General features: G+C 71.0%; 50 protein-coding genes, 1 tRNA gene and 1 pseudogene (1 of these 52 only partly in view). 15 read left to right on the top strand and 37 right to left on the bottom strand.

Annotated features, from left to right (window positions below; all coding sequences use genetic code 11):
* The 9 genes from AB0K82_RS35540 to AB0K82_RS35500 form a co-directional block, all read right to left on the bottom strand.
* On the bottom strand, positions 1–477 hold the 5' end (the start) of the coding sequence (locus tag AB0K82_RS35540; RefSeq protein ID WP_364405474.1) for a carbohydrate-binding protein. The gene continues 756 nt to the left of window position 1, outside the view; only the first 477 of its 1,233 coding nucleotides appear in the window; it begins with the start codon at positions 475–477; its stop codon lies beyond the left edge, outside the window.
* A gap of 330 nt (positions 478–807) precedes the next feature.
* Positions 808–2,988, bottom strand: coding sequence for a hypothetical protein (locus AB0K82_RS35535; protein ID WP_364405472.1), 2,181 nt, complete (start codon positions 2,986–2,988; stop codon positions 808–810).
* Positions 2,988–3,284 (bottom strand): hypothetical protein, encoded by a 297-nt coding sequence (locus AB0K82_RS35530; RefSeq protein WP_364405470.1) that lies wholly within the window; start codon positions 3,282–3,284, stop codon positions 2,988–2,990. Before AB0K82_RS35530 ends, AB0K82_RS35535 begins: the two co-directional genes overlap by 1 nt.
* Positions 3,285–3,894: 610 nt before the next feature.
* Positions 3,895–3,967: transfer RNA gene (locus AB0K82_RS35525), tRNA-Ala, on the bottom strand.
* Positions 3,968–4,085: 118 nt separating this feature from the next.
* A complete protein-coding gene (locus AB0K82_RS35520) occupies positions 4,086–4,724 on the bottom strand; it encodes a histidine phosphatase family protein (RefSeq protein WP_364405468.1) in 639 nt (212 codons plus the stop codon).
* Positions 4,721–5,128, bottom strand: coding sequence for a ribosome silencing factor (rsfS, locus tag AB0K82_RS35515; protein ID WP_364405466.1), 408 nt, complete (start codon positions 5,126–5,128; stop codon positions 4,721–4,723). Before rsfS ends, AB0K82_RS35520 begins: the two co-directional genes overlap by 4 nt.
* A 35-nt stretch (positions 5,129–5,163) precedes the next feature.
* Positions 5,164–5,784, bottom strand: a complete 621-nt coding sequence (gene nadD, locus AB0K82_RS35510) for a nicotinate-nucleotide adenylyltransferase (protein ID WP_364405464.1) — start codon at positions 5,782–5,784, stop codon at positions 5,164–5,166.
* Positions 5,785–6,144: 360 nt separating this feature from the next.
* On the bottom strand, positions 6,145–6,402 hold the full coding sequence (locus tag AB0K82_RS35505) for a hypothetical protein (protein ID WP_364405463.1): 258 nt from the start codon (positions 6,400–6,402) through the stop codon (positions 6,145–6,147).
* 101 nt (positions 6,403–6,503) lie between these two features.
* Complete coding sequence (locus AB0K82_RS35500) at positions 6,504–7,775, bottom strand: phenylacetate--CoA ligase (RefSeq protein ID WP_364405461.1); 1,272 nt, start codon at positions 7,773–7,775, stop codon at positions 6,504–6,506.
* A 142-nt stretch (positions 7,776–7,917) separates the two neighbouring features.
* Between AB0K82_RS35500 and AB0K82_RS35495 the strand changes: the two genes are divergently transcribed.
* From AB0K82_RS35495 to AB0K82_RS35485, 3 genes are all read left to right on the top strand, one after another.
* On the top strand, positions 7,918–8,946 hold the full coding sequence (locus AB0K82_RS35495) for a M48 family metallopeptidase (RefSeq protein WP_364405459.1): 1,029 nt from the start codon (positions 7,918–7,920) through the stop codon (positions 8,944–8,946).
* 110 nt (positions 8,947–9,056) lie between these two features.
* Positions 9,057–10,229 (top strand): ROK family transcriptional regulator, encoded by a 1,173-nt coding sequence (locus tag AB0K82_RS35490; protein ID WP_364405457.1) that lies wholly within the window; start codon positions 9,057–9,059, stop codon positions 10,227–10,229.
* Positions 10,230–10,348: 119 nt separating this feature from the next.
* Positions 10,349–12,592 carry a glycoside hydrolase family 3 N-terminal domain-containing protein gene (locus AB0K82_RS35485; RefSeq protein ID WP_364405455.1) on the top strand — a complete coding sequence of 748 codons (2,244 nt, stop codon included), beginning with the start codon at positions 10,349–10,351 and terminating at the stop codon, positions 12,590–12,592.
* Between the two features lie 323 nt (positions 12,593–12,915).
* Here AB0K82_RS35485 and AB0K82_RS35480 read toward each other — a convergent pair whose 3' ends face one another.
* The 3 genes from AB0K82_RS35480 to AB0K82_RS35470 all read right to left on the bottom strand — a co-directional run bounded on the left by AB0K82_RS35480 (position 12,916) and on the right by AB0K82_RS35470 (position 15,550).
* Entirely contained in the window at positions 12,916–13,062 is a 147-nt protein-coding gene (locus tag AB0K82_RS35480; RefSeq protein ID WP_364405453.1) for a GNAT family N-acetyltransferase, read from the bottom strand.
* A 3-nt stretch (positions 13,063–13,065) separates the two neighbouring features.
* Positions 13,066–13,851, bottom strand: a complete 786-nt coding sequence (locus tag AB0K82_RS35475; protein ID WP_364405452.1) for a GNAT family N-acetyltransferase — start codon at positions 13,849–13,851, stop codon at positions 13,066–13,068.
* Between the two features lie 430 nt (positions 13,852–14,281).
* Positions 14,282–15,550 (bottom strand): MFS transporter, encoded by a 1,269-nt coding sequence (locus AB0K82_RS35470; protein WP_364405450.1) that lies wholly within the window; start codon positions 15,548–15,550, stop codon positions 14,282–14,284.
* Between the two features lie 108 nt (positions 15,551–15,658).
* Here AB0K82_RS35470 and AB0K82_RS35465 point away from each other — a divergent pair, with 108 nt between their 5' ends.
* The gene (locus AB0K82_RS35465; RefSeq protein ID WP_364405448.1) at positions 15,659–16,543 is read left to right on the top strand and encodes a LysR family transcriptional regulator; all 885 of its coding nucleotides are present in this window, start codon (positions 15,659–15,661) and stop codon (positions 16,541–16,543) included.
* A gap of 67 nt (positions 16,544–16,610) precedes the next feature.
* Here AB0K82_RS35465 and AB0K82_RS35460 read toward each other — a convergent pair whose 3' ends face one another.
* Entirely contained in the window at positions 16,611–17,471 is an 861-nt protein-coding gene (locus AB0K82_RS35460; RefSeq protein WP_364405446.1) for an SDR family oxidoreductase, read from the bottom strand.
* A gap of 128 nt (positions 17,472–17,599) precedes the next feature.
* Between AB0K82_RS35460 and AB0K82_RS35455 the strand changes: the two genes are divergently transcribed.
* Positions 17,600–18,268: a TetR/AcrR family transcriptional regulator gene (locus AB0K82_RS35455; protein WP_364405444.1), complete on the top strand. Its 669-nt coding sequence runs from the start codon at positions 17,600–17,602 to the stop codon at positions 18,266–18,268.
* On the opposite strand, the gene AB0K82_RS35450 is transcribed toward AB0K82_RS35455, so the two are convergent.
* Entirely contained in the window at positions 18,225–18,902 is a 678-nt protein-coding gene (locus AB0K82_RS35450) for a helix-turn-helix domain-containing protein (protein WP_364405443.1), read from the bottom strand. The genes AB0K82_RS35455 and AB0K82_RS35450 overlap by 44 nt on opposite strands.
* 208 nt (positions 18,903–19,110) lie before the next feature.
* On the opposite strand from AB0K82_RS35450, the gene AB0K82_RS35445 reads away from it, so the two are divergent.
* The gene (locus AB0K82_RS35445) at positions 19,111–20,073 is read left to right on the top strand and encodes a zinc-dependent alcohol dehydrogenase family protein (RefSeq protein WP_364405441.1); all 963 of its coding nucleotides are present in this window, start codon (positions 19,111–19,113) and stop codon (positions 20,071–20,073) included.
* A 137-nt stretch (positions 20,074–20,210) separates the two neighbouring features.
* Here the strand turns inward: AB0K82_RS35445 and AB0K82_RS35440 are convergent, their stop codons facing one another.
* The 9 genes from AB0K82_RS35440 to AB0K82_RS35400 form a co-directional block, all read right to left on the bottom strand.
* Entirely contained in the window at positions 20,211–21,485 is a 1,275-nt protein-coding gene (locus AB0K82_RS35440; protein WP_364405439.1) for a glutamate-5-semialdehyde dehydrogenase, read from the bottom strand.
* A gap of 26 nt (positions 21,486–21,511) precedes the next feature.
* Positions 21,512–22,660 (bottom strand): glutamate 5-kinase, encoded by a 1,149-nt coding sequence (proB, locus tag AB0K82_RS35435; RefSeq protein WP_364405438.1) that lies wholly within the window; start codon positions 22,658–22,660, stop codon positions 21,512–21,514.
* Between the two features lie 24 nt (positions 22,661–22,684).
* Complete coding sequence (obgE, locus tag AB0K82_RS35430; RefSeq protein ID WP_364405477.1) at positions 22,685–24,100, bottom strand: GTPase ObgE; 1,416 nt, start codon at positions 24,098–24,100, stop codon at positions 22,685–22,687.
* 96 nt (positions 24,101–24,196) lie between these two features.
* The gene (gene rpmA / locus AB0K82_RS35425) at positions 24,197–24,454 is read right to left on the bottom strand and encodes a 50S ribosomal protein L27 (protein WP_345353726.1); all 258 of its coding nucleotides are present in this window, start codon (positions 24,452–24,454) and stop codon (positions 24,197–24,199) included.
* A 9-nt stretch (positions 24,455–24,463) separates the two neighbouring features.
* Positions 24,464–24,778 (bottom strand): 50S ribosomal protein L21, encoded by a 315-nt coding sequence (rplU, locus tag AB0K82_RS35420; RefSeq protein ID WP_252778779.1) that lies wholly within the window; start codon positions 24,776–24,778, stop codon positions 24,464–24,466.
* 209 nt (positions 24,779–24,987) lie between these two features.
* Positions 24,988–27,729: an Rne/Rng family ribonuclease gene (locus AB0K82_RS35415; protein WP_364405436.1), complete on the bottom strand. Its 2,742-nt coding sequence runs from the start codon at positions 27,727–27,729 to the stop codon at positions 24,988–24,990.
* Between the two features lie 166 nt (positions 27,730–27,895).
* Complete coding sequence (locus tag AB0K82_RS35410; RefSeq protein WP_364405434.1) at positions 27,896–28,714, bottom strand: TIGR03936 family radical SAM-associated protein; 819 nt, start codon at positions 28,712–28,714, stop codon at positions 27,896–27,898.
* Between the two features lie 68 nt (positions 28,715–28,782).
* Entirely contained in the window at positions 28,783–29,406 is a 624-nt protein-coding gene (locus AB0K82_RS35405) for a hypothetical protein (RefSeq protein WP_364405433.1), read from the bottom strand.
* Between the two features lie 77 nt (positions 29,407–29,483).
* Positions 29,484–30,542 (bottom strand): LacI family DNA-binding transcriptional regulator, encoded by a 1,059-nt coding sequence (locus AB0K82_RS35400; protein WP_364405432.1) that lies wholly within the window; start codon positions 30,540–30,542, stop codon positions 29,484–29,486.
* A gap of 96 nt (positions 30,543–30,638) precedes the next feature.
* Between AB0K82_RS35400 and AB0K82_RS35395 the strand changes: the two genes are divergently transcribed.
* Complete coding sequence (locus AB0K82_RS35395) at positions 30,639–30,839, top strand: hypothetical protein (protein WP_345353721.1); 201 nt, start codon at positions 30,639–30,641, stop codon at positions 30,837–30,839.
* A 223-nt stretch (positions 30,840–31,062) separates the two neighbouring features.
* Here AB0K82_RS35395 and AB0K82_RS35390 read toward each other — a convergent pair whose 3' ends face one another.
* The 10 genes from AB0K82_RS35390 to AB0K82_RS35345 all read right to left on the bottom strand — a co-directional run bounded on the left by AB0K82_RS35390 (position 31,063) and on the right by AB0K82_RS35345 (position 43,060).
* Complete coding sequence (locus tag AB0K82_RS35390; protein ID WP_364405430.1) at positions 31,063–32,985, bottom strand: TIGR03960 family B12-binding radical SAM protein; 1,923 nt, start codon at positions 32,983–32,985, stop codon at positions 31,063–31,065.
* A gap of 82 nt (positions 32,986–33,067) precedes the next feature.
* The gene (gene rodA, locus AB0K82_RS35385; protein WP_364405429.1) at positions 33,068–34,237 is read right to left on the bottom strand and encodes a rod shape-determining protein RodA; all 1,170 of its coding nucleotides are present in this window, start codon (positions 34,235–34,237) and stop codon (positions 33,068–33,070) included.
* Positions 34,238–34,249: 12 nt separating this feature from the next.
* Positions 34,250–36,394 carry a penicillin-binding protein 2 gene (gene mrdA / locus AB0K82_RS35380; protein ID WP_364405427.1) on the bottom strand — a complete coding sequence of 715 codons (2,145 nt, stop codon included), beginning with the start codon at positions 36,392–36,394 and terminating at the stop codon, positions 34,250–34,252.
* Between the two features lie 14 nt (positions 36,395–36,408).
* Positions 36,409–36,954: a rod shape-determining protein MreD gene (gene mreD / locus AB0K82_RS35375; protein WP_364405425.1), complete on the bottom strand. Its 546-nt coding sequence runs from the start codon at positions 36,952–36,954 to the stop codon at positions 36,409–36,411.
* 3 nt (positions 36,955–36,957) lie between these two features.
* Positions 36,958–38,067, bottom strand: a complete 1,110-nt coding sequence (gene mreC, locus AB0K82_RS35370) for a rod shape-determining protein MreC (RefSeq protein WP_364405423.1) — start codon at positions 38,065–38,067, stop codon at positions 36,958–36,960.
* Positions 38,068–38,078: 11 nt separating this feature from the next.
* Positions 38,079–39,110: a rod shape-determining protein gene (locus AB0K82_RS35365; RefSeq protein WP_364405421.1), complete on the bottom strand. Its 1,032-nt coding sequence runs from the start codon at positions 39,108–39,110 to the stop codon at positions 38,079–38,081.
* 189 nt (positions 39,111–39,299) lie between these two features.
* Positions 39,300–39,710, bottom strand: a complete 411-nt coding sequence (ndk, locus tag AB0K82_RS35360) for a nucleoside-diphosphate kinase (protein ID WP_364405420.1) — start codon at positions 39,708–39,710, stop codon at positions 39,300–39,302.
* Positions 39,711–39,853: 143 nt separating this feature from the next.
* The gene (locus tag AB0K82_RS35355) at positions 39,854–41,311 is read right to left on the bottom strand and encodes a hypothetical protein (RefSeq protein ID WP_364405418.1); all 1,458 of its coding nucleotides are present in this window, start codon (positions 41,309–41,311) and stop codon (positions 39,854–39,856) included.
* A gap of 122 nt (positions 41,312–41,433) precedes the next feature.
* The gene (locus tag AB0K82_RS35350) at positions 41,434–41,751 is read right to left on the bottom strand and encodes a DUF4233 domain-containing protein (protein WP_364405416.1); all 318 of its coding nucleotides are present in this window, start codon (positions 41,749–41,751) and stop codon (positions 41,434–41,436) included.
* Positions 41,752–41,788: 37 nt separating this feature from the next.
* A complete protein-coding gene (locus AB0K82_RS35345) occupies positions 41,789–43,060 on the bottom strand; it encodes a Mur ligase family protein (RefSeq protein WP_364405475.1) in 1,272 nt (423 codons plus the stop codon).
* Positions 43,061–43,452: 392 nt separating this feature from the next.
* On the opposite strand from AB0K82_RS35345, the gene AB0K82_RS35340 reads away from it, so the two are divergent.
* Complete coding sequence (locus AB0K82_RS35340; protein WP_364405414.1) at positions 43,453–44,688, top strand: hypothetical protein; 1,236 nt, start codon at positions 43,453–43,455, stop codon at positions 44,686–44,688.
* 107 nt (positions 44,689–44,795) lie between these two features.
* Here AB0K82_RS35340 and AB0K82_RS35335 read toward each other — a convergent pair whose 3' ends face one another.
* Positions 44,796–45,173: an ATP-binding protein gene (locus AB0K82_RS35335; RefSeq protein WP_364405412.1), complete on the bottom strand. Its 378-nt coding sequence runs from the start codon at positions 45,171–45,173 to the stop codon at positions 44,796–44,798.
* Complete coding sequence (locus AB0K82_RS35330) at positions 45,173–45,433, bottom strand: hypothetical protein (protein ID WP_364405410.1); 261 nt, start codon at positions 45,431–45,433, stop codon at positions 45,173–45,175. Before AB0K82_RS35330 ends, AB0K82_RS35335 begins: the two co-directional genes overlap by 1 nt.
* Positions 45,434–45,575: 142 nt before the next feature.
* Here AB0K82_RS35330 and AB0K82_RS35325 point away from each other — a divergent pair, with 142 nt between their 5' ends.
* From AB0K82_RS35325 to AB0K82_RS35310, 4 genes are all read left to right on the top strand, one after another.
* Positions 45,576–46,436 (top strand): helix-turn-helix transcriptional regulator, encoded by an 861-nt coding sequence (locus AB0K82_RS35325; RefSeq protein WP_364405408.1) that lies wholly within the window; start codon positions 45,576–45,578, stop codon positions 46,434–46,436.
* Between the two features lie 19 nt (positions 46,437–46,455).
* Positions 46,456–46,566 (top strand): DUF397 domain-containing protein, encoded by a 111-nt coding sequence (locus AB0K82_RS35320; RefSeq protein WP_364405406.1) that lies wholly within the window; start codon positions 46,456–46,458, stop codon positions 46,564–46,566.
* Positions 46,567–46,732: 166 nt separating this feature from the next.
* Entirely contained in the window at positions 46,733–47,731 is a 999-nt protein-coding gene (locus AB0K82_RS35315) for a hypothetical protein (RefSeq protein ID WP_364405405.1), read from the top strand.
* Positions 47,732–47,884: 153 nt separating this feature from the next.
* Complete coding sequence (locus AB0K82_RS35310) at positions 47,885–48,652, top strand: phytanoyl-CoA dioxygenase family protein (protein ID WP_364405403.1); 768 nt, start codon at positions 47,885–47,887, stop codon at positions 48,650–48,652.
* Between the two features lie 542 nt (positions 48,653–49,194).
* Here AB0K82_RS35310 and AB0K82_RS35305 read toward each other — a convergent pair.
* Complete coding sequence (locus AB0K82_RS35305; RefSeq protein ID WP_364405401.1) at positions 49,195–51,264, bottom strand: SpoIIE family protein phosphatase; 2,070 nt, start codon at positions 51,262–51,264, stop codon at positions 49,195–49,197.
* A gap of 108 nt (positions 51,265–51,372) precedes the next feature.
* Between AB0K82_RS35305 and AB0K82_RS35300 the strand changes: the two genes are divergently transcribed.
* Entirely contained in the window at positions 51,373–55,215 is a 3,843-nt protein-coding gene (locus AB0K82_RS35300) for a HAMP domain-containing protein (protein ID WP_364405399.1), read from the top strand.
* Positions 55,216–55,228: 13 nt separating this feature from the next.
* Positions 55,229–55,843: a response regulator gene (locus AB0K82_RS35295; protein WP_364405397.1), complete on the top strand. Its 615-nt coding sequence runs from the start codon at positions 55,229–55,231 to the stop codon at positions 55,841–55,843.
* A 74-nt stretch (positions 55,844–55,917) separates the two neighbouring features.
* On the opposite strand, the pseudogene AB0K82_RS35290 reads toward AB0K82_RS35295, so the two are convergent.
* Positions 55,918–56,585, bottom strand: a pseudogene (locus AB0K82_RS35290) (XRE family transcriptional regulator).
* Between the two features lie 168 nt (positions 56,586–56,753).
* Here AB0K82_RS35290 and AB0K82_RS35285 point away from each other — a divergent pair.
* A complete protein-coding gene (locus AB0K82_RS35285; protein WP_364405396.1) occupies positions 56,754–57,356 on the top strand; it encodes a methyltransferase domain-containing protein in 603 nt (200 codons plus the stop codon).
* The last annotated feature ends 130 nt before the right edge of the window (positions 57,357–57,486 follow it).

Genomic DNA, 57,486 nt, shown 5'->3' with positions numbered 1-57,486 from the left:
GTCGATCGCCTTGAGCGCGTACTTGCTGATCACCTGCTGGTACGCGGCGGCGGTCGATGACGGATCGCCGCAGGCCTGGCCGAGCTTGGTGCCGTTGTAACCGCCGGCCGACACCGTAACGTCGCCGCCGGCCGCGCGGATACCGGCGATGACCGACGCGGCCTGCGTGTCGGAGGAGACGTCCTGGGTGCCGTCCCAGGTCGGCCGGCAGCCTCCGCCGCTCGGCGCGAGGATGAAGGCGAGCTGGAAGGTCTTCTGTCCTGTCGCACTCATCACCGGGCCCAGGTCCGGCGGGTCGTTGTCGAACGGCATCACGTACGGCGCGGCGCCGTACCAGTTGCCGCCGAGTGTCGCCGGGGTCGTGGCCGCAGTGCCGACTCCGGCGACGGCCGTGGCCGTCCCGAGCACCGCCGCCACCGCGGCGATCGCGGCGACGAGCCCGCGCCTGCGGCCGGGCATGGTCGTCTTCCATCGCATGTCGCTTCTCCTTCGGGGTTGACGTACGGGTCTGGGCCGTCGTCCTGGCGGGGACCGGCTGGGAAGCTCATCGATCTATTAGGAAAGTTTCTTTTATGTTGAATCGAAGAGTACTCGATATCCGCGCGTCTGTGGAGACCCCGGCCTGTGCGGATCGGCATGTTCTTCGCCACCGTCCGGTGGGGTGAGGTAAGGGCGGCACGGATCGTGCCGCCCTTACGACGCACGGCCTGGAGAAGAGACGTGATCCCTACCTGACCGCTCCGTTGGAGGGTGGGCCTTCGCCATGCCAGGTCACCGTCTCACCAACCTGCGCGATCTCTCAGGCACCTACAAAGCACTAGGTGCTGACGCTCTTTCTGATCGCTCCGACGGTCGTGGCGAGTCGCGCGCGTCGAGTCCCAGGCCCTGGATGCCGGCCGCGAGTGCCAGCGGAATCGCGGTCGTGAACGCCAGCGCCGGGATCGTCAGGCCGGAGTCGTTGACCAGCATTCCCACCCCCGCCGTCACTAGGACGGTGGTAAGCGTGGCTCGCAGGGCGGGGGCACGCTCACACGCCGTGTGCAGCGCGGCCGCACGCCATGCGAGCGGCCGCAGCAGCGCGAAGAAGAGAAAGCCGACGGACGCTACCGTGACGAAGGCGAGTCTCGGGTTGTCGAAGCTGGACTGCATCGCGTGGAACTTGCGAATGACGACGGTCCCGCTGCCCCCGCTCGTGAGGGTGTTCCAGAACTCGCCGATGTGAGTCGGCTCGGACCGAAGCGAATCCAAGAAGGCCACACCCAGCACGAACACCGCACCGATCATCGGCACGGCGAGTAGCCGCGAAAGTCGAATCCGCTGCCCGCTCACCATCAACACGTATATGACGAACCCTGGGCAGGTCGCGATGATGCCGCCGAAGTCGGCCCCCCACACAGGGGCGCCATCGATCACCAGTGCCACGAACCCGGCGGTGACGACCAGGGTGGTCGCCAGGAGGCGGCGGTTGCGAGAGGTGTGAAGCAGACGGTCTGCCACCGCGCCGGTCGCGACGATGACGCCGGTTATCCAAAGCGCCCACGCGATGTTGCCGAAGCCGTAGAAGCGGCCGCCGATGAGCGGCGTGTAACCGAGCATGCTGCAGGTCTGCAGATGATTGCCGGTCATCACGTCCAGGGTGAGGACCAGCGCAGTCACGCCGCCGACGATCGCGCCGGATCCGGTCACGGACCGGCGCCACGGACCGGCCGCCGCCATCGCCGTGATCACGGCGATGGCGGCGAGCATGGTGAGCGCCAACTCGGCGGCCGGGTGAGCACTCGACCACCACGGAACCAGGTTGGCCAGGTAGGTCGTCACCGGAAGGGACGCAGTGGCCAGTGCCAGGATCCTGGTCACGGCGAGCGCTCGCGACCGCTTGCGTCGGAGCGTCACGGTGGCGAAGGCGTACAACGCGATCTGCACGATGACGAACGTGAGATAGAAGGGGTGGGCCAGACGTCGGTATGCACGCGCGGCCACGTCCTTGTCGTTCAGCGTGTGCACGACACGGCGGGTGGAGGCCGCCCGGACTCCACCATCGGCGTACCAGGGCGAGCCCACCATGGCCGCTGGTTGTTTGATGTGCAGGATGTGCAGGATCGTCGAGGTGACATCGGTGAGCGTGACGAGCCCGCGGGCGTGCGTCGAGTTAGCGGTCAAGTAGCGGAAGTCATATCCGGGGCCGGCCGCGAGGGCGACGTGGAGGTGAGCGCCGCTCCTGTCGTCGGAGATCCCGGTCACCAACACGGTGGTGCCCGGCGGCACCGACTCGACGATCCGACCGACCTGCTCGTCGGCGCGTTCGACCGCCACCGTGCGTCGCTCAGCGGCGGCATGGGCCCGCCGGCGGTCCGTGGCGACGTCGGCGTTGATGCCGGCGCGGTATATGTCATCGACGTCGACCATCGTGAGCGCGCAGCGGAACCATCCGTCGGCGGGCATCTGAGCGACTGACGGGGCGTACGCGTCCACCCGCCCGGCGCGGTCGGCCGCGCCGAATACGGCGCCGGGCCCCACCGCCATCGTGCACGCCCCGGAGCGGTGCACCGCGTCGCCGAGAAGCCCGAGCTCGGAACCATATTTGTTGTGCGCGTTGTCGTCTCGCATCCGGCTGTAACCCGAGATCGCGTTGTCAACCGGCACCGGCGGCAGGCCGCAACTGCGAGGATGCGGCCAGGCTCGCTGACCCGCGGATACCGTCAGCCAGCCGCCGATCGGGCAGGTGCGCGAGCTGATCGTCTTGACCGACAGCGCGGCCGCCGATCCTCGGCCGGTCAGTTTCCACAGGTTGGGGGTGCCGCCTTCGCGGACGTCGCTCCATCGCAGACCCGGCACGCCGACCAGGACTACGCGCCCCTTCGGCATCGTTGCCCGCCCGGCGGCCGCCGTCGTGGGCAAGAAGCCCACCAGCGCGACCATGAACACCATCGAAGCGGCCACGACCGTGCTCACTTGGCGGTACGTCGCCGCCCGTGACTGTGCCACCATCACGTCCGCGTGAGGTCGTTGGGAGATCGCCGCACGGACGCTCCTTCTCGCAGATCCGGCCGTGCGAGTTCAGACCGGGGTGGTAGTCCTTGCCAGTCGCCGCGGCCGGCCACGAACGCCTTCAGGAAGGTCCGCGCCACCACGTCCTCGGCGGTCTCGCCTCCCGGCCCGCGGTGGGCATACCGCTCGATGTCCGGGGCGCACCGGCGGAAGAGCTCGGCGAACGCCTCGAGCTCTCGCCGGGACCGTCCGATGGCGGAAGCGTCATCGGCCTCCGCCCGATTCGTCTCACTCACTTCTTTGGCCTCTCGGCTTCGGGTCAGGACACCCGTTGTTGCCCAGCCGGCCGCGAGCGGTTCCCGCCTGATGCCATCACGTTCCGCCAGAGTCTCTCGGCCATGGGGGCAGAACAGCGCCTTGGTTGCGTCCGCAGCCGTAGCGCACGAGTTCCCGCTGATCAGAGGCGGGGCACGCGCCAAGCCGGATGCTCAAGAAGTTCACTACCTCGACCTGATCGGCGATCCCGACCGCCCAGAGACAAAGATCACAGCCCGGCTGCGGCGGGTCCGCGACGTACGCGCACGCCTATAGCGCCAGGTCGAGCAGACCGAACGCCGAGACCTCGGCCCGGACCGCCCTACATCCCGTCTTGAACCTGCTGAACGCGCCGCAGGGGGGTTACACGCTCGCCAGCGAGCGTGGTCAGGCAAGTCCTCGACCAACCCCGCACGGGGGTATAGGCGCGAAGCCCCCGAACGGGTGTGTAGGGGGCGAAGCCCCCGAACCGGGGATGTAGCGGGCGAAGCCCCCGAACCGGGGGGCTCGGGGGGTCGCCCCCCGAAAGAAATGACGAGGGCCGATGGGGAGGAAGCGTCAGCTTCCGACCACACCGGCCCTCGGCCCGAGTGGAGCTATGGGGATTCGAACCCCAGACCTCCTCCATGCCATGGAGGCGCGCTACCAACTGCGCCATAGCCCCGCGCTTTCCGATTGGGGTTTCCCCCTCTCGGTGCTGCGCCAGTCTATAGGAATCCGCGACCAGACCTGTAATCGAATGCCCGGCACGGCCCTGACCTGGTTTAACGCCTACTGCAACCTCAGGAATCGCCCTCGGCGGCACGGTCGTCACTGAGCACGGGTTCCGGCAGGGTGCCGGCGTTGTGCTCGGCGAGGCGCCAGCCGCTGCGGCCCTCTTCGAGGACGGACCAGCAGCAGTTGGACAGGCCCCCGAACCGGCCCCAGAGCTCCTCGGGGAAGCCGAGCCACCGGAGCATGCCGAGCCGCAGTGCGGCGCCGTGAGAGGCGACGACGAGCAGGCCGCCCGCCGGGACTCCGGACAGGCCCCGCTCGAAGGCCGCCGTGACCCGCTTGGACACCTGCTCGGTGGTCTCGCCGCCGGGCGGCTGCCAGAGAGCGTGCTCGGTGGGGTACTTCGCCCGGATCTCGGCGTTGGTCAGGCCCTCCCAGGCCCCTCCGCCGCGTTCGATGAGGTCGCGGTCGGAGGTGACGGGCAGGCCGGTGACCGCGCTGAGCGCCTGGGCCGTGTCGGCGGCGCGCTGCAGCGGGGAGGAGATGATGGCGGTCGGGCGGAGCGCGGCGAGGAGCCGTGCGGCCCGGTCGGCCTGCTCCCGTCCCGTGTCGTCGAGCGGGATGTCGGTGGATCCCTGGAAGCGGCGTTCGACGTTCCAGGTCGTTTGACCGTGCCGCCACAGCACGATCTTGCGCGCCTCGGTCACTTACCGTCACCGGCCCGTACGCGCTGCTCCGAATGGGCGTTGATGTCCTCGGGCAGCGGCACCGGGGGGCAGTCCTTCCACAGGCGCTCGAGCGCGTAATAGACGCGGTCCTCCTCGTGCTGGACGTGCACGATGATGTCGGAGTAGTCGAGGAGCACCCAGCGGCCTTCGCGCTCCCCCTCGCGGCGGATGGGCTTGGCGCCGGCGTCCTCGCGCAGCCTCTTCTCGATCTCGTCGACGATGGAGCGCACCTGGCGGTCGTTGGCCGCCGAGCACAGGACGAACGCGTCCGTGATGACGAGCTGGTCGCTCACGTCGTAGGCGATGATGTTGTCAGCCAGCTTCTCGGCCGCGGCCTCGGCGGCGATCTGGACCAGCTGGTTGGCCCTCTCGGATGCGGTCACGGTGTGGTCGTTTTCCTCCTCGTGGGGCGTTACCGTCAACCGTCACGATAAAGCCCCCGCTTGTTTATGTACTGCACGATTCCGTCTGGGACGAGGTACCAGACCGGCTCTCCGGCTCGTACCCGCTCACGGCACTCGGTCGAGGAGATCGCCAGTGCGGGCACCTCGACCAGGCTGACACCACCCCTCGGAAGGCCGGGATCGGCGAGGTGGTGGCCGGGACGGGTACACCCTATGAAATGCGCGAGCCTGAACAGCTCATCCGTGTCACGCCACGTCAACATCTGGGCCAGTGCGTCGGCGCCCGTGATGAAGTACAACTCAACGTCAGGCCCGTATATTTCGCGCATCTCGCGCAGCGTGTCGATGGTGTAGGTCAGCCCGGGTCGCTCGATGTCGACACGGCTGACCGAGAAGCGCGGGTTCGAGGCGGTCGCGATGACCGTCATCAGATAACGGTCCTCCGCGGCCGAGGTCTTGCGGCCCTCCTTCATCCACGGCTGGCCGGTCGGCACGAAGACGACCTCGTCCAGCCGGAACAGATGAGCGACCTCGCTCGCGGCCACCAGGTGGCCGTGGTGGATGGGGTCGAACGTGCCGCCCATGATCCCGACGCGGCGGCGCTCCGGCGCGGTGCTCGCACTGCGCTCGCTCATGCGTCCTCCTTCGTCGGAGGAGAGACCAGAGGCACTGCGCTTCCGATTCGCTCGCTACGCTCGCTCATGCGCCCTCCTCCGCCGGACGAGAGACCAGAAGCACTGCGCCCTCGATTCGCTCGCTACGCTCGCTCATGCGCCCTCCTCCGCCGGACGAGAGACCAGAAGCACTGCGCCCTCGATTCGCTCGCTGCGCTCGCTCATGCGCCGACCTTAGTGAGCACGGGTGTCGGGGGTTTCACCACGCCCCTCCTTCCCGGGCGGGGATCAGTGCTCCGCGACATTCCGCAGAGCGAGCGTCGTCGCCCCGAACGAAACAACATCCGAGCTCAGCGGCGTCAGCCCCATCCCGGGGACCGATCAGTCGGCCCACGCGCAGGCGGCGCCGCCTCCCGTCGGTGTCCTACCGCAGCGCGGGATGCCACCGAGGGACCCGACCGGAAAGTCGCTCGTTTCGCTGATTCCCATACCCGTGAACGTGGCGTCGACCTCTTCCGAGGGCGACCGGGAGCACAGGTCCGTCGCCGGCTCCGGGACGCCGTCCGCGGACATGCCGACGAAGACGAGCGACGTCCGGGAGTCGCCGTCCTCGGGCCCGCCGCCCTGCCCACAGGTCATGGTCTCGCCCTACTGATCGGCCGATTCGGGCCACTGTCATCGATCGTTTCCCCGGTTGATCTCCCGCCGCCTGACAGCGATTCGGTCACCGCCCGGAACCATTAGTCGAGGCCGGGAAGCGGTGGTTCTCCCGATTCCCAGGTCACCACCCGGATCGCCTTACCGGCCTCGACGCGCGGAATCGTGCCGGCCGGCAGGTCCCGTACGTCGCACGACAGGCCCAGCTCCGCCGAGAGCGCCGACGTCAGTCCCGGTCCGGCGCCCTCGCAGGCCACGACGAGCCGCGGCATCGCGGTGCGGCGGTCGACGACCACCTGGTAGTGCGGGGAGGCGTGCCGTACGACGACGGACTCGATCTGACGCGGGAAGACGTTCACGCCCCGGATCACGAGCATGTCGTCGCGGCGGCCCAGCACCTTGCTCATCCGGACCAGCGTGCGGCCGCACGGGCAGGGCTCGTGGGACAGCGACGCCACGTCGCCGGTGCGGTACCGCAGCAGCGGCATGGCCTCCTTCGGCGTGCTGAACACCAGCTCGCCCGGCGTGCCGTCCGGGACCGGCTCGCCGGAGGCGTCGACCGCCTCCACGAGGAAGTGGTCCTCGTTCACGTGCAGCCCGGAACGCTCGAGGCACTCGGTCGCCACGCCCGGCCCGATGATCTCCGAGAGGCCGTAGATGTCCAGGGCGGCGAGGCCGAGGAGCTCCTCGATCGTCGACCGCAGCCCCTCCGACCAGGGCTCGGCCCCGAACAGGCCCGCCTTCAGGCGCAGCTCGATCCCGGCCGCGCGCGCCGCCTCCCCCAGCCGCACCGCGTACGACGGCGTGCAGGTCAGGATGTCGGGACGCAGGTCGGCGAGCAGCCGGAGCTGGCGTTCGGTCATGCCGCCCGACATCGGCACGACGGTGACGCCGAGGGCGAGCGCGCCCTGATGGATGCCGAGGCCGCCGGTGAACAGCCCGTATCCGTACGCGTTGTGCACCACGCTGCCGGGCGCCGCGCCCGCGCAGGCCAGCGACCGCGCGCACATCTGCGACCAGAGCGCCAGGTCACGCCGGGTGTACGCGACGAGGGTGGGCCGTCCGCCGGTGCCGCTGGACCCGTGGACGGCGGCCACCTCCTCCATCGGCACGGCGAGCATGCCGTACGGATAGGCGTCCCACAGGTCCTGCTTGGTGGTGAAGGGCAGCCGGCGCAGATTTTCGAGCGTGACGTCGTGGCCGCCGGCGACCCCGGCGTCCCGCAGCCGCCGGCCCTGAAGGCCGTCCGCCGCGATCAGGCGGTCGACCAGGTCGCGCAACCGGCGTTGCCGGACCGCGGTCAGCTCGTCGCGCGACATCGTCTCCGCGGGCCCCGGCCCGTACGCCTCCGCCATGGAGGGAGTAGACCCCCGCCGCGCCCCACCGCGCAAGAGCCCGTCCGGCGGGAGGTTCTCCGGGGTCAACGGCACGGAGCTGGCCGGATCGCGCCGAGGGAACTCCGCGCTCTGACGGGCCGTCAGACATAACATGCCGAATATGACGAGCAATACTCCCGACCGTTCTCGCACCCGCTTTCCCGGGATCAGTTCCCGCGCCTATGAGCATCCCGCGGACCGGTCGGCGCTCGTCGCCCTCCGATCGCTCAGCGGCTTCGACACGGTGCTGCGGCGCCTCGCCGGACTGTTCAGCGAGCGCGCGATCCGTCTGATGTTCCTCGGTGGCACCGTACGCGCGGGCGAGAGCCAGTACCGCCACATCTACGACATCGTGCGGGACAACGCCTACATCCTCGACCTGCCGCAGGTCCCGGAGGTGTACGTCACGCAGGACCCGACGCCGAACGCCATGACGATCGGCGTCGACACCCCCTTCATCGTGCTCAACACCGGCCTGATCGACCTCCTCGACGACGAGGAGCTGCGATTCGTCATCGGCCACGAGGTCGGGCACGTCCTGTCCGGGCACGCGGTGTACCGGACGATGGCCATGATCCTGACGAACCTCGGCGCCCGGATCGCGTGGCTGCCGCTCGGCAACATCGCGATCGCGGCGATCCTGATGGGGCTCAACGAGTGGCAGCGCAAGTCGGAGCTGTCGGCGGACCGGGCCGGCCTGCTGGCGGGCCAGGACGCCGAGGCCGCCAAGCGGGCGCTGATGAAGCTGGCGGGCGGCGCGCGGCTGTCGGAGATGGACCACGAGGCGTTCCTGGAGCAGGCGCGGGAGTACGACGCGGCCGGTGACGTGCGCGACGGGCTGCTGAAGTTCCTCAACCTGCTGAACCGCTCGCACCCGTACGCCGTGATCCGGTTCGCCGAGCTGGACCGGTGGGCCCGCGACGGCGAGTACGCCCGGATCCTCGCCGGGGACTACGAGCGCCGCGCGGACGACGGCAGCGCCTCGATCTCCGAAGAGATCAAGAACGCGGCGAAGGCCTACCGGGAGTCCTGGAACCGCAGCGCGGACCCGTTCATCGGCACGGTCAAGGGAGTCGCCGAGGGCGCCGTCAACGCCGGGGAGCGGCTGTTCGGCCGGTTCGCCCGCGGCACCGACGACCGGGAGAACTGAGCCCCGGTCCGAACGGGGTCTTCGGACAGACCACACCCGGCCTTCGGCGCGAGCGGCGGAGGGTTTCCGCGTAATCTTGGGTTCACTTCTTGAACACGCGAGAGGACCCCATGCCGACGCCAGGCTCATCCGCGACGCCGGGATCGCAGTCGTCGCTCCGGGAGGCGAACCAGCGTCGGGTGATCCAGGCCGTGCGCGAGGCCGGAGCGCCGACCCAGGCCGAGATCGCCCGGAGCACGGGCCTGTCACGGGCGACCGTCTCCAACATCGTGCGCGAGCTGGCGGCGGGAGGCGTACTGACCACGACGCCCACGTCGGCGGGCGGCCGCCGGGCCCGCGCGGTGTCGCTGGCGCCCACCGCCGGGCTGGCCGTCGGCGTCGACTTCGGCCACTCGCACCTGCGCGTGGCGATCGGCAACCTGGCCCGTGAGGTCGTCGCCGAGCAGTCGATGCCCCTCGACGTCGGGGCCTCGGCCGCCGACGGGCTCGCGGCGGCCGAACGCCTGATGGACGGGCTGCTGGCCACCGTCGGCGCGACGAGGGCGGACGTCCTGGGCATCGGACTCGGCGTGCCCGGGCCGATCGCCGCGGCGAGCGCCACGCTCGGGTCGAGCACGATCCTGCCCGGCTGGGCGGGCATCGAGGCCGCCGCGGAGGCCCGTCGCCGTCTCGGCCGCCCGGTCCACGTGGACAACGACGCCAACCTCGGCGCATTGGCCGAGGTCACCTGGGGAGCGGCGCGCGGCCACGCCGACGCCGCCTACATCAAGATCGGCTCCGGAGTGGGGGCGGGCATCGTCATCGGCGGCCACGTCTACCACGGTCCGGGCGGCACCGCCGGCGAGATCGGCCACATCACGCTGAACGAGAACGGCCCGATGTGCCGGTGCGGCAACCGCGGCTGCCTGGAGACATACGCCGGCGGCCGCTACCTCGCCGATCTGCTGCGGCCGACTCACGGCGACGGCCTGACGACGGCACGGATCGTGGAGCTGGCACTGGCCGGGGACGCGCCGTGCCGGCGCGCGGTCGGCGACGCCGGGCGGTACGCCGGGGCGGGCGTGGCGAACCTGTGCAACCTGCTCAATCCCCGCCTGGTCGTGGTCGGCGGCGACCTGGCGCGGGCGGGCGACCTCCTGACCGAGCCGATGATGGAGGCCGTCCGGCGCTCGGCCGTCGCCAGCGCCGCGGCGCTCGTGTCGATCGTGCCCGGCGTGCTCGGCGACCGGTCGGAGGTCCTCGGCGCGTTGGCGCTGGTCATGAACGCCTGGGAGATCGTTTAAGTCCTGAACGCTGGTGGCAGACTCCGGCCAAATTTGCGTTTAGGTCTTGATTTAAGTCCTGGGTTCGGTCTTTGATCACAGGGCTTCGTCCCTCCTGACCTCCGCCTGGAGCACGCTTCATGAGACTCCGGATCAAGGCCGCCCGTATCGGGACGGCCGTAGCGATCACCGTGTCAGGGCTGGCCCTGACCGCGACGGGCGCCAGCGCCCAGGTCCGCTACCTCGACCCGCACGCCTCCACCTCCTCCCGCGTCGCCGACCTCCTCAAGCGCATGACCACCGAGGAGAAGGTCGGCCAGCTCGCCCAGCCCGCCGTCGTCAACATGCAGGGCGACTGCCAATGGTCCGGCGGCGCCCTCGTCGAGTCCTGCATGCAGCACGTCCTCGGCGACCTTAAGGTCGGCTCGGTGCTGTCCGGGGGTGGCGAGACCCCGGTCAACAACACCCCCAAGGACTGGGCCGACATGGTGAACGCGGTCCAGAAGTACGCGATCGACCACTCCCGGCTGCACATCCCGATCGTGTACGGCGTGGACGCCGTACACGGGCACAACAACGTCCTCGGCGCGACCAAGTTCCCGCAGCAGATCGGGGTCGGCGCGACCTGGGACCCGCAGCTCTCCGCGGCGATGGGCGAGTCCACGGCCCGCGCCGTGAAGGCGACCGGCCCGCAGTGGGACTTCGCGCCGGTCCAGGACATCTCGCGCGACACCCGCTGGGGCCGCTACTACGAGACCTACTCCGAGGACCCGTACCTCGCCGGTGAGCTCGGCGCCGCCAACGTCAAGGGTCTGCAGAGGACCGGGCAGGTCAGCGCGACGGTGAAGCACTTCGCCGGGTACTCCGCGCCGTTCAACGGCCACGACCGGACCGAGTCCCACATCGACCCGCGCTACCTCCAGGACACGTTCCTGCCGTCGTACAAGGCGGCCGTGGACGCGGGCGCGGACACCGTCATGGTGAACTCCGGGTCGATCAACGGCATCCCGGCGCATGCCTCGCACTACCTGCTCACCGACCTGCTGCGCCGCCAGTGGGGGTTCAAGGGCGTGGTGGTCAGCGACTGGAACGACGTCGACGCGCTGCGCACGTCGTACCACCTGACCGACACGTACGCGGGTGCCGTGGCCATCGCGGTCAACGCCGGCGTCGACATGGGCATGCTGCCGCCCGGTGAGGTCGACGGGTTCGTCCAGGGCCTGCTGGAGGACGTGAAGACCGGCAAGGTCAGCAAGCGCCGCCTCGACGAGGCGGTGTCCCGGATCCTGACGCTGAAGTTCAAGCTCGGCCTGTTCGAGCACCCGTACGTCGACGCGTCCAAGGCCAACGCGGCCGTGCTCGGCGCGGACAAGGACCTCGCCGTCAAGGCCGCGACCGAGTCGCAGACCCTGCTGAAGAACGACGGCAACGTGCTGCCGCTCTCCACGGGCATCGGCAAGGTCGTCGTCACCGGCCCGAGCGCCGACTCGATCCCGAACCAGAACGGCGGCTGGACGATCCAGTGGCAGGGCATCCCCGACGGCGTCAACGACCCGGGTGTCACGATCTACCAGGGCATCAAGAACGTCGTCGGTGACCACGCCAAGCTCGTGCCGAACGCCGACGACGCGGTCGACCAGACCAAGAGCGCCGACGCGGCCATCGTGGTGGTGGGCGACAAGCCCGGTGCCGAGGGCGTCAACGACCAGGAGCTGCCCGAGCTGTCCGCCGACCAGCAGAGTCTCGTCGACCGGCTGCAGGCCACCGGCAAGCCGGTGATCGTGGTGGTCGTCGCCGACCGGCCGCTGGTGCTCGGCAACGCGGCCGACGCGAAGCAGCTGCTCATGTCCTGGCTGCCCGGCAGCGAGGGCGGCACGGCCGTGGCGAACGTCCTGTTCGGCAAGGCCAACCCGAGCGGCCGGCTGCCGGTCTCCTGGCCGAAGACCACCGGCGACGAGCCGATGTTCTACCAGCAGCTCAATGGCACCAACAGCGGCACGAGCTCCGGCTACGACCCGCTGTTCGCCTTCGGCGCGGGCCTGTCGTACACGACGTACGCGGTGCAGGGCGTGTCGGTCTCCGGCGGCAGCACGGTGAAGGTGTCGGTGAAGGTCGCCAACACCGGGTCCCGTGACGGCGACTTCGTCGTGCCGGTCTTCGCCCAGCTGCCGGTCGGCCAGATCCTGACCCCGCCGAACCGCCTCGCCGCCTTCACCCGGGTGCCGCTCAAGGCGGGCCAGTCGACCACCGTGTCGCTGTCCTTCCCGCGCTCCCGGCTCGCGGTGACGCAGGGCGACATCAACGGCTCCAGCACCCGCGCGGTGCTCCCGGGCCAGTACAAGATCGTCGTCGGCGACAAGTCCGCCGGCCTGACCATCAACTGACCGGACCCGACCACGCGGCGGCCGCGGGGCGATCACCGATCCCCCGCGGCCTTCGCACGTGTCACGGCACGCCGCGACGATGGATTTCCTAGCGTGATCCCTGGTCGATGCTGCTGCTACGGCGCAGTGGATGCCAGGGATCAAGGACGGGCCCATTCACCTCAGGACGCCTAGGAGCAGGTGGCCTCAGCCGATGCCTCGGAGCTCACGCTTCTAATCGGCCTTGGTCAGCGCGTATTCGACCACGCCGTGCTCGAAGCCCTCGACGGCGTCCAGTCCGTCGCGGTGGAAGCTGCGCACGAGTGTCAGACCGGCCTTCTCCATCACGCGCCGGGAGCCGACATTGACCGTTGCCCGCCATTGAGGAAGCGCATGACCTCAGGATCACTGTCGAGCTCGACCAGGTCGTCCTCGTCGGCCTCGGTGAAACGGCGCAGCGTCAGGCGATCGGTCTTCAGGAAGATCGACATTTCTCAGTTACCGCCTCCCCCGGTCGGCGGTGACCAGACGTAGGGGGTCGTGGTGGTGACGGCGTTGAAGCCAAGGCGTTCCAAGATGGGGCGGCTGTCGTCAGAGGCGTCGACCTGCAGGTATCGGTAGCCGTGCTCGGCGGCCAGGCGCGCCCGGACGGCCACGAGCGCCCGATAGATACCGCGGCCTCGCCACGCCTTCAGGGTCGACCCGCCCCACAGGGACGCGAATACCCCGTCCTCGCGGAGTGCCACCCAGGCGGCCGCGACGACCTGGCCGGCGGCCTCCGCCGTGAAGATCGCCAGCCGGCCGGAATCGGCGGCCAGTCCCCCGGCCAGATGGTCGCCGATGAAGCCGCAGTCGCGCTCCCACACCTGTGACTCCATCGCCACGATGGCGGGGATCGCCTCGGCGCCGACCCGGCGGATCACCACGCCGTCGGAGGCGGGAGGTGCGGCCGGCATGTCGGTGATACGGCCGATCACGACCGTCTCGGTGGGCTCGGCGACGAATCCCGCCGCTCGCAGCCGGTCGGGCAGGTCACTGGGGAGGTCGTGGCCGCGCGTCTTCCACTCCACGGCCTCGCCGCGGGCGCTGAAGAAGGCGATCTGCGCGGCGATGAGAGCGTCGACGTCGTGGCCGGACAGGTCGCGCGGACCGGTGACGAATCCGCGGTGCTCTCCGACGACCCGCAGCAGCGGACCGTCCCGCTCGGTCCATGCGCCCAGCGCGGGAACGCCCGTCCCGCGCAGATGCTCGTCATAGGCGGTCAAAAGATCCTCACTCATCTGGCCGAGAGTAATGACCCACGCGTCCCAGCGGCGACCACTTCTCCGCACCTCGACCGATCCCCTCGGGTTCGCCCTCCGCGCCCTGCTCGCTGGTGATTGCCGCTGCTACGGCGCAGTGAATGCCAGGGATCAAGGGTGAGCCATTCGGATGGCCTCGAAGTTCGGATGGACCGAGTTCAAGACTCGGTGAAGGTCCGCGGTACCAGGTAATTCGTCCCGTTAAGGGAGCCGATCCTGGCCGCCTCACCGAGCATTACGCCCGAACCGCGCCCCAGGGCGGCACTTCACCATCTGAGGCACGGCCGTCGGCGGCCAGACACGCGACATAGGTGGCGCTTGCGTAGAAGTCAAAATGGTGGATTCCGAATCCGGCTGATCGTTGGGAATAAGGAACCCACGACCGCTGAGTCGTGGGTTCTCTCTGGCGTCAGGAACGGCGGCCGCCCAGGGCCAGGATCAGGCCTGCTGCCAGGCAGAGGGCCGCCGCTACGGTGAAGGCCGTGCCGGCCGCGAGGCCGCCCATCACGGCGACGCCCAGCGTGGCGCCGACCTGGCGGACCGCGTTCAGCAGGCCGCTCGCGACGCCGGCCGCGCCCTCCGGCGCCGCCTGCACGACGCCCGTGACCAGGGCGGGCAGGGAGAAGGACACACCGAAGCCGATCAGGAGCATGCCGAGCCACGGCACCGGGGTCGCGGCGAGGCAGCCGAGGGTGAGCAGGCTCAGTCCGGCCAGGACCGGCGGGCGCGGCCCGTACCGCGCGACCAGCCGGCCGGTGACGATCGGGTTGAACGCGGTCGGCAGCGTCAGCGGCAGGAACGCCAGGCCGGTGGCGACCGGTCCCAGGTGACGCTGGAGGGACAGGGTCAGCACGAACAGGCCGCCCGACAGCGCGAAGTTGACCGCCGCGCCCGCGATCAGGCCCCGGCGCACGCCCGGCTCGGCGACCACCGCGCCGGGGACGGCCGGGGACGCGCTGCGCCGCTCCACGACGACCATGACCACGGCGAGGACGGCCGCCGCGATCGCCGAGACGACGCGCCGGTCGACGATGGCGTCGGTGAGCACGGCCAGGAAGGCGCAGGCCACGAGCTGTGCCCGCCAGTCGATGTCGCGCCCGGTCGCGGGCACCCGGATGCCGCGGACGAGCGCGAGGCTCAGCAACGCGACCGGGACGTTCACGAGGAACACCGCCCGCCAGCCGCCGATCGACACCAGCAGGCCGCCCGCGACCGGACCGGCCGCCAGCGCGCATCCCGTGATCGCCGCCCAGGCGCCGAGGGCACGGCCGCGCTCGGCCGGAACGGGGTACAGGCGGGTGATGATCGCCAGCGAGCTCGGCAGGCACAGCGCGCCCGCAGCGCCGAGCACGGCGCGCAGCACGACGAGGACGGACAGGTTCGGCGCCGCCGCGCTGAGCAGGGACACCAGGCCGAACGCGGCGACGCCCGCGGCGAACACCCGGTGCGCGCCGAACCGGTCCGAAACCGCGCCGGCGGACGGCAGCAGCGCGGCGAACGTCACCGTGTAGCCGGTGACCGCCCACTGCAGCCCGGCGACCCCGCCGCCCAGCGAGGCGCGCAGATCGGGCAGGGCGACGGTCAGGACGGTGGTGTCCAGCAGCACCAGGAAGTAGCCGAGCGAGAGACCGAACAGCCGGCTCGCCCGGGAAGAGATCGGCAGGGTTTCGGTTGACACGTAAGACTCCAGGAGAATGGGATGACCCCACAGTCGCGGCACCCGCCCGCTCCCCTCCACCGGCGGCGGCGAACGCCCCGTTCGGTAGAACCGAAAGGCCAGGTCAGCGTGGAGTTTCGGCAGTTGCGCACGTTCCTCGCCGTCGTCGCCGAGGGCACGGTGACCGACGCGGCGATCGTCGTGGACCTCGCGCCGTCGTCCGTCTCGGAGCAGGTACGGGCGCTGGAGCGGTCGCTGGGTGTCGCCCTGTTCGACCGGACGCCGGACGGCATGCGTCTCACCGAGGCCGGGCGGCGGATGGCGACGTGGGCCCGGCGGCTGCTCGACCAGGCCGATCAAGCGCGCCGTGAGGTGACCGGCAGGCCGGCCGTCGTACGGCTCGGGGCCCTGGAGACGCTCGCCGCCACGCTGGTCCCCGACATCGTCGAACGACTCTCGGCGCGCCGCCCGGACCTCGGCATCGAGGTGGCGCCGCTCAACCGCAGGGACGTTCTCGCCGGCGTCGAGGCCGGCTCACTCGACGCCGGGCTGCTCCTGGACAGCGGTCCGGCAGTGGGCGACCTGGGGTTCGAGGCGCCGCCGCGGCTGGACTTCCTCGACGTGGAGGCCGTGCCGCTGGTGTTCGTCACCGCGCCCGGGGCCGCCCCGGACCGCCTCCTCGTCACGCCGCCGGGCTGCTCGTTCCGCATGATCGCCGACCGGGTGCTGGGCAGCGACGGCGAGCGAACGGAGCTGGGCTCGGTCACCGTCATCCACGGCTGGGTGCGCCGGGGCCTCGGCGCGGCCCTGCTGCCGGAGTTCGCCGTCGCCGAGGATCTGCGCTCGGGCGCCCTCGTCGATCATCCGGTCGTGACGCCCGACGTCGCGCTGCGCCTCGTCTGGCGGGCCGACCGCGAGGACGCCGTCCGAGAGCTGCTGTACGCGGTGGCCGACGGCGCCCGCGACGCGTCGGCCCCGGCAGGAGGCACGCGGGCGGCAGCGGCGGCGAACTGATCTCCGTACCGCCGCCACGCCGCTCGCTCGAGCGCCTGGCAAGGCCCTGTCGACGCCGGCGCGCGGGTCAGCCGGTCGTTCCGGGGGCGGGGACGGCGTGTTCGGCGGCGCGGCTGACCTGCTCCCAGGCGGCCCAGGTCCGCATCCGCTGCCGGGCGATGTCGAAGGCCAGATCGTAGACCATGCCGCCGAGCAGCAACCGCAGCGGCGGATCCTCGCTGTCGACGAGCTTCAGCAGCGCTTCGGCGGCCAGGCGCGGCTCGCTGTCGACCGAGCCCTCGGCCCACTGCCTCTCCACCTCGGCGCGCAGAGGGGCGTACTCCTCCATGGGGGAGGTCATGGCCATGGAGGAGTACAGGTCGGTCCAGTAGCCGCCGGGCTGCACCATGCTCAGCTTGACGCCGAACGGCGCGACCTCCATGGCCAGGGCCTCGCTCATGCCCTCCAGCGCGAACTTGCTCGCGCTGTACAGTCCGGTGCTCGGGAAGCCACCGAGGGCGGCGATGCTGGAGATCTGCACGATGTGACCGGATCTCTGCGCACGCAGGTGCGGCAGGACGGCCTGGCAGACCCACATGGCCCCGAAGAGGTTGACCTCCAGCTGAGCGCGCGCCTCGGCCTCGGTGAACTCCTCGACCATGCCCGAGGACATGGTCCCGGCGTTGTTGACCACGATGTCGAGGCGCCCGAAACGCTCGACGACGGTGTTCACGGCGGCGAACACCGCGGCGCGGTCGGTCACGTCGAGGACGAGGGCGAGGAGCCGATCTCCGTAACGGTCGTCGAAGTCCTGTTCCTTGATCGTGCGGGCGGCGGCGACCACCCGGTCGCCGCGCTCCAGGGCGGCGAGGGCGAACGCGCGGCCCAGACCGCGGCTGGCTCCGGTGATGAACCAGGTGCGGGAAGAAGTCGTCGTCGGGGTGCGCATGCGGCTCCTGTCAGTTTCGCCCGTAGCGACCGAGACGATCCGTCTCGTCTCGTGACGGGACCGTAGCGACCCCTGTTCGACACTGTCAAGACGGACCGTCTCGTCTCACCTCTGTTAGATTCGACGGCATGACGACACAGCGGATGCCCTCCTCGAACGCGTCCCGCCGGAACGAGACGTCCCGGCGGGCCATCCTCACCGCAGCGTTCGAGCTGGTACAGGAGGTGGGCTACGCCAAACTGAGCATCGAGGGCATCGCGGCCCGAGCCGGTGTCGGCAAGCAGACGATCTACCGCTGGTGGCCCTCCAAGGGCGCGGTCCTCTTCGATGCCTTCCTTCTCATGCTCGGCGAATCACCGGACGGCGGCGAGGCCGCTCTGCCCGACACCGGAGACCTGGAGGCAGACCTGAAGACGGTCCTGCGGGCCACGATCGAGGAACTGAACGATCCGCGCTACGACGAGCCGATGCGCGCCTTGAACACCGAGATCATGCACGATCCGGCACTGGCCGCGCTCTACTCAGAACGACTGGACGGTCCGATGAGAGAGATGAAGAAACGACGGCTCCGCAGTGCTCAGCGGGCCGGGCAGCTCGCCGAGGGACTCGATCTCGACGTGGCCGTGGAGATGGTGTGGGGACCGCTCCTCAACCGATGGCTGCAGCGCAGCGGAGCGCTCACTCCCGAATACGCCGACAGCATCGTCGAGACCGCACTGAGCGGACTGCGCCCACGTCACCGGCATCGGCCCCTCAGCCCCGGTCATCGCCCAAGCCACCCGCAGGGCCACCGCTGACTACACGCTCGCCTGGTGCCGCGGGCGCCAATCGTGCCACCGGCGGTAGCGGGGAGTGCTTCCCGGAGGCTTGGAACGCCTGGATCACGAGCGCGGCGAAGCGCCGGGAGGCCGTGACCTGGGCGGCCATCGACACGGCGCGGATGCCCCTGTTGGCCATGAGCATGAGGATCAGGTCGTCCAGGACGAAGTCCGAGCGTAGGCGGCCGGCGTCCTTGGCACGGCGGGCGAGTACGGAGATCGAGTTCAGCGTTCGGTCACGGCCTGCGGCGAGATTCATCCCGTCGGGGATGGTCGACATGAAGGCGTCGGTGAAACCTCGGTTGCGCGCGTGCAGCTCACAGATTCTTTCGATCACGAAGCAGAGGCCTCGCCACGGATCCGGATCGGCACATCCCTCGTCGACGATGGCGTGACACGCGCGCATCTCGTCCATGAAGGCTTCGGTGACCAGCATCTGCTTGGTCGGGAAGCGGCGGTACAGGGTGGCGGGGCCCACGCCGGCGCGCCGGGCGATCTCCCGCATCGGCACGTTCAGACCTTCGGCGGCGAACAGCGCACGGGCCGCGTCGAGGATGCGTTCACGGTTGTCGAGGGCGTCGGAGCGCAGGGAGTGAGGCAAACGGTCCGTCACCGCTCTCACTTTAGCTAAGTGGACGGCCGCGTCCGTTAGCGTCCGAAGGCACGGGAACGTTGCGCTTTCCGAGTGCGGCTCCTCATGCGACGGCCACACCCATTCGTGCGGACCACGACCGTGCCCGCCCGCGCCGAAACCGCGACGGACCACCGGCCTCCGGCGTGCCCGGACCGGTCCCGATCGATCCCAGACCACGGAGACGACATTGAAGGCAGTCGCGATCCAGACGTTCGGAAGTCCCGAAGGTCTGACGGTCATCGACCTCCCTGCCCCGGCTCCCGCCGATGGACAGGTGCTGATCGCCGCTGAGGCGATCGGCGTGGGCGGCGTCGACGCCGTGATCCGAAGCGGTGCTCTCGCCGACTACGGGTTCAAGGAGGGCCATGTCCCCGGCGGCGAGGTGGCGGGCACCGTGACCGCGGTCGGTGACGGCGTCGACGCGTCCTGGATCGGTCGGCGCGTATGGGCGTTCACCGGCGTCGGCGGCGGCTACGTCGAACAGGCGATCGCCCCGGTCGAGGAGGTCCTCCCCCTCCCCGCGAACCTGTCCGCCGTCGACGCCGTGACGCTCGGGAGCGCTGGTGTGGTGGCCCACTTCGGGCTTTCCCACGCCCACTTCGCTCCTGGCGAGTCGGTGCTGGTACGCGGCGCGGCCGGCAGCATCGGGATCATGACGGTCCAGCTCGCGGCTCGTGGTGGCGCCGGCGCGGTGGCGGTCACGACGTCCTCGGCCGAGCGCGGCGATCGCCTGCGCGGGCTCGGCGCGACCCACGTGCTGGACCGCTCCGGCGAGGGAGGCGAGGACGCTCCCGCGGGCTACGACGTCATCATCGACGTCGTCGCCGGTGCGGACATGCCCTCATTCTTCGCCAGGCTCAACCCGAACGGTCGCATGGTGGCCGTCGGCGCGGTCGGCGGCCGACCACCGGCGGACTTCGGCACGACGATGATGGCGGACTTCCAGAAGTCGATGTCGTTCGCCACCTTCAGCGCCGCCACCGTGGCCGAAGCCGAGCGACGTGCCGTGCGGACCGCGCAGTTCGCCGCCGCGAGCCGCGGCGAACTGCACACGGTCGTGCACGAGCTGCTGCCATTGGAGCAGGCCGTGCTGGCGCACCGGAAGATGGACGCCGGCGAGGTGTTCGGCAGGATCGTGCTGACGCCGTAGCCCTCGCGGCTCACCGAGCCGATCACATCGCGACCGGCTCGGACGCGGCAGCCGCCGGGACGGGACGATGAGGACACCGCCTGACGGATCCCGGTCCCGTACCGCCGCCGCGCCGCTCGGCTGGTCGACCGCGGTGGTCAGACGCCCTTGAGGTGGCCCTCGCCGGTGACGACGTACTTGGTGGAGGTCAGCTCGGGCAGGCCCATGGGGCCGCGGGCGTGGAGTTTCTGGGTGGAGATGCCGATCTCCGCGCCGAACCCGAACTCCTCGCCGTCGGTGAACCGCGTCGAGGCGTTGACCATGACGGCGGCGGAGTCGACGAGCGCCGTGAAGCGCCGGGCGGCGGACTGGGAGGTCGTCACGATCGCCTCGGTGTGCGCCGAGCCGTACCGCCGGATGTGCGCGACGGCGGCGTCGAGCGAGTCGACGACGGCGGCGGCGAGGTCGAGGGAGAGGTACTCGGTGCCCCAGTCCTCCTCGGTCGCCTCGACGACGGTCGCCCCCTCCCCCGCGTGCGCGCGGACCGCCGCGTCGCCGTGCACGGTGACGCCCTTCTCCCCCAGGGCCCGCAGCGCGCGCGGCAGGAACGCGTCCGCGATGTCGCGGTGCACGAGCACCGTCTCGGCCGCGTTGCACACCGACGGGCGCTGGGTCTTGGCGTTGACGAGGATGTCCACGGCCATGTCCACGTCGGCGGCCGCGTCGACGTACACGTGGCAGTTGCCGGTCCCCGTCTCGATGACCGGGACCGTCGACTCCTCGACCACCGAGTTGATCAGCGAGGCGCCGCCGCGCGGGATCAGCACGTCGACCAGGCCGCGGGCCCGCATCAGGTGCTTGACGGAGTCGCGGTCGCGGCCCGGCACGAGCTGGATCGCGTCGGCCGGCACGCCGCCCGCGACGTCGGCCAGCGCCCCGCGCATGACCTCGACCAGCGCGGTGTTGGAGTCGTACGCCGAGGAGGATCCGCGCAGCAGCACCGCGTTGCCGCTCTTGAGGGTCAGCGCGGCGGCGTCGACCGTGACGTTCGGGCGGCCCTCGTAGATGATGCCGACCACGCCGAGGGGAACCCGGATCTGCCGCAGCTCCAGCCCGTTGGGCAGCGTATAGCCGCGGACGGACTCCCCCACCGGGTCCGGCAGGGACGCCACGTGGCGGAGCGCGGCGGCGATCGCGGCGACCCGGTCCTCGGTCAGGCTCAGCCGGTCGATCATGTACTCGGAGGTGCCGGCCTCGCGGGCGCGGGCGACGTCGCCGGCGTTCGCCTCGACGATCTCCCCGGAGCGGGCCACGAGGGCGTCCGCGATGGCGTGCAGCGCGGCGTCCTTGACGGCGCGCGGCAGCGGGGCCAGCTCTGCGGCGGCCTGCCTGGCGCGCCGCGCCACCTCGAGAACCTGCTCCTGACTGCCCATCTGTCCTCCTCCTGGCCCGCCTGGTCTCAGTGCCGGGGGCTCGCTGCCTGCTCGCCGACCAGGACGACCAGGCCGTCCCGGTGAATGATCTCGCGTTCGTACTCCGGGCCGAGCTCCCGCGCCAGCCAGCGCGTCGACCTGCCCATCAGGTCCGGGATCTCCGCCGCGTCGTAGTTGACCAGCCCGCGCGCGACGACCCGGCCCTCGTCGTCGCACAGGTCCACGGGGTCGCCCGCGCTGAAGTCGCCCTCCACCCCGGTCACGCCGGCGGGCAGCAGCGACTTGCGGTGCCGGACCACGGCCTCGACCGCTCCAGGGTCCAGGCGCACCCGGCCCTGCCCGGTCGTCGCGTGCGCCAGCCACAGGCGCCGGGTCGACGGCTGGGCACCGGCCGGGTGGAAGTACGTTCCGACGTTCTCGCCCGCGAGCGCGGGGCCGGCCGAGTCGGCGTTCGTCAGGACGACCGGGACGCCGGCGATGCGGGCCGCCTCCACCTTGGTGACCATGCCGCCGGTGCCGACCCGGCCCGAGCCGCCGAGACGCACGCCGTCCAGGTCGGCGGGCTCCCGGACGTCCTGGATGCGCCGCGCGCCCGGCTCTCGCGGGTCGCCGGTGTAGAGGGCGTCCACGTCGGACAGCAGGATCAGCGCGTCCGCGCGGACGAGGTGCGCGACGAGGGCGGCGAGCCGGTCGTTGTCGCCGAACCGGATCTCGTCGGTGGCGACCGTGTCGTTCTCGTTGACGATCGGCACGACGCCGAAGGTGAGGAGCTGTTCGAGGGTGCGCTGGGCGTTGCGGTGGTGCGAGCGGCGCATCATGTCGTCGGCGGTCAGCAGCACCTGCCCGACGCCCAGGCCGTACCGCGCGAAGGACGCGGTGTAACGGGCCACCAGCAGTCCCTGCCCCACGCTGGCCGCCGCCTGCTGCAGCGCCAGGTCGTGGGGCCGGGCGGGCAGGCCGAGCGGGCCGAGCCCGGCGGCGATCGCGCCGGAGGAGACGAACACGACCTCGCGGCCCTTCGCCGCGCCCGGCCGGCCGTCGGTGCCGCGCCAGCCGGCCAGCACGTCGACGAGCGCGTCGATCCGGGCGGCGTCGATCGACCCGTCCGGAGTGGTCAGCGAGGACGACCCCGCCTTGACGACGATCCGGCGCGCGCGGACGACCGCCTCACGCACGGCGAACCCCCCGATCCACCATCATCAGCGGCCCTCCAGGCGCAGGTCGGTGCCGCGGCGGCCGAGGACGTTGTCGGAGCCGGCCAGCACCTCGGGCTCCCAGTCGAAGACGATCGACTCGTCCTCGGAGCCGATGTACACCGTGGCGCCGGGCTCGGCACCCGCCTCGGCCAGCCGCTCCTCGACGCCGAGCCGGGCGAGCCGGTCGGCGAGGTAGCCGACCGCCTCGTCGTTGGTGAAGTCGGTCTGCCGCAGCCAGCGCACCGGCTTCTCGCCGGTGACGAGGTAGGCGCCGTCGGGCATGGCGCGCACCTCGAAGTCGGCGCCGCCGACGGGCGCGGGCCGGATGACCAGCCGGGTGGGCTCCTCCACCGGCTGCGCGGCGCGGTGGGCGGCCACCATCTCGGCCATCGCGAAGCTCAGCTCGCGCAGGCTCTCGTGGGTGGCGGCGGACACCTCGAAGACCTTCAGCCCGCGCTTCTCGAACTCCGGGCGGACCAACTCGGCCAGGTCGCGGGCGTCCGGCACGTCGACCTTGTTGAGCACGACCAACCGGAGGCGGTCCGACAGCGGCTCGTCGCCCAGGGCGTCGTACGCCGCGAGCTCCGCCTCGATCACCTCGAAGTCCGACAGCGGGTCGCGGCCCGGCTCGAGGGTCGCGCAGTCGAGGACGTGGACGAGCGTGGAGGCCCGCTCGATGTGGCGCAGGAACTGCAGGCCCAGGCCCCGGCCCTGGCTGGCGCCCTCGATCAGGCCCGGCACGTCGGCGACCGTGTAGACGATCTCGCCGGCGCTGACCACCCCGAGGTTCGGGGTGAGGGTGGTGAACGGGTAGTCGGCGATCTTCGGTTTCGCCGCGGAGAGCGCCGCGATCAGCGAGGACTTGCCCGCGCTCGGGAACCCGACCAGCGCGACGTCCGCGACGGTCTTCAGCTCCAGCACGACGTCGAGCTCGTCGCCCGGCTCGCCGAGCAGGGCGAACCCGGGCGCCTTGCGCCGGGCGCTGGCCAGGGCGGCGTTGCCCAGCCCGCCGTGGCCGCCCTTGGCGATGACGAACCGGGTGCCGGACCCGACGAGGTCGGCCAGGACCTCGCCGTCACGGGTCTTGACGACCGTGCCGTTCGGGACGGGGAGCACGAGGTCCGTGCCGTTCGCGCCGTTCTTGTGCGACCCCTGGCCCTGCTTGCCGCCGGTCGCCTTGCGGCTGGGCCGGTGGTGGTAGTCGAGGAGGCTGGCGGTGTTCGGGTCGACCTCCAGGATGACGTCGCCGCCACGTCCGCCATTGCCGCCGTCCGGCCCGCCGAGCGGCTTGAACTTCTCCCGGTGCACCGAGGCGCAGCCGTGGCCCCCGTTGCCGGCCTGGACGTGCAGGACGACCCGGTCGATGAACTGCGCCCCCGGCGGCCCGGCGTGACCGCGCCGCGCCGGCGCCTGTGGCATCTCGTCCGGCATGTCCTCACCCTTCATCCAGAAAAAAGACGAGGGCGGGCCGATCAACGGCCCGCCCTCGTCTGAAAACCTGTCGCGTCGGCGGACCTACTCCGCCGGCGGAACGATGCTCACGGCGCGACGACCGCGGTAGCGGCCGAACTCCACCGAACCAGCGACCAGCGCGAACAGCGTGTCGTCGCCGCCACGGCCCACGCCCGGACCCGGGTGGAAGTGGGTGCCACGCTGCCGGACGATGATCTCGCCCGCGTTCACGAGCTGACCGCCGAAGCGCTTGACGCCGAGCCGCTGGGCGTTGGAGTCACGACCGTTACGGCTGGAGGACGCGCCCTTCTTGTGTGCCATGTCTGCGACCTACTTTCCGGCCTTGATACCGGTGACCTTGACCTGGGTGTACGGCTGGCGGTGACCCATGCGCCGCTTGTACCCGGTCTTGTTCCGGTAGTGCATGATGTTGATCTTCGGGCCCTTGGTCGCACCAAGGATCTCGGCGGTGACCTCGTACTTGGCCACCTCGCCGGGCGCGCTGACGACGTTGTCGCCGTCAACGACGAGCACGGCCGGGAGCGTCACCGTCGAGCCGACCTCACCGGCCACCTTGTCGACGGTGAGCACATCGTCGACGGCCACCTTCTCCTGCCTGCCGCCGCAACGGACGATCGCGTACACCGCGGAACCTTTCCTTTGCGTGCCTCGGGCACGACTAATCGAACAAGCTCATTTCGGAAGCTGCTGCCCGCACCCACCGAAACCGGGGGCCTCAGGCGCGCTAACAACGGCGCGGGAAAGCGCCGGACACCTAGAGTACCGGATTCCCCTACCGAAGGTCGAACCGGCGGGCACCCGGCCGTCCGGAGGGGACGGCCGGGAACCGCACGTCACTCCGCGGTGGCCTCGGACCGGGCCCGCGGGGAGCGCCGCGTGCGCCGGCGACGGCCGTTGGCCGAGGGCTCGGCGTCGGCGGTCTCCTGCCCGGCCTCCTCGGCCGTCTCGAGGGCCTCGGCGGGCCGTACGTCGTCGGCCACCCCCTCGCCCGCCGCCGGGCCGGACACGGCCTCCGCGGGCGCCTCGGCTCCCGCCGCCGTGACCTCGGGCTCGGCGTCGGCCTTCGTCTCGGCCGCGGCCTTGGCGGCGTCCGCACGGGCGGCGCGCCGCTCGGCGCGCGCCAGCTTGTCCTCGACGGCCTTCTCGACCTCGCCCTTGCGCTTCTTGCGACGACTGGGCGTCGCCGCCTTCTCCGCCTTCGGCTCGACCGGCGAGAGGGTGACGTGGATGCCTCGGCCGTTGCAGCAGTCGCACGGCTCGGAGAACGACTCCAGGAGCCCCCCGCCGACCCGCTTGCGGGTCATCTGGACGAGGCCGAGCGAGGTCACCTCGGCGACCTGATGCTTGGTGCGGTCCCGCGACAGGCACTCGAGCATCCGGCGCAGCACCAGCTCGCGGTTGCTCTCGAGCACCATGTCGATGAAGTCGACGACGATGATCCCGCCGATGTCACGCAGCCGCAGCTGGTGCACGATCTCCTCGGCAGCCTCGAGGTTGTTGCGGGTGACCGTCTCCTCGAGGTTGCCGCCCTGCCCGGTGAACTTGCCGGTGTTGACGTCGACGACGGTCATCGCCTCGGTCCGGTCGATCACCAGCGAGCCGCCGCTGGGCAGCCAGACCTTGCGGTCGAGCGCCTTGGCCATCTGCTCGTCGATCCGGTACGAGGTGAAGACGTCCTCGTCGTCGGTCCACTTCTGCAGCCGGTCGGCCAGGTGCGGTGCGACGTAGCCGACGTACTCCTGGACCATGTCCCACGCGTCGTCGCCCTGGACGACGAGCCGGGTGAAGTCCTCGTTGAAGATGTCGCGGACCACGCGGATGGTCAGGTCCGGCTCGCCGTACAGCATCGCCGGCGCGGACGCGGTCTTGGACTGGCGCTTGATGTTCTCCCACTGGGCGGACAGGCGGGAGACGTCGCGGGACAGCTCGTCCTCGGTGGCGCCCTCCGCGGCGGTGCGCACGATCACACCGGCGTTCTCGGGCATGACCTTCTTGAGGATCTGCTTGAGCCGCGAGCGCTCCTTGTCGGGCAGCTTGCGGCTGATGCCGGTCATCGAGCCGTCCGGGACGTACACCAGGTAGCGGCCGGGCAGCGAGATCTGGCTGGTCAGCCGGGCGCCCTTATGGCCGACGGGGTCCTTCGTGACCTGCACCAGCACCGACTGGCCGGACTTCAGCGCCGACTCGATGCGGCGCGGCTGGCCCTCCAGGCCCGCGATGTCCCAGTTGACCTCGCCGGCGTACAGGACGGCGTTGCGCCCCTTGCCGATGTCGACGAACGCCGCCTCCATCGACGGCAGGACGTTCTGCACCTTCCCGAGGTAGACGTTGCCGATGTAGGACTGGTGGCTGGACCGGTCGACGTAGTGCTCGACCAGGACCTTGTCCTCCAGCACGCCGATCTGGGTGCGCTCGCCCTCCGAGCGGATCACCATGACGCGCTCGACCGACTCACGCCGGGCCAGGAACTCCGACTCGGTCACGATCGGCGGGCGACGGCGGCCCTGCTCGCGGCCCTCGCGGCGGCGCTGCTTCTTGGCCTCCAGCCGGGTCGAGCCCTTGACGGCCTGCACCTCGTCCTCGACGACGCGCGGCTCACGGACGTGGACGACCGTGTTCGGCGGGTCGTCCGGCGAGATGTCCTCGCCGTCGGCCCCGACGCTACGGCGGCGCCGACGGCGCCGGCGGCGGGTGGAGCCGCCGTCGGCCTGCTCGTCGTCGGCCGCGTCCTGCTCCGGCTCCTCCTCGGCCTGCCCCTGCTCGGCCTCGTCCTCGGTCCGGTCGGTCTCCTCGGCCTCCTGGCCGTCACGCGCCTTGCCCCGGCCCCGGCCGCCACGACGGCGGCGCCGACGCCCGGAACGGTCCGAACCGTCCTCGTCCTCGCCCTGCTCGTCCTCCGGCTCCTCGGGGGCCGGCGGGGTCTCGACCTTCTCCTTGACGTCGGCCTTGGGCTTGGCCTTCGCCTCGGCCTTCGGCTGCGCCTCGGCCCGGGCCCGCGACCGCGGCGCCGCCTCCTCCTCGGGCAGCTGCGGCGGCTGGAAGACGACCATCGGCGGCTGGAACGCGGCCTCGGGAACGGCCGGCGGCGGCCCGGCGGGCCTGGTCGCCGCCCCGGCCGGCTCCGACGCGGCGGCCGCGAACGGCTCCGGCGCGGACTGCGGCTCCGATGCGGGCTCCGGTTCGGGCGCGGGCGCGGTGGCGGTCTTGCGGGTCCGGCGGGTACGCGCGGGCTTGGCCGTGCTCGCGGCGTCCTCGCCCTTCGCGCTCGCGGTGGCCTGCCCCTTCGCGCTCGCGGCGGCCTTGTCCTTGGCGCTGGGGCCGCCCTCGCTCCGCGTGCCGGTCGCCGCGTCGCTCTTGTCCGCCGGCGGCGGAGCGGCGGCCGTGGCCGGCTCCGCTGACACCGCCGACGCGGGCCTCGTCACCGGCCGCGGGCTGGTCTCCTCCTCGAACTCCGGCGGAGGGCCCGCCGGGCGGCTCGCGCGCCGCGGGCGGGTGGTCTTCTTGGGCTGTTCGTCGGTTTCGATGCTGTGGTCCCCGGTGCCGCCGGTGGCGTCACCGTAATTCTTGTCAAGCATGCGGGCTGTCTCCCGTCAGGCTCCCGGGCGCGACCCGCGAAGGGTGCGCCGCACAGGAGCTCTCCGTTTGTCGTTGTCGCCGGCATGGCCCTGGCGGGTCGTGCCGACAAAGTCATCAGGGGTGCGCCCGGCCGTCCCCGAGAATCCATGCGCCGCACGGATCCGTTTACGACTGAGCGCCGACGGCGTCCGGCGCCGTGGCTCGTACGGCGTCCGCGCTCGCGGCGGCGTCATCGCCTGCCGGTGCGGTCTGCCGGTCGGAGGCCAGCGGGTCGGTGAGCTCACCGGTGGAATCGTCGAGCGGCCCCTGCGCCAGCCGCGTCACCATGGGCGGTGACGGCGGCGCGAGGTCGGCCACCTGACGAAGGCCGGTGAGGACGTCGTCCGGTCGAACAGCGGGCGTCGTGTGCCGAACAACCATTCGAAGTATGGCACATTCGACATCCGTGTCCTGGGTGGCGCGCCGGTCGATCTCGCACGCGATTACCGCGGCGCGAGCGTCGAAACGCCGGCGTCCCTTCTTCGTGAGGCGCTCGACCTCGATCTCACCGGCCGCCATGAACGCACGGACGGCCGCGTCGGCGACGTCGGGGGCGACGCCGTCCAGGCGCACGAGCCACCGCGATGCCTCCAGGCGCTCCGCCAGAGCCCCGGCTCCCGCCTCGACGACCTCGACGATGTCGAGTCCGTCGGGCAGAACTGCGTCGAGGGCGGTCCGCACCTGGTCTGGATCGCGATGGGTGGTGAGCCCGATCTCGAGATACTCCGCCTCACTGGCGACCCCGGTTGCCGCCGCACCCGTGTAGGAGATCTTCGGGTGCGGAGAGAATCCGGCGCTGAAGGCCACCGGGATCCCGGCACGCCGTACGGCGCGTTCCACGGCCCGGGAGATGTCACGGTGGCTGGTGAACCGCATCCTGCCGCGCTTGGCGTACCGCACGCGCAGGCGTTGGGTCACGGGGGCCGGCGCCGGGCCCTCCGGCATGGGTGCCAGGGTTTCGGTCCTTCCTACTCGTGCCAATCCAAAAGTCTCTGTCCTCTAAGAGTACGGGGTCACGGGCGCCGCGTATCCAGCCCCAGTGCCCGGAACACCGAACGAACGGCCGCCCCGGCGGGTTTCAGGACGTTGACGCGCACCCATCTCGCAGGTGTCAGCACGGTGACGCGCCATATCCAGGCGACGACGCGCAGGACCGGCAGCGCGAACGTCCGCCAGATCCACCGTACGGGCCGTACGAGGAGGTGGAAGAGCACGATCCCGGCGAGCCGCCAGAAGTACGCGATGGCGCGGCCCAAGGCGGCCAACAGCGGCCACACGGCGCGCCACAGGGCGGCGAGGCCGCGGCCGATCCAGCGCGCCGCGTACGCGACGGGCACGAGGAGCATAGCCAGGCACCAGGCCAGGGCCCGTCCGACCGGCCGCAGGAGGTAGCGGTATACCGCCCGGCCGAGCGGCACCAGGATCGCCTCGGCCACCCAGCGCAGCGGGAGGACGACCAGCACCCGGAACAGCCACGCGACGGGCCGGATCAGGACCTGGTACACCAGCCAGCCGATCGGCCGGAGGACGTACCTGCCGACGAGCCTCCCGATCAGGGCGACCAGCTCCCAGAGCAGCCGGATCGGCACCACGACGATCATGATGGGCACGGTGATGCAGCCTGGCGCTTCGTTCACGCCTGTACGACGCACGATCGTTCGTTCTGGTTTCGCCCTGTCACCCGCCGTTTATTCCGTCACGTCCTTTTATCGAGTCACACGCCGACGTCGGCCGGTGGCGCGGTCGTACGGCGGACGACGAGCTCGGTCGGCATGAGCACGCAGGGGGCGGGCTCACGGGCGGGCTCGAGGAGCAGCCGCCCCGCCGTGGTGCCCTTCTCGGTGATCGGCTGGCGTACGGTGGTCAGCCCGGCCGGGGCGGCGGCGGGCACGTCGTCGAAGCCGACGACCGACAGCTCCCGGGGAACCTCGATCCCCCGATGCGCCGCGACGTCCAGGACCGCGAACGCCACCTCGTCCGTCGGCGCCAGGATCGCGGTCGGCCGCGGGCTCCGGTCGAGGATCCGGACGGCGGCCTGGCGGGCGAGCTCCCGGTCGTTCGCCGTCCGGTCGAGGACGACGTCCTTCCACTCCAGCCCCGCCCCCACGCAGGCGTCGTGGTAGCCGGCGAGCCGGGCACGACCCGCGCCGAACCGCAGGTCCCCCGGTCGGTCCAGGTCCAGCCAGTCGCGGTCGGTCCGGCCCGGCGCGGGCTGCACGCCCAGCACGGCGACGCGCCGGTGCCCGAGGCCGAGGACGTGCTCGGCGGCGGCGCGCGCGGCGGCCCGGTCCTCGATCCCCACGAACGGCACGCCCTCGACGTACGGATAGTCGACGGTGACGACGGGCAGGCGACGGCGCAGCACCGTCTCGACGAGCGGGTGTCCCTCGGGGGAGAACAGGCAGAAGCCGTCCACCACGGCGTCCGCGATCACCTCCTCGGCGAGGTCCGGGGACGGCCAGCCGATGAGGTGGAGGCCGGTGCCGGACTGCTCGGCCACCCTGGCCAGGCCCCGCAGGAAGCCGACCGCGTAGGAGTCGGCGAAGGCGTACGACAGCTCCTCGGTGAAGATCACGCCGATCACGCCGGCCCGGCCCCGCCGGAGCGTACGGGCCGCCGGGTGGGGGCCGGGGTAGCCGAGTTCTCCCGCCACCTCGAGGATCCGCCGGCGCAACTCCTCGTTGAGCTGGTCGGGCCGGGAGAAGGCGTTGGACACGGTCGTACGCGAGACGCCGACCCGATCGGCGATCGTCTGCAGTGTGACGCGTTGCACGAGATGCCACCCTAGTTCTGAATTGATTAAGAAGGGGACACGACGTACTCTTGAGGAGGTAACTGAATCGATAAAGATGTCTCGGAAGGAGACAGCATGACTCCGCTGCAGGTCGTCACGTTCATCGCGGCGCACGACACGATGCGCGCCGAGGCGCGCTCGGCGCTGCCCGACGCCCCCAAGATCCCCTACGTGCCCGACGAGCCCCGCACGCCGGTCGTCCGCACCGCCCTCGCCGGGCTGCTCCGCCGCACCGCCGACCGCGTCGACCCCCGCCTGGAGCCGTCGGTGGGATGACGGTGACCATCGAGCGCGTTCCGCCGGCCACGGCGAACGCCGACCCCGCGCGATCCGGCGGGCCCCCTCGGGCCCGCCGGATCTTTTTTGCTCGCGTGACCGCCGCGGCCCTGTTCGGCAGGCCGGCGCCCGACGGGCGCATCCGCCGGATCGAGCGGACCCCAGACCCCGGGCCGCCGGATCCTGATCCTCGACGACCCGGTGGCGTCCGGGAGCCGGGTCCTCAGACCACCGTCAGGGGAAGAAGCTTTTTGCCGGTCGGGCCGATCTGGATCTCGGTGTCCATGGTCGGGCAGACGCCGCAGTCGTAGCACGGCGTCCAGCGGCAGTCCTCGACCTCGGTCTCGTCGAGCGCGTCCTGCCAGTCCTGCCACAGCCACTCGCGGTCGAGACCGGCGTCGAGGTGGTCCCAGGGCAGCACCTCGACCTCGTCGCGCTCCCGGACGGTGTACCAGTCAAGGTCGACCGCGTCGTCGGCGAGCGCCTTGTCCGCGCAGGCCGTCCAGCGTTCGTACGAGAAGTGCTCGCTCCACCCGTCGAACCGGCCGCCGTCCTCCCAGACCGCCTGGATGATCTTCCCGACGCGGCGGTCACCGCGGGACAGCAGCCCCTCGATGATCGACGGCTGGCCGTCGTGGTAGCGCAGGCCGATGGCGCGGCCGTACTCCTTGTCGCGCCGCAGCGCGTCCTTCAGCGCCCGCAGGCGCCGGTCGACGGTCTCGTGGTCGCACTGGGCCGCCCACTGGAACGGCGTGTGCGGCTTGGGCACGAACCCGCCGATGGAGACGGTGCAGCGGATGTCGCGGCGGCCGGTGGCCTGCCGGCCCGCCTGGATGACGCGCTTGGCCATGTCGGCGATCGCGAGGACGTCCTCGTCCTCCTCGGTGGGCAGCCCGCACATGAAGTAGAGCTTCACCTGCCGCCAGCCGTTCTCGTACGCCGTCGTGACGGTGCGGATCAGGTCGTCCTCGCTGACCATCTTGTTGATGACCTTGCGCATCCGCTCCGACCCGCCCTCCGGGGCGAACGTCAGCCCGGACCGGCGCCCGTTGCGGGAGAACTCGTTGGCGAGCGTGATGTTGAAGGCGTCGACGCGGGTCGACGGCAGCGACAGCGACGTGTTGGTGCCCTCGTACCGGTCGCCGAGGCCCTTGGCGATGTCGGCGATCTCGGAGTGGTCGGCGCTGGACAGGCTCAGCAGGCCGACCTCCTGGAAGCCGGACTCCTTCAGCCCGGTGTCGACCATCGCGCCGATCGTCGTGATCGACCGCTCGCGCACCGGCCGGGTGATCATGCCCGCCTGGCAGAACCGGCAGCCGCGCGTGCAGCCACGGAAGATCTCGACGCTGTACCGCTCGTGCACGGTCTCGGCCAGCGGAACGAGGGGCTTCTTCGGGTACGGCCACTGGTCGAGGTCCATGACCGTGTGCTTGGCGACCCGCCACGGCACGCCGGGACGGTTGGGCGCGACGCGCTGGATCCGGCCGTCCGGCAGGTAGCCGACGTCGTAGAACTTCGGGACGTAGACGCCGCCGGACTTCGCGAGCCGCATCAGCAGCTCGTCCCGGCCGCCGGGCCGCCCCTCGGCCTTCCACTCGCGGATCACCTCGGTGACCGCCAGGACGATCTCCTCGCCGTCGCCCAGCACGGCGGCGTCGAGGAAGTCGGCGATCGGCTCCGGGTTGAACGCCGCGTGCCCGCCGGCCATCACGATCGGGTGCTCGTCGGACCGCTCCGTCGCGCGCAGCGGGATCCCGGCCAGGTCCAGGGCGGTGAGCATGTTGGTGTACCCGAGCTCGGTGGAGAAGCTCACTCCCAGCACATCGAACGCGCCGACCGGCCGGTGCGCGTCCACCGTGAACTGCGGGACGCCGTGCTCGCGCATCAGCGCCTCGAGATCCGGCCACACGCTGTAGGTGCGCTCGGCGAGCACGCCCTCGCGCTCGTTCAGCACCTCGTAGAGAATCTGCACGCCCTGGTTGGGCTGGCCCACCTCGTACGCGTCCGGGTACATCAGCGCCCAGCGGACGTCGCAGGAGTCCCAGTCCTTGACGGAGGAGTTCAGCTCCCCGCCGACGTACTGAATCGGCTTTTGCACCTTGGGGAGCAGCGGCTCCAACCGGGTGAACAGCGACTCGACGGCCATGACGGAACGCCTCCGAAGACGAATATGGGATTCCCCCCACCTTACCGGCGCGGGCCCCTCCGGCAGACCGTCCGCCCGCCGCTCAGTCGTACGGGTTGTGGCGGAGGTGGACGGTCTGGAGGAGGCCGACGGCGATGAAGTTGGCGAAGGAGGCCGAGCCGCCGTACGAGACGAAGGGCAGGGGCAGGCCCGTGATCGGCATGATGCCGACGGTCATGCCGATGTTCTCGAACGCCTGGAACGCCAGCCAGCACACGACGCCGGTGGCCACCAGCCCGCCGAACAGGTCGGCGGCCTCGCGGGCGATGCGCAGTCCGCGCCACAGCACCACGCCCAGCAACCCGATGATCAGTGCCGCGCCGACGAATCCGAGCTCCTCCCCCGCGACGGTGAAGATGAAGTCGGTGTGCTGCTCGGGGACGAAGTGGCCGTTGGTCTGCTCGCCGTGGAACAGCCCGTTGCCGAAGACGCCGCCGGATCCGACGGCGATGCGGGCCTGCCGGGCGTTGTACCCGGCGCCCTGCGGATCGGCCGACGGGTCGGCGAAGGCGGTGAACCGGTGGACCTGGTAGGGCTTGAGCAGGTGCAGCGACCAGACCGTCAGCGCGAGTGACAGCGCGGCCCCGACGAGCCCGCCGACCCACCGTTTCGGCGCCCCGGACATCGCCAGCACACCGATGATCACGGTGGCGAACACCAGGGTGGTGCCGAGGTCCGGCTGCAGCATCACCAGCCCGGCGGGCAGCGCGGCCAGCGCCAGGGCGAGCAGGATGTCGCGCCGGCCCGGCCCGATCTCTCCGTCGCGCGGCTCACCCAGGATCATCGCCAGCAGCACGACCATGCCGACCTTGGCGAACTCCGACGGCTGGACCTGGAACCCGCCGCCGACCACGATCCACGAGTGCGAGCCGTTCACGGTGGCGCCGATCGGCGTGAGGACGACGGCCAGGCCGAGGCAGGCCGCGCCGTAGACGATCGGCGCGTACGCGCGCAGCAGCCGGTAGTCCAGGGCCGTCGTCACACCGCCGAGGGCCAACCCGATCGCCAGGTTGAGGAGGTGCTTCTTCAGGAAGCCGTCGGAGCCGTCGGAGCCGTCGGCGCGGGTCGCGGAGTACACGAGGAGCGAGCCGATGACGGACAGCGCGAGCACGGCGAGGAGGAGGAGCCAGTCGAGTCGCCGCGCGGGTGAGGCCAGCAGCCGGGCCGGCAGGGAGCGCCGCCGGCCGAGCGCCCCGCCGTACTCACTGATCATGTCGCCGCCCGGTCATCGTGGTCTCCGCCGGCGGGTCTCGGTCGCCGGCTGCCTGTCCGCCGAGGTCACGGCGAATCCGGGCGGGGCGTTCACCGTGCCGTCGGGCGCGAGGGTCGGCAGCCGGTCCGGGACGTTGCCGTCGGGCAGCGCCGCGGGCTTCCCGGTGAGGCCGTACATGCCCTCCCAGATCTGGCGGACGGCGGGCGCCGCCGTGGTGGCGCCGGTGCCCGCCTGGGTGACCATGGCGACGACGACGTAGCGCGGCTTGTTCGCCGGGGCGAAGGACGCGAACCATGAGGTGTCCTTCTTGCCGTACACCTCGGCGGTGCCGGTCTTGCCGGCGACGGCCAGCTTGTCGAAGGGGAAGCCGCCGAAGGCGCCGGCGGCCGTGCCCTGCTTCGGCACGTCCGCGAGCGCGTTCCTGATGTAGGAGAGCACCTTGGACGGCACGGGCAGCCGTCCCGCCTTCACCGGGTCGATGCGGCGGGCCACCGACCCGTCCGGGGCGATGACCGCCTTGCCGACCCGCGGACTCCACAGCGTGCCGCCGTTGGCGAGCGCGGCGTACGCGCGGGCCAGTTGCAGCGGGGTGACGAGCACGTCGCCCTGGCCGACGGAGAAGTTGGCGGCGTCACCGGCGCGGAAGACGTACCCGTCGACGCAGTTCTCCGAGGAGATCGACTTGAGGTACGCGGCGCGGGCCGGATCGGACTTGGCGATCTCCGGGTAGCCGGTCTTGGCCCGTTTGCAGTCCGTCTTCTTGGTGTCGTTCCAGTAGGAGAGCTTCCAGCCGCGGTCCGGGATCCGGCCGGGCGCCTCCCCTGGCAGGTCGATGCCGGTGCGCTTGCCGAAGCCGTACGCCCTGGCCATCTTCTCCATCGGGTCCTTGGGGTTCTTCACCGGGTGCATGCCGCCGTCGCGCAGCCATTCCTCGTACGCGAACTTGTAGAAGATCGTGTCGCAGGACATGACGAGGGCGCGGTGCAGGTCGATGTCGCCGCCCGACTCGCCCTCGAAGTTGCTGAACGCCCGGGCCCCGACCATGTACGACGACGGGCAGGGGTAGATGCCGTGCAGGGAGTACCCGTCCTTGATGGCCGCCGGCAGTGAGGAGATCTTGAACGTCGATCCGGGGGCGAACTGACCGTCCGTCGCCCGGGAGACCAGCGGCTGGCCGTGCTGCTTGCTGAGCAGCGCGTCGTACTCGTCCTGGGAGATGCCGCCGGTCCACACGGACGGGTCGTAGGTCGGGAAGCTGGCGAGCGCGATGATCCGCCCGGTGCGGACGTCCATGACCACGCTCGCCGCCGAGTCGGCCGGGGTGCCGCGGTGGCGGGCGTCCTTCATGGCCTGATCGAGCGCCTTCTCGACGATCCCCTGCACCTTGGCGTCGATGCTGGTGACGAGGGTGCCGCCGCCGACCGGCGGCTGTTCGGAGGCGGTCCCGGTCACGCGGCCGCGGTTGTCGACGAGGAGCCGCCGGTCGCCCGGAACGCCGCGCAGGTCGCTGTCGTAGGTGGCCTCCAGCCCGTCACGGCCGATCAGGTCGACGCCGCTGAACCCGGTGACCTTCAGGCCCTTGCGGCTGTTCAGCTCCTCCTGGGTGATCGGCTGGAGGTAGCCGAGCGCCTGCGCGGCGGTGGCCCCCTCGGTGCGCGGGTAGTCGCGCACCGGTTCGAGCTGGGCGGTCACGCCGGGGAAGTCCTCCTGGCGCTCCATGATCTGCAGAGCCTTGCGGGAGTCGACGCGGTCGTCGATGGGGATCGGCTGATACGGCGAGCCCGGCCAGCAGGGCCGCTTGATCCCCGGGGCGCACAGCCGGACCTTCAGGGCGACCTGGTCGTACGGAGTGCCGAGCAGGGCCGCCAGGCGCTTCAGCACCGCCTTGCCGCCGTCGCGCTGGCGCATCAGCGCCGTCCGGTCGACCGAGACGACCAGGGCGGTCCGGTTCCGTACGAGCGGCCGCCCGACGTCGTCGAGGATCTGCCCGCGAACGGCGGGCACCACGATGTCGCGGATCCGGTTGTCGGCGGCGACCTTCTTGTAGTGCGCGCCGTTCATGACCTGCAGGTACCACAGCCGCCCGCCGAGCGACAGCAGCAGCGACATGACGAGCACGTGCAGGACGACGAGCCGCACGTGCGAACGCGGACCCAAATCCCCTCCTCCGTCTAGCGCGCCCGATAGAAACCGGGAACCGCGTCGAGTCCCCCCGGGTCGTGCTGGCGTTCGGCCCGCCTGGTCAGCCGCAGCACGGCCCAGACCACGAACGGGCTGGCGATCACGTCGTAGAGCACCTGGATCGGCAGTTGGTGGGACACCACCGGCCAGCGCGTGCGGGGGTCGCCGAGCAGCATGCCGACCATCGCGTACAGCACCGACCCGGCGAGCGCGCCGGCGGCCACCGCGACGAACGGCAGCACGGGCGAGCGCTCGAGCTCGTCGGCGGCCTGCCCGCAGACGTAACCGATCAGGCAGTACACGAAGGCGTAGCGTCCGATGGTGTGGTCGGCGGGCGGCACGATGTCGCTGGCCAGCCCGGCGAAGAACCCGGTGACCAGGCCGGTCATCGAGCCGTTGACCAGTGCCAGCGCCACCACGGTCAGGAGCACGAGGTTGGGGCTGACCGAGCCGGGCAGCGGCAGCCGGTTGGCGACCGTCACCTGCAGCAGGAGCGCGGCGGTGACGGCGATCGCGGCCAGGACGTTGCGTGACATGGATCAGTCTCCCGGCGAGTGCGGCGTGCGCGGCCTGCGCTGCCTCGGTTCTTCGGTGGACGTCAGCGTCCTGCGCGATCTCGGTGCCTCGGTCGACGTGGACGACCTGCGCGCTCTGGACGGCCCGGCGGACGCGGACTCCTCCGCGCTCGGCATCGCCTGCGGGGGCGAGGACCCGTGTCGCGGCGGGGTCGGGGTGGCCGGTCCCGGGTTGGACGGCGACGGGGACGGGCTGGGCGGCGGCTTGGGCGGGGCCGGGGGCAGGACGGCGTCGCGCGGGTTCTTCTTCGGCGGCGCCACGACCACGCCCACGACGTCGAGGCCGGTGAAGTGCGTGAAGGGGCGGACGACGGCGGTGCGGGTCAGCGATCCCGGCGTCCGCTCGATGCGGATGACGGTGCCGATCGGGACCCCCGGGACGTACGGCCGGTTGCCCTGCGAGCCGAACGAGACGATGCGCTGGCCCGGTTTGATCTGCACGGTGGAGTCCAGAAGCTCGAAGGTGAGGGGGGAGCCGCTGCGCCGGCCGGTCCCGCGTACGACGCCGATCTCCCCCGAGCCCTCGAGCCGCCCGCCGACCGAGGAGGCCGCGTCGGTGGCCAGCAGCACCGTCGAGGTGGTCGGCCCGACCTGGGTGATCCGTCCGACGAGGCCGTCTCCGGTGATCACCGTCATGTCGGTACGGACGCCGTCGCCGCTGCCGGCGTCGATGGTGACGGTCTCCTCGACGCCCTCTCCGGCCGAGATGACCTGCGCGGCGACGATCCGGTAGCCGCCCAGACCGGCGGTGCCGAGCAGCCGGTGGAGCTGCTCGGCACGGCTCTTGTCGATCTGCGTCGTCCGCAGTTGCTGGCGCAGCCGCTGGTTCTCGCGTTCGAGCCGGTTGATGCGCCGGTGGGCGTCCGGGCTGCCGATGATCGTGTCCAGCGCGTGCCCGACCGGCGTGATGACGGCCGCCGACGCGTCCTCGATCGGCCCGAAGATCGCCTCGCCGAAGGAACGCAGCCCGCGCAACGGTGAGTCCTCGCCCCCGCGGTAGTCGACGGTGATCATGGCCAGGGAGATCAGCAGCAGGATCCCGAGGACGGCGCGCGTTCGCCGGGTGTCGTTCACCGGCCGGTTCCCTAACGTCGCGGTTCGGGCACGAGGACCTGGCGCAGCGCCTCGAAGTCCTCGACACACTTACCGGAGCCGAGGACGACCGAGTCGAGCGGGTTGTCGACCATGTGGATCGGCATGCCGGTCTCTTCCCGGAGCCGTTCGTCGATGTTCTTCAGCAGGGCGCCGCCGCCGGTGAGCGCGATGCCGCGGTCCATGATGTCGCCGGACAGCTCGGGCGGGCACTTGTCGAGCGTGGTCTTGACCGCGTCGACGACCGAGTTGACCGGCTCCTCGATGGCGCGGCGGATCTCCTCGGCGGAGATGACGATCGTCTTCGGCAGGCCGCTGACGAGGTCGCGGCCGCGGATCTCGGCGTGCGGCTCGTCGTCGAACGGGTACGCCGACCCGATCGCCATCTTGATCTCCTCCGCGGTGCGCTCCCCGAGCATCAGGGAGTACTCCTTCTTCGCGTAGGAGATGATCGCCTGGTCGAGTTCGTCGCCGCCCACCCGGATCGACTGGCTCGTCACGATGCCGCCGAGCGAGATGATCGCGACCTCGGTGGTGCCGCCCCCGATGTCGACGACCATGTTGCCCGTCGGCTCGTGCACGGGCAGGCCGGCGCCGATCGCGGCGGCCATGGGCTCCTCGATGATGTACACCCGCCGGGCGCCGGCCTGGTAGCCGGCCTCCTTCACGGCGCGCTGCTCAACACCCGTGATCCCGCTGGGCACGGCCACGACGATCCGCGGCTTGGCGAAATGTCGGCGTTTATGGACCTTCTGGATGAAGTACCGCAGCATGCGTTCAGTGACGTCGAAGTCGGCGATCACACCGTCCTTGAGCGGACGGACCGCGACGATGTTGCCCGGGGTACGGCCGATCATCCGCTTGGCCTCGATGCCCACCGCCACGATCTTGCCCGTGTTGGTGTTGATCGCGACGACCGACGGCTCGTTCAGAACGATGCCCCGGCCGCGCACATAGACCAAGGTGTTCGCCGTACCCAGATCGACTGCCATGTCACGGCCCAGGAACGACAGCTTGTTACCCATGAAGAAAGGGAGCCCTTCCGGATTGGCGGGCGTGCGGAACGCATTCTCATGGTAACGCGAGAGATCCCGGTTGACGCAGACCCGATCCCGCGCGTCGTGCTCCGGGTCAGGTCCGTGCCGGGTGCCGGGCCTGGGAAAACAAACGCGCGGGCCGTAGGTACCCGGCCCGCGCGGTTATGCGACCAATGTTCAGAAAAGGTCGGGGAAGAACAGCTTGATCTCGCGCTCGGCGGACGCGGGCGAGTCGGAGCCGTGCACGACGTTCTCCTGGATCTCCAACGCGTGGTCCCCGCGGATCGTTCCGGGCGCGGCGACGACCGGGTCGGTGGCGCCGGCCAGGGCGCGGAACGCCTCGATCGCGCGCGGCCCCTCGACCACCATCGCGACGAGCGGACCGCCGGTGATGAACTCCACCAGCGAGCCGAAGAACGGCTTCTCCCGGTGCTCCTCGTAGTGCGTCTCGGCGACCTCGCGCTCCAGCGTACGGAGCTCCAGGGCGGCGAGCTTGAGGCCCTTGCGCTCGATGCGCGCGATGACGTCCCCGACGAGGCCGCGGCGCACGCCGTCGGGCTTGACGAGGACAAGAGTGCGTTCGGACACGGATGATTCTCCTTGGTCTACCGGGTGCGATCTTCAGCGTGGGCCACGGCCCGCCCGCCGCGGCGGGAGGCCACCGGCCGGCCGGGGCCCTGACCGTATCCGCGCAGGTCGCCACGGCCGGGCTGCCGCATATCGGTGCGATCTTACCCGGCCGGCAGCGCCGCTCCGTCCGAGTCCGCGGGGCCGGCCGGGGAGGCTCCCGCGCGGGTCCGGCTCACCCACGCGGTCACGGCCGCGAGGACCACCACGATGACGCCCGCCGCCACCAGCCACAGCCGGTACGCCGCGGTCAGGGCGTACAGCGCCGCCATCGGCCCGCCGCCCGCCCGGGTGACGGCGCCGACCTTCGCGATCTGCAGCGGCCCGACGACGAGGTGGCCGCCGAGCACCGCCGGGAAGCACAGCGACAGGCCGAACAGGGCCGGGCCCGCCTCGGTGTGGCGCAGCGCGGCCCCGACCGCCAGGCCCGTTCCCGCGCCGAGCGCGCACAGCGCGGTCAGCAGCGTCCACAGGCTCGCCGCCGCCCCCATGGTCAGCAGGAGAAAGATCGCGACGATGCCCAGGCCGTACCCGCACAACACCGCGCCGCGGCCCGCGCTCCGGCCGAGCGAACCCGCCAGGAGGGCGGCGGCCAGCGCCCCCGCCGCGCCCGCCAGGAAGGCCGTCAGCGGCACGGCCCGGCCGCCGACCAGCCCGGCGAGCGGCCCGGTCACCGGCATGGTCAGCAGGCCCGCGGCCAGCATGACGACGGCGTACCCGAGCGGGCTGCCGGTGGTCGCGTCGCGGGAGCCGACCACGGCGAGCCCGAGCAGCCCGGCGATCCCGCAGGCCGCCAGCAGCAACTGCGCCCCCGGCGACCAGTCGTACGTCGTGACCACCGCCAGGAAGGCGAAGCCGGCCGCGGGAACGACCGGCAGCAGCAGTTGCACGCGCTCCGCGCGCGAGGCGGGCGGCGGGACGGCGCGGCGGGTGTCCGAACCCGCTCTCAGCAGCCCGAGCAGGGCGGTGCCGACCAGGGCGATCGCGCTCAGCCACCAGTACGGGCGCAGGATCGCCCGCCACTCCACCCCGTCGGGGTCCGAGCCGGCCGTCGCGGCCAGCGCGAGCGGCGTGGCCAGCAGCAGCGCCGCGACGAGCACGCCGGCCCAGACGGAGGACGCCGTGCGGCGGCGCCGCTGCTCCCGGGCCAGTGCCAGGGTGGCCGGTAAGACGACTCCGCCACCGGCGCCCTCGGCCAGCCGCACGGCGGCGACCTCCGGGACGGACGTCGCGTGCACCGAGAGCGCCTGGGCGCCGAGCAGGGCGGCGAGCCCCGCGAACAGCACGAGCCAGGCGGGCACGCGGCGGACCAGCGCGGTCGCGGGCGGCGTCGCGAGAAGGAGGGCGGGCAGCGCCAGGCCGCAGGCACGGACCAGCCCGGCCGCCCGGCCGTCGGACAGGCCGAGGTCGCGGAGCGCCTGCGGCATCACGTACGACGCCGTGTCGGGCAGCATGACGACCGCCGCGGGGACCGCCGTGACGACGACGACCAGCAGCACGGCGAACCCGGCGGCGTCCCGTCTTCCGGGAGGCGTGGACATCTTTCCGGGGGGCATGGACATCCGGAATCTCCTCGGGAGATCATCGGTCCCGCCCGCCAAAGATGCGCCTTACGCCAAATGTCGATTTTTTGGCATTTGTAAAGATTAGCGATACGGGACGATTGGAAAGGCCACCCGTGAGATTAGCGCGATTGCGCGCCTTCCACCCGGCGACCGACCCAAATCGACGCCGCCCAGAGAGCGCCGAATATGACACCGAGGAAAAACATCACCGGAACCACGAATCCCGTCGCAATGACCAGAATCTGCAACACACTGCCCGCGACGTAGGCCCAGCGGTACCGCAGCAGCCCGGCGATCAGCAGCCCCGCGAGGGCCAGGGCGCCTCCCACGATCCCGGCCGTCGTCGCGTCCGTGTGCGCGACCGAGATCGCCACAGGGATCGCCAGCAAGGTCACCACCGCCTGCAGCGTGAGCATGACGGCGCACAGTCTCCTCACCGGCCGGCCCCCTTCTTCCCCGCACCCGTACGGCGGGTCACTCGCCCACCCGCAGCAGCACGCGGGCGTCGCCCGCCGTCGTGACCGACCCGGTGATCAGCACACCGGCGCCCGCGAACTCCCCGGACTCGTCGGCCAGCGCGATGGCCTGGTCGATCGCGTCGTCCAGCCGGGGCACCAGGCGCACGCGGTCCTCGCCGAAGACGTCCTGCGCCAGGTCCGCCAACTCCTGGGCCGGCATCGACCGGGCGGAGGAGTTGCGGGCGACGATGACCTCCTCCAGCACCGGCTCGAGCTCCTCGAGCAGGCCGGTCACGTCCTTGTCGGCCATCACCGCCAGCACGCCGACCAACCGGGTGAACCCGAACTCCTCCGTCAGAGCCTCGACGGTGGCCGCCATGCCGGCCGGGTTGTGCGCGGCGTCGACCAGCACGGTCGGTCCCGTCCGTACGACCTCCAGCCGCCCCGGCGACGTCGCGTTGACGAACGCCTGGCGCACGAGCTCGGGATCGAGCTGGTCGCTGTCGGTCTCCGACTCACCGGTCGCCCGGCCCCGCGCGAACGCCTCCACCGCGGCCAGCGCGCACGCCGCGTTGCCCGCCTGGTGCGCGCCGAAGAACGGCAGGAACACCTCGTCGTACACGCCGTGCAGCCCCTGCAGCCGCACGAGCTGACCGCCCACCGCCATCTCGCGGCCCAGGACGCCGAACTCCAGCCCCTCGCGGGCGACGGTCGCCCCGACCTCGGTGGCGCGCCGCACCAGCACCTGCGCCGCCTCGACCGGCTGCTGGGCGAGCACGGCGATCGAGTCGGGCTTGATGATCCCGGCCTTCTCCGTCGCGATCTCCTCCACCGTGGACCCGAGCCAGCGGGTGTGGTCGAGACCGATCGGCGTGATCACCGCCACCGCCCCATCGGCGATGTTGGTCGCGTCCCAGGTGCCGCCCATGCCCACCTCGACGACGGCGACGTCGACCGGCGCGTCGGCGAACGCGGCGAACGCCATCGCGGTCAGCGTCTCGAAGAACGACACCTTGACGTCATGCTTGGCGTCGGTCAGCTCGATGAACGGCAGGACGTCCGCGTACAGCTCGGCGAACCGCTCCTCGCTCACCGGCGCCCCGTCGATCGCGATCCGCTCGCGCATCGAGTGCAGCTCGGGACTGGTGTACAGGCCGACCCGCAGCCCCCGCTCCCGCAACAGCGCCTCGATCATCCGGGCCGTGCTGGACTTGCCGTTCGTCCCGGTGATGTGGATGACGGGGTACGCCCGCTGCGGCGACCCGAGAACGTCCGCCAGATCACGCATCCGGTCCAACGTGGGATCGATGTCCCATTCGACCCCCCGGGCCCTGATGCCCTTGACGGCCTCCTCATACCTGGTCGCACTCACCCCAGCAGCCTACTAACGCGCCGCGCTTGAGTCAGACCGGCATGATCCCCGGCCCCGTCCGCGCGAGCCGGCCGCCCTCATCACCGGTATGCGGGGTCACGAGCCGGCGTCTCGCCACCGGTGGTGCGGTCGGCGTCGCGGCGGGCGTAACGCTCGGCGAAGCCGCTGGAAGCAGGCCCGCCATCGGGACGATCCACCCGGCAGGTCGGGCTTTCACCGAGCACTGTGCCCGCCGGGCGGCGCGATGGCGTCATCGGTCCGCCACGCCGGCCGATGATCAGGACTCCGCTCGTCGCTATGGTCGGAGGGTGACCGATGGGAGCGACGCGTTCTTCGCGGAGTGGGACCGGCGCGGCCCCGGTGCCAAGCGGAGCGTCGAGCGCGCGGGCCTCCTCGTGCGCGCGCTGGACGCCGGCACCGCCGGGATCCCGCTGCTGACCGTGGTCGGTTCCAAGGGCAAGGGCACGGCCGCCACCTACGCCTCCGCGGCCCTCGCCGCGGCCGGGCGCCGCGTCGTCACGGTCACCAGCCCGGCCCTGCGCCGGGAGCGCGAACGCATCCGCGTCGACGGCGCCGCGATCTCCGACGCCGACCTGGCCCGGCTCGGCGAGCGCGTCCGCGACGCGGCCCGGCGCCTGCCCGAACGGCGGAGCGGCGAGGGCTACCTGTCACCGAGCGGCCTGTTCACGATCGCGGGTGTGCTGCACGCGCGAGCCGTCGGCGCCGACGTCATCGTCCTCGAGGCCGGCATGGGCGGCGTCTCCGACGAGGTCAGCCTGTTCGCCCCGGACGTCGTCGCCATGACCGAGGTCTTCGCCGAGCACGTCGGCGTCCTCGGCGACTCTCCCGCCGAGATCGCGGCGAACAAGGCGGGCGTCACGGCCGCGACCACCTCCGCCGTCGTCTCCCTCCCGCAGAGCCCACCCGTCACCGAGTCGATCGCCGCGACCGTCGCCGCCCGCACCCACGACCGGGTGAAACCGGAGGTGATCGGCCCGAGCGATCTGCCTCAGGCGGTCCTGCCCGCCGCGTACGGCCGGCGGAACGCGGAGCTCGGCTGCGCCGCCGCCGAGCGCCTGCTCGACGCGGTGGGACGCCCGCAGCCGCCGCCCGACCGGCTGCGCCGGGTGCTGTCCTCCGTACGGCTCCCCGGCCGCCTGTCCTGGCATCGGCTGCCCGGCACCATGATCCTGATCGATTCGGCGATCGACCGGTCGGGCGCCGCCACGGCGCTGACCGAGGCGTACGGACGCTGGGGCCGCGTCGATCACGTCCTCGTCTGCCTGCCCGACCACAAGGACGTCGCCGGCGTCATCGCCGAGCTGGCCGACCTCCCCGTGACCTACGTACGGCTGCCGGAGTACCGGCACCTGCGATTCACCCACCCGCTGCCGCCCCATTGGACGGTCATGGACGACACGGAGCTGACCCGAGAGCGCCTCGCCTCTCTGGGCGAGCGGATCGTGGGCCTGGGAACGGTCTACTTCACCGCCCACCTGCTGAACCTCGTAGCCGCCGAAACAGAGCATTTGTTCGAGGCCTGACCCCAGATCCCCCGACGATCGCCGCGTGGCAACGAGCCGCGAAACCTGATCCCTGGCGATCGCAGCCGATAGAACGCAGCGATCGCCAGGGATCAGGCTGGAATCACTCAGAGCTCGAACCAGTACATGCCGCCGCGACCGGTCGGCGTGTAGCCGCTTCGGACGGCGAGTTCCGCGATCAGGAACAGGCCCCGGCTGCCCTCGGAGAGCTGGTCGGCCAAGCGTGGGGTCGGAATCGTCGGCCCGCCGTCGTCGGCGATTTCGACACGCAGGCCGCCTGAGCCCTCGGTCAGCCTGACCGAGACGGTTCCGCCATCGCCGGAGGCGGTGTGGACGACGGCGTTGGTCACCGCCTCGCTGGTCAGCAGGATCGCCGTGTCGGCGTGCGGATGCCCCCGCAGGACACGGGCGACGAACCAGCGCGCCGTGGCGACCTCTTCGGGACGGCCCTGAATGGTGATCGCTCCCAGCATGCCGGGGGCCATCACGCGGCCGCCTTGGCGATCAGGTGGGCGGCCGCGATGACAGGCTCGGCTCCCGCCCTGCCCGTGCGGCCCCAGAGGAAGTCCCACGCGCCGTCGTCCCGCTGCCCCGCCGCGATGCCGAGCTTGGTTCCATCCCGTCTCGGCAGGTACAGGACCGGCTCTCCATGGCTCGGTACGACGATCAGCGACGTGCGTCTCAGCGCGGCGAGGTGCCAGGCGAGTGCGGTCAGCAGCCGATAACGCGTCGCGTCAGCCGTCATCGCGCATCCTCCGGTTCTTTCGTTCCCTCACGTAGAGAGATCGATTAATGACACACTGTTACAGAGCACTCCAATGGATAGCACCACCGTGCAGCCCTGCACAACGGAGACCGTCAAAGGATCATGACCGGAGGAACAATTCATGCCCGCAGGTCACAGCCCGAGCATTCGGGGCCGCCAACTCATCGCCGAATTGAAGCGCCTCCGCGAAGCCGCACAGCTCACTCAGGAGCAGGTGGCCGAACGCCTGGACTGGCATCAGACGAAGGTCTTCCGCATCGAGACCGGGCGCACGACCCCGCACCCGAACGACGTCCGCCTGATGGTCGAGCTGTACGGCGTCACCGAACCCGGCCGACGGGACGGCCTCGTGCAACTCGCCAAGGACGCCCGCAAGCGGGGATGGTGGTACGCCTACCGAGACGTCGTCCCTCACCAGTACGAGATCTACATCGGCCTCGAATCAGAGGCCACGTCCGTACGCAACTTCGACCTCGCGTCCGTGCCAGGGCTGCTGCAAACGGCCGACTATGCCCACGCCCTGATCCAGGGCGGACCTCAAGATCTCAACGATGAGGAGATCTCTCGTCGCGTCGAAGTACGAATGATCCGACAGAAGATCCTGGACAAGGCGGATCGGCCCCAACTCTGGGTGGTGATCGACGAGTCCGTCATCCAACGGTCCGTAGGCGGATCCGAGGTCATGCGTGCCCAACTGCACCACCTACTGGACGTCTCCGAACACCCGAAGACCTCGGTCCAAGTGATCCCCTACCGCCGGGGCGCCCATCCCGGGATGGTCGGGTCGTTCAGCATCCTGGGCTTCCACCAGCACACGGACTTGGATGTGGTGAACGTGGAGACGATCGGCGGGAACCTCTACGTCGCCGATCCCATGGAGGTCCTCCCGTACGCCAACTCCTTCGATCACCTCATGGCCGAGGCCGAGAACACCGATCGCAGCCGGATTATGATCGAATCAGCACTTAAGAACCTGACCTGACGGTGGAGGGAGGCGCGAGATGACCCCCGACCTGTCTCGCGCGGAGTGGCGCACGAGCTCTCACACCTACCAGAACGGCAACTGCGTAGAAGTAGCGGATCTTCACTGCGATCCCACGATCGACGCGTAGCAGCGGGCGACGAAGTCTGATCCCTGGCGATCGCAGCCGATAGAACGCAGCGATCGCCAGAGGGTCGTGCCTGCGGGCAGGCCGTCGTCCACAGAACCACCTTCGGGGCTCGTGGACGGCTCGCGAGGCCGCCAACGTTGTGGGCATGCCGAGACGTCGTCCGCCTATGGATCCCGACCTCGTCCTGCTCATCCGGGCGCAGGCCGGGGTGGTGGCGCGGTGGCAGCTCCGCGAGCACGGGACGCCGGATAGCGCGGTGCGCACCCTCATCCAGGCCGGCCGGTGGGCGGTCCGGTATCCGGGGGTGTGCGCGACGTTCAACGGCGACCTCGCGCGGGCGGCCGAGCTGTGGGCGGCGGTCCTGGCGTGCAGCCGCAGGCCGCGTCTCGAACCCGGGGTGCGGCACTCCCCCGATGCCGTCCTCAGCCATGAGACCGCCGCCGAGCTGTACGGTCTGGCCGATCGGCCCTCCGCGGTCATCCATGTGACGGTTCCGGACGGGCGGCGTCGTCCGGTGGCGGCGCCGGGGATTCGCGTGCACTTCTCGGCGCATCTCTCCGACAGGCGGCATCCCGCCCAGGCGCCGCCGCGCACGCGCGTCGAGGACACCGTTCTGGACCTCACCCAGACCGCTCCGGACCTCGACACGGCCATCGACTGGCTCAGCCGTGCCTGCGGCGGCCGTCTGACCACTCCGGAGCGACTGGCGGCGGCCTTACGGGCGCGGAGAAAGGTCCGGCACCGGCGCGAGCTCCAGTACGCCCTGGAGGACGCCGCCGACGGCGCGCACAACTCGTTCGAGCTTCGCTACTACCGGGAGGTCGAGCGCGCGCATGGACTGCCCAAGGGCAGCCGTCAGCTCCGGCGGGTGATCGGGGAAGGAACGATCTACGACGACGTCGACTATGGCGGGCCCGCGACGGTCGTCCACCTGGACGGCCGCGTCCACCGGCAGGAGACGATGTTCCGGGACATGCGCCGGGACAACGCGGCCGTCGTCGAGGGTCGTGATCCGCTCCGCTACGGCTGGCGCGACGTCACCGAGCGCCCGTGTCACGTCGCCGCCCAGGTCGCTCTCGTCCTGCGCAGGAACGGCTGGACCGGCCGGCCCCGCCCCTGCCCTCGCCCCGGCTGTCTCCTCCGCCACATCGCAGAGATGGCATGACCCGAGATCGGGATGCCGGCGTGCCCGGCACGTCGCTGATCCCTGGCGTCCGGTGACGCTAGAGCGCTGCGATCGCCAGGGATCTACGTGTGTCCGGGCGCCACCAGGAAAACCGGGTGCTTTCCGGATCTTCGTTGCGGAGAATGGCGGGTCGTGAGTGATGTGATGGTCGAGACGTTCCTGCGGGACGGGTTCGTGAAGATCGAGCAGGCGGTTCCGGAGGGTACGGCGCGGGCGTGTGCGGAGCTGCTCTGGGCGGAGACGGGCTATGCCCCGGATGACCCCGCGACCTGGGCCGAGCCGGTGTACCGGGTCGGGGACATGGCCGCCGAGCCGTTCGTCGAGGCGGCGAACACCCCCGTCCTGCACGACGCGTTCGACCGGCTCGTCGGGCCGGGACGCTGGGTGCCACGCCGGTCGCTGGGGACGTTCCCGCTGCGGTTCCCGCACGAGGACGAGCCGGACGACGCCGGGTGGCACATCGAGTCGAGCTACTCGCTGGACGGGGTCACCTGGAATCACGTGAACGTGCGGTCGAAGGACCGCGCGCTGCTCATGCTGTTCCTGTTCAGCGAGGTCGGGGAACAGGATGCGCCCACCCGCGTCCGCGTCGGCTCGCACCTGGACGTCCCGCCGATCCTTGAGCCGTACGGCGAGGAGGGCGTGTCCATGTTCGCGGTCGCGGCCGAGGTCGAGGCGGCGTCCGCGCACCGGCCCCTCGCGTACGCGACGGGGCGGCCCGGCGACGTCTACCTGTGCCACCCGTTCCTCGTCCACGCCGCCCAGCCGCATCACGGGAAACGGCCCCGCTTCATGGCGCAGCCACCGCTGCACCCGGCTGTACCCAATGAGCTGGAGCGCGCCGACGGCGCGTACTCCCCCGTCGAGATCGCCATCCGCGAAGGTCTGCGCCGGCACTGACCCGCGAACGGCCCCGGTCGCTGGGATGTCGTGCGCTGAACGCCCCGGATCGGCGCTGCCGCCGCGGGTCGTGTTGAGGCGATGCGCGACCGCCTCGACCTCGACGCGCACCTCGGCGGGTACGAGGCCGCCCCCCACCACCACCGACGCCGACCGTCCGCCCGCCCGGCGAGCGCTGCCGGTGCTCACGGGACAGACGAGACCGCCGGTGCGGCGGAGGCCGGTGCGGACGGGACCGCCGGGGCCTGAAGCGGAGCCGGGACCGGGCGTGGTGATCCGTTGCCGAGTCGGATCTGCTGTCCATCGACCACACCTTCGGCCGTCCGGTGCTCGGGCTGCCCCCGGACGACACGGCCGCCTGCTCAGGGCGGGCAGCGCGCCGGCGACCGCAGACGGGACGGTGGGTGCCGGCGGGAAGCGCCGCTGAACCGGCTGGCGCCTGCGGACAGCCGTTGAACCGGCCGGTGTCCGCGGGATGGCCGGTGGCTTCGGTCCGCGGCCGTACGAGCCGCTCCCGGACACGTTCTACCGGCCGGCCGGGGTCACTCCTCGACGCGGAGGACGATCAGGGCGGTGTCGTCGTGGGAGGGCTCCGGGGAGAAGCTCCGGACGGCGCGCATGACCTTGGCCGCGACCGCGCCGGCGTTCAGGTCGACGCAGCCCGCGAGGATGCGTTCGAGACCGCCGTCGTCGCCCAGGAGCCGGTCGCCGTTGCGTCGCTCGGTCACGCCGTCGGTGAAGCCGAGCAGGACGTGCCCGGGTTTGAGGATCGTGGTCTTCACCTCGAACGTCGCCTCGGGGAAGACGCCGAGCATCAGGTCGGAGTGGTCCTCGCCCTTGACGATGCCGCTCGGGCTGAGGAACAGCGGCGGCGGGTGGCCGGCCGTGGCGTACGTCACACGGAGCCGGCCGTCGCCGAGCGGCTCCAGCTCGCCGTGCAGGAGGGTGAGGAACGGGGCGCGGGTCGCCTCCTCCAGGATCAGCGCGTTGAGGCGTTCGAGCACCTCGGGGATCGAGTGCCCCTCCCGGCCGAGGATCCGCAGGCCCTGCCGGGCGAGCCCGGTGACCGCGGCGGCCTCGGGGCCGGTGCCGCACACGTCGCCGATGGCGAACCGCCAGCGCGTGCCGACGTTGAAGACGTCGTAGAAGTCGCCGCCGACCTCGCTGTGCTCGCCGGCCGGGTCGTACACGACCGCGACGTCCAGGCCGGGGATCGTGGGGATGCCGGGCGGCAGGAGGCTGCGCTGAAGGGTGCGGCTCATGGCCGCCTGCTCCTCGTACAGGCGGGCGTTGTCGATGGCGAGGGCGGCCCGGCCCGCGAGGTCCTCGGTGAGTTCGAGCGCGTCGCGGGTGAAGCGCGCTCCCTTCGGGCCGCCGACGACGAGCGTTCCGATGCTGCGGCCCCGCGCCAGCAGCGGGAAGACGTGGGCGACGTCGCCGGTCACCCGGTGCGCGGTCGGGGGCAGGTCGCCGGACGGCGCCGGCGTGAACCCCTCCCAGGGGCCGGGCTCGGCGGGCGGCGGCGCGGGCGGCAGCAGGTCGAGCAGCGTACGCAGGTCGGCGACCATCGTCTCGTCGGCGTGCCAGGCGTACGCGGGCAGCGCCAGACCCGTGTCGCGGACGGTGAACACCGCGGCCCAGGTGGCCAGGCGGGGAACGATGAGCTGGGCGACCAGCGCCATCGTCATCTGCTGGTCGAGCGTGCCGGCGAGCATGCTGCTCGCCTCGGCGAGGAAGCCCAGCCAGCCCCGGCGGGCGCGTTCGAGCTCCATGAGGCGGGCGCGTTCGAGCGGGGGCGCCTGGCGGTCGGCGATCCGCTGGAGGTGTTCGACGTCGTCCTCGGTGAAGTGCCCGGCGTCGCGGGAGGCGGCGATCAGCAGCCCGATCGCCCGTCCGTCGACGGTGAACGGCGCGGTGACGAGCGAGCGGATCCCGGCGGCCTGGAGCGCCGGCAGGTTGTACGGGCTGCCGCCCAGGTCCGCGTACACGCCCCGGCCGCCGACCGGCGCGCCCTCCAGGCCGATCTCCAGCGCCGCGCCCTCGGGGCGTACGCCGGCCGTCGCCCGCAGGCTCAGCTCGGCGTCGTCGTCGGCGAGCAGGACGTACACGCAGTCGGCGCCCATGGCGTCCTGCGCGGCCTGTGCCGCGCGCTGGGCGAGCTGGTCGACGGTGGGGCGGGCGGACTGCGGCGCGGTGACGAGCTCCTCGGGGGGCGTGGGGGGCGGCGTCTGCTCCGCGGCGCCGGTGCCGGGGACGGTGAACCAGACGTGCTTGCCGCCGGAGCCGTACGTCACGCCCCAGGATGTCGCGAGCGTCTCGGGGAACAGCAGGCCGCGGCCGCTCACCTGGTCGCCCGGCACGGGCACGCGCCGGGCCTGGTGCCGGTCGTGGACCTCGACCCTGACCTGGCCGCCGATGAGCTCGCAGACCACCTCGACCTCGGTACCGGCGTGAACGATTGCGTTCGTAACGAGTTCGCTGGTGAGTAGCATGGCGTCGTCCACGTCATCGACGCCCCAGCCCCTGAGTGTCTTCCCCACGAAGCGCCGTGCGGCCGCGACAGAAGCGACCTCCGGCGGAAAGGTCGTGTACGTCTTTTGGTTGCTCTCCACGGCCACTTGGATTCGTCTCGGGGATGCAGGACGCTGCCATCGTGGCAGATGCACTGGGTGGACTGTACAGACCCCCGGCCACGACGCGTGGAAGGCTAGGAGGAATCAATGCCTCGAAGCACGTCCCATTCGCCGACCCGCGCCAGGTACGCGGAGACCGATCTGCGGTCGGTGCTCGACGCGTTGTGCTCGCTGCGCGACGGCGACTTCGACGTGCGGCTCGATCCCTCGCGTGACGGCATACTCGGCGAGATCGCCGGAGCCTTCAACGACGCTCAGGAGCGCGCCGCTCATCTCACCGGCGAGCTCGTACGGGTGCAACGTGAGGTTCGCCACGAAGGACGGATCGACGAGCGGCTGAGAGCGGGCGGCGAGGGCACCTGGGCGACGGGCAACGCCGCGGCCAACGCGCTGATCGACACGCTCGTGCAGTCCACGACCGCGATGGCGCGCGTCGTCGACGCGGTGGCCGACGGCGATCTGAGCCAGCGCATCGAGCTCGACACCGGCACGCGACCCTGGCGCGGCGAGCTGCTGCGGATGGGGTCGGGCGTCAACCGCATGGTCGAGCACCTCGACGAGTTCGCCGCGGAGGTGACGCAACTCGCCCGGGAGGTCGGCGCGGAGGGCCGGCTCGGCGGGCAGGCGGCGCCGCGGGAGATGTCCGGCCGCTGGCGGGACGTCACCGGCGCGGTCAACGCGATGGCGAGCCGGCTGACCGGTCAGGTGCGCGACATCGCCCTCGTGACGACGGCGGTGGCGCGGGGTGACCTGACCCGGAAGGTGACGGTCGAGGCGACCGGTGAGCTCCTGGAGCTGAAGGAGACCGTCAACACGATGGTCGACCAGCTCTCGTCGTTCGCCGACGAGGTCACGCGGGTGGCCCGCGAGGTGGGCACGGAGGGCCGACTGGGCGGCCAGGCCCGCGTCAGCGGCGTCAGCGGCGTCTGGAAGGACCTCACCGACAACGTCAACTCCATGGCGGGCAATCTCACCGCCCAGGTGCGCAGCATCGCCCAGGTCGCCACCTCCGTCGCCAACGGTGACCTGTCCAAGAAGATCACGGTCGACGCGCAGGGCGAGATCCTCCAGCTCAAGGACACCCTCAACACGATGGTCGACCAGCTGTCGGCCTTCGCGAACGAGGTGACCCGCGTGGCCCGCGAGGTGGGCACGGAGGGCCGGCTGGGCGGCCAGGCCCGCGTCAGCGGCGTCAGCGGCGTCTGGAAGGACCTCACCGACAACGTCAACTCCATGGCGGGCAACCTGACCAGTCAGGTCCGCAACATCGCCCAGGTCGCCACCTCCGTCGCCGGCGGGGACCTCACCAAGAAGATCACGGTCGACGCGCAGGGCGAGATCCTCCAGCTCAAGGACACCCTCAACACGATGGTGGGCCAGCTGTCCTCGTTCGCCGACGAGGTCACGCGGGTGGCCCGCGAGGTCGGTACCGAGGGCCGCCTCGGCGGGCGCGCCAAGGTCAGCGGCGTCAGCGGCGTCTGGAAGGACCTCACCGACAACGTCAACTCCATGGCGGACAACCTGACCAGTCAGGTCCGCAACATCGCCCAGGTCACCACGGCGGTCGCGAACGGCGACCTGTCCAAGAAGATCGACGTCGACGCGCAGGGCGAGATCCTGGAGCTCAAGACGACGATCAACACGATGGTCGACCAGCTCTCGTCGTTCGCCGACGAGGTGACCCGAGTGGCGCGCGAGGTCGGCAGCGAGGGGCGGCTCGGCGGACAGGCCGAGGTCGAGGGCGTCTCGGGCACCTGGAAGCGCCTGACCGAGAGCGTGAACGAGCTGGCCGGAAACCTGACCCGTCAGGTACGCGCGATCGCGTCGGTGGCGAGCGCGGTCGCCCGCGGCGACCTCACCGGGTCCGTCTCGGTGGAGGCGCGCGGCGAGGTCGCCGAGCTCAAGGACAACGTCAACCTCATGGTGGCGAACCTCCGCGAAACCACCCGCGCGAACCAGCAGCAGGACTGGCTGAAGACCAACCTCGCCCGGATCGCCGGCCTGATGCAGGGCCACCGCGACCTGATGGAGGTCGCCCGGCTGATCATGAGTGAGGTCACACCGCTGTCCTCCGCCCAGTACGGCGCGTTCTACCTCGTCGAGGAGGCCGATGACGGCGCGCCGGAGCTCGTGCTGAAGACCGGGTACGGCCTCAGCCAGGACAAGATCGAGAAGGTGCGGTTCCGCCTGGGCGACGGCCTCGTCGGCCAGGCCGCCATGGAACACAAACCGATCTTCGTGCACGACCTGCCGGCCGGTTACATCACCGTCGGTACGGGCCTGGGGCAGGCGTCCCCGCTCAATCTGATCGTGCTGCCGATCCTGTTCGAGAGCCGCGTCCTCGGGGCGATCGAGCTGGCCTCGTTCAGCCCGTTCAGCGAGGTGCACCTGGCGTTCTTCGACCAGTTCGTGGAGACGATCGGCGTCACGATCAACACGATCACGGCGAACTCCCGTACGGAGGCGCTCCTGGGCGAGTCCCAGCGGCTCACGGCCGAGCTGCAGGACCGTTCCAGCGAGCTGCAGCGCCAGCAGGAGGAGCTGCAGCGCTCCAACGCCGAGCTGGAAGAGAAGGCGGCGCTGCTGGCGAAGCAGAACCGCGCGATCGAGATGCAGAACTTCCAGATCGAGCAGGCCCGCCGCACGCTCGAGGAGCGCGCCGAACAGCTCGCCCAGTCCTCGCGGTACAAGTCCGAGTTCCTGACGAACATGTCACACGAGCTGCGCACTCCGCTCAACAGCCTGCTCGTGCTCGCCAAGCTCCTGGCCGGCAACCCGGACAAGAACCTGACGCCCAAGCAGGTCGAGCTGATCAAGACGATCCACGAGTCGGGCAGCGACCTGCTGCGCCTCATCAACGACATCCTCGACCTGTCGAAGGTCGAGGCGGGCAAGATGGAGCTGGTCCCGCAGCGGGTGTCGCTCGGCGAGCTCGTCGACTTCGTCGACGCGAACTTCCGGCCGCTGGCCGCCGACAAGGGCCTCGGCTTCGACGTGTACGCCGAGCCCGGGCTGCCCGAGCACCTCTACACCGACGAGCAGCGGATCCAGCAGGTGCTGCGGAACCTGCTGTCGAACGCGGTGAAGTTCACCGCCACCGGCGAGGTGCGGCTGACCATCCGGCGGGCGAACGGAGTCGAGTTCATCGACCCGGTCCTCGCCCGCGCCCCCGAGGTCCTCGGGTTCGCCGTCAGCGACACGGGCATCGGCATCGACGAGCACAACCTGCGGGCCATCTTCGAGGCGTTCCAGCAGGCCGACGGCACGACGAGCCGCCGGTACGGCGGAACCGGCCTGGGCCTGTCCATCAGCCGCGACATCGCCCAGTTGCTCGGCGGGGAGATCCACGTCGCCAGCCGTCCGGGTGAGGGGAGCACGTTCACCTTCTACCTGCCGGCCCGCTACCTCGAGAACGCCGCCGACACGGCCGCGCCCGTACGCGAGGAACGGCGGCGGCCGCTGCCGGCCCCGCCCGTCGAGGCGCCGTCGTTCGACGTCCTCGAGCAGGACGAGGAGTACGAGTCCTCGCCCATCGACGACGAGGTGCTGTCCGGCCGCAAGATCCTCATCGTCGACGACGACGTCCGCAACATCTTCGCGTTGACCTGCGTGCTGGAGCAGTACGGCATCGAGGTCCTGTACGCCGAGAACGGCCGGGAGGGCATCGACACGCTCGACCGCAACGAGGACGTCGATCTCGTCCTCATGGACGTGATGATGCCGGAGCTGGACGGCTACGCCACGACGGAGGCCATCCGGCGGATGCCGCAGTTCGCCGACCTGCCGATCATCGCCCTGACGGCCAAGGCCATGAAGGGCGATCGGGAGAAGAGCATCGAGTCCGGTGCGTCGGACTACGTACCCAAGCCTGTCGACGCCGACCACCTTCTTGACATCATGAGGGCGTGGCTCAACCGGCCACGCACGTGATGGAGGGCTGACTGTGGCCGAGAAGGCGAACATTCTTCTGGTCGATGACCGTGAGGAGAACCTCGTAGCACTGGAGGCGATCCTCAGTTCACTCGACCAGAACATGATCCGCGCGCGTTCGGGGGAAGAGGCTCTGCGAGCCTTGCTGACGAACGACTTCGCGGTGATCCTTCTCGATATCGTCATGCCCGGGATGGACGGCTTCGAGATCGCCCGCGCGATCAAACGGCGCCGGAAGACCCGCGAAGTGCCGATCATCTTCCTGACCGCCGCGGACGCCGATCCGGACTACGCCTTCCGGGGGTACGCCGCCGGCGCCGTCGACTACATCTCCAAGCCGTTCGACCCCTGGGTGCTGCGCACGAAGGTCTCGGTCTTCGTCGAGCTGTACCGGAAGAACCAGCAGCTCCGTGAGCAGTCGGAGCTGCTGCGCACGCAGTTCGCGGCGGCGCCCTCGGAGGAGTTCACGGCCGAGCTCGGCCGGCGCGTCGCCGCGGTCGAGGAGCAGGTCGGCGCGCTCGGCCAGTGGGTGGCGCAGGACGAGGAGGCCGCCAAGGCGGTCGCCACCCTCGAACAGCGCGTCGAGGAGCTGCGCACGGCGATCGACACGCTCCGTCCCCACCCCTGAGCCGGTAGGAGCCCGTCCGGGCCGGGATCCGCGTCCGAGGCGGCACATCTCCACCGAGCGAGCGTCCCAGGCCGTCAGACGGGCCGATAGCGGGCTCTGATGTGGAGGCGTTCACCCCGGGGGACCGAGGAGGCTGAGGAACTCCACCCGCCGCGCGTCGGCGTTGCCGAACCAGTGCGGGAGGTGGGTGTCGAAGTCGGCGACCTCGCCGGACGTGAGGACGAGGTCCCGGTCGCCGAGAACGAGGCGTAGTCGTCCGCTGAGGACGTACAGCCAGTGGTACCACCCCTCGTGCGGCCGGGGATCGGGGTCCCCATCGGCCAGGCCGGCGGGAAGGATCTGCTTGGACGCCTGCAGCCCGCCGGGCCTGCGGGCCTGCGGGCCTGCGGGTCAGCGGGCCTGCGGGTCAGCGGGCCTGCGGGTCAGCGGGTCAGCGGGTCAGCGGGTCAGCGGGTCAGCGGGACGATGGTCATGCCCTTGTGAGTGAACGGCTGGGGGTCCACCCGGGGGCGCCGCCGACCGGAGCCCCGACGAGTTCGTCGAGCGGCGCCCGGTACGCCTTGGCCAGTGGCAACAGGAGCTCCAGGCCCGGCTTGCGGTGCCCGGACTCCAGCCGGGACAGGGTGCTGACCGGAATGCCGGTCGTCTCCGACAGCGCGGTCAGCGTCGCTCCGCTGCGGCGCCGCAACTCGCGCAGCCGTGGTCCGACCGCGGCCGGTACGGCATCGAGCTCATCGCTCATCCGTTCACTGTGCCCACGCTTTTGCGCTTTTCGCAAAGAACTTTGTCAGGTTGTGGGCAGTAGGGGCAGGTTGGTGGCGGAGGCGATCATCGGACGCGGGAGCGATCGGCGGTCGGCCTCATCGCCGGGGACGCCCGCCGCCCACTGACGAGGAGAGAACAGCGGACAATGGACGTTCGATTCTGGGAAGAGATGTATCGCAGCCGCGACCAGGTCTTCAGCGGCGCACCCAACGGAGTGCTCGTCACCGAGGTCACCGGCCTACCGCCGGGGCAGGCGCTCGACGTCGGATGCGGTGAAGGCGCCGACGCGGTCTGGCTGGCCCGACAGGGCTGGCAGGTCACCGCGGTCGACGTCTCCCGGACCGCCCTGGAACGCGCCGCCGCGGCAGCCACGGACGTCGCCGGCCGCGTGGCATGGGCATGCGCCGACGTAACCGTCACGCCTCCTCCAGCGGGCGCATTCGACCTGGTGTCCGCTCAGTACGTCCCGCTTCGCCATCAGCCGGACCACACGGCGCTGCACGGTCTGCTGAAGGCCGTGGCGCCCGGTGGGACGCTGCTCTTCGTCGGCCATGACCTCGCCGGCCTGTCCCCACAGCAGGGACACGGCTTCGACCCCGGCGACTATTACCAGCCCGGCGACATCGCCGGGCTTCTCGGAGGCGACTGGGTCGTTGTCATCAACGAATCCCGCCCGCGAACCGTCCCGGCCCCGGCCGGCACGCACCATACCCACGACACCGTTCTGCGGGCGCGACGCCTGCGGTGAATCTGCCGGTAAACGCAGGAAAGCCCGCCAGATATCTGGCGGGCTTTCCTGATCTATGTAAGTGTCCGGCGGCGTCCTACTCTCCCACACCGTCTCCAGTGCAGTACCATCGGCGCTGAAGGGCTTAACT

This window comes from Actinoallomurus sp. NPDC052274 (assembly GCF_040679475.1).
Taxonomy (GTDB): domain Bacteria; phylum Actinomycetota; class Actinomycetes; order Streptosporangiales; family Streptosporangiaceae; genus Actinoallomurus; species Actinoallomurus liliacearum.
Note: the sequence above shows the minus strand (reverse complement) of the source record. Positions and strands in the feature narration are given on the sequence as shown.

Excerpts from the sequence above, each read along its gene's own strand:
- AB0K82_RS35480 (WP_364405453.1), bottom strand. The coding sequence starts at position 13,062 with ATGTCGATCTTCCTGAAGACCGATCGCCTGACGCTGCGCCGTTTCACC.
- rpmA (WP_345353726.1), bottom strand. The coding sequence starts at position 24,454 with ATGGCACACAAGAAGGGCGCGTCCTCCAGCCGTAACGGTCGTGACTCC.
- AB0K82_RS35330 (WP_364405410.1), bottom strand. The coding sequence starts at position 45,433 with ATGACGGCTGACGCGACGCGTTATCGGCTGCTGACCGCACTCGCCTGG.
- mreD (WP_364405425.1), bottom strand. The coding sequence starts at position 36,954 with ATGTCACGCAACGTCCTGGCCGCGATCGCCGTCACCGCCGCGCTCCTG.
- AB0K82_RS35500 (WP_364405461.1), bottom strand. The coding sequence starts at position 7,775 with ATGGCGGAGGCGTACGGGCCGGGGCCCGCGGAGACGATGTCGCGCGAC.
- AB0K82_RS35335 (WP_364405412.1), bottom strand. The coding sequence starts at position 45,173 with ATGGCCCCCGGCATGCTGGGAGCGATCACCATTCAGGGCCGTCCCGAA.
- AB0K82_RS35285 (WP_364405396.1), top strand. The coding sequence starts at position 56,754 with ATGGACGTTCGATTCTGGGAAGAGATGTATCGCAGCCGCGACCAGGTC.
- AB0K82_RS35325 (WP_364405408.1), top strand. The coding sequence starts at position 45,576 with ATGCCCGCAGGTCACAGCCCGAGCATTCGGGGCCGCCAACTCATCGCC.
- rodA (WP_364405429.1), bottom strand. The coding sequence starts at position 34,237 with ATGATCAGTGAGTACGGCGGGGCGCTCGGCCGGCGGCGCTCCCTGCCG.
- AB0K82_RS35475 (WP_364405452.1), bottom strand. The coding sequence starts at position 13,851 with ATGAGTGAGGATCTTTTGACCGCCTATGACGAGCATCTGCGCGGGACG.
- AB0K82_RS35345 (WP_364405475.1), bottom strand. The coding sequence starts at position 43,060 with ATGCGTGATCTGGCGGACGTTCTCGGGTCGCCGCAGCGGGCGTACCCC.
- AB0K82_RS35440 (WP_364405439.1), bottom strand. The coding sequence starts at position 21,485 with ATGGGCAGTCAGGAGCAGGTTCTCGAGGTGGCGCGGCGCGCCAGGCAG.
- nadD (WP_364405464.1), bottom strand. The coding sequence starts at position 5,784 with ATGAGCGAGCGCAGTGCGAGCACCGCGCCGGAGCGCCGCCGCGTCGGG.
- AB0K82_RS35365 (WP_364405421.1), bottom strand. The coding sequence starts at position 39,110 with ATGGGTAACAAGCTGTCGTTCCTGGGCCGTGACATGGCAGTCGATCTG.
- AB0K82_RS35485 (WP_364405455.1), top strand. The coding sequence starts at position 10,349 with ATGAGACTCCGGATCAAGGCCGCCCGTATCGGGACGGCCGTAGCGATC.
- AB0K82_RS35495 (WP_364405459.1), top strand. The coding sequence starts at position 7,918 with ATGACGAGCAATACTCCCGACCGTTCTCGCACCCGCTTTCCCGGGATC.
- AB0K82_RS35455 (WP_364405444.1), top strand. The coding sequence starts at position 17,600 with ATGACGACACAGCGGATGCCCTCCTCGAACGCGTCCCGCCGGAACGAG.
- AB0K82_RS35320 (WP_364405406.1), top strand. The coding sequence starts at position 46,456 with ATGACCCCCGACCTGTCTCGCGCGGAGTGGCGCACGAGCTCTCACACC.
- obgE (WP_364405477.1), bottom strand. The coding sequence starts at position 24,100 with ATGCCACAGGCGCCGGCGCGGCGCGGTCACGCCGGGCCGCCGGGGGCG.
- AB0K82_RS35355 (WP_364405418.1), bottom strand. The coding sequence starts at position 41,311 with ATGTCCATGCCCCCCGGAAAGATGTCCACGCCTCCCGGAAGACGGGAC.
- AB0K82_RS35390 (WP_364405430.1), bottom strand. The coding sequence starts at position 32,985 with ATGGCCGTCGAGTCGCTGTTCACCCGGTTGGAGCCGCTGCTCCCCAAG.
- AB0K82_RS35415 (WP_364405436.1), bottom strand. The coding sequence starts at position 27,729 with ATGCTTGACAAGAATTACGGTGACGCCACCGGCGGCACCGGGGACCAC.
- AB0K82_RS35410 (WP_364405434.1), bottom strand. The coding sequence starts at position 28,714 with ATGCCGGAGGGCCCGGCGCCGGCCCCCGTGACCCAACGCCTGCGCGTG.
- AB0K82_RS35395 (WP_345353721.1), top strand. The coding sequence starts at position 30,639 with ATGACTCCGCTGCAGGTCGTCACGTTCATCGCGGCGCACGACACGATG.
- AB0K82_RS35315 (WP_364405405.1), top strand. The coding sequence starts at position 46,733 with ATGGATCCCGACCTCGTCCTGCTCATCCGGGCGCAGGCCGGGGTGGTG.
- AB0K82_RS35460 (WP_364405446.1), bottom strand. The coding sequence starts at position 17,471 with ATGCGCACCCCGACGACGACTTCTTCCCGCACCTGGTTCATCACCGGA.
- AB0K82_RS35490 (WP_364405457.1), top strand. The coding sequence starts at position 9,057 with ATGCCGACGCCAGGCTCATCCGCGACGCCGGGATCGCAGTCGTCGCTC.
- AB0K82_RS35505 (WP_364405463.1), bottom strand. The coding sequence starts at position 6,402 with ATGACCTGTGGGCAGGGCGGCGGGCCCGAGGACGGCGACTCCCGGACG.
- AB0K82_RS35535 (WP_364405472.1), bottom strand. The coding sequence starts at position 2,988 with ATGGTGGCACAGTCACGGGCGGCGACGTACCGCCAAGTGAGCACGGTC.
- AB0K82_RS35300 (WP_364405399.1), top strand. The coding sequence starts at position 51,373 with ATGCCTCGAAGCACGTCCCATTCGCCGACCCGCGCCAGGTACGCGGAG.